We start from the raw sequence: 45,562 nt of genomic DNA, 5'->3' as shown, positions 1-45,562 counted from the left end.
CTGCCGTGCCGGGCGAAGCTGTCGAGCGCACGCAGCGCTTGTGTCGATGGTATACGCAAGGAACCTCAGGTGAACCGAATTTGCACGAACCGGGAAAACATATCACTTTTTAGCGACCCGCTTCACTGCTTTCTTCTCATGCCATGGAGAAACCGGTGGCCACCTCGGCGCAAGCAACCGCCCTTGCCTGTCTCGACGGCATCCAGCCGTTGTTGTCCGCGTGGACACGCACCATCTTCGATTACGGCGAGACCGCGTGGCGGGAGTATCAATCAGCCGCCTGGTATGTCGAGCGGCTGAAACTCGAAGGCTTTTCCGTCGAAGAAGGCTCCGCCGGCATGCCGACCGCCTTCTGCGCGCATTGGACCAACGGCCCCGGCCCGACCATCGGCATGTACGCCGAATACGACGCGGTGCCGGGCAATTGCCAGGATGCCGCTACGGTCGAGCGTCCGCGCCGGGGACTTGGCAACCAGGCCGGCGGCCACACCGACCCGCATTCCGGCCTCGGGATTTCGAGCCTCGGCGGGCTGCTGGCGACCAAGGCGGCGATGCAGCGCCATGGCATATCAGGCACGCTGCGCTTCACCGGCGAGCCGGCGGAAAAGGTGCGCGGGTCAAAGCCGATCCATGCCGCCAAGGGCTATTATGACGGCCTTGCCGGCATGATCTCCTTTCACCCGTTCTACATGCTGCCGCTCTGCAACACGGCGCGCTGGGACACACATTGCGGCGCGGCCTACGCGATGATCTATCGCTTCATCTGCGACCAACCGGAGCGCTGGGCGCTGGCTGCGGGTGCTGCACCCATTCCGCAAGCACATTCGGCGGCGCGCGCCCCCGGCGCCAACGACGCATTGATGATGATGTACATGGCCTCCAAGGCTCTGCGCGATTCCATGCTGCCGCACCAGGGCGGCTGGTCGATCAGCGAGGCGATCCTGACGGCGGGGCAAGCGACCGCCGACAATTTGCCGGCGGGACTGGCCGAGATCCAGTACATGATCCGCGTGCCGACGCTTGCCATGGCCGAGCAGGTCACCGCGGTGCTCGACCGCAATGCCGAGGCCGCTGCCAGCATGAGCGGCTGCCGCCATGAGCGGCATTGGGTGTCGAAGTCACGACCGGGACTTGCCAACCACGCCATGGCCGAGATCGCCTATGAAGCACTGTCGACGGCTGGGCCGCCGCGCTGGGACGAAGACGCCAAAGCAGTTGCCCGCGAAATACAGGTCAATGCCGGGCGCATGGCGAGCGACGAGCCGTTGATCGAAGAACTCGAGCGCTTGATCGAGCCGCAGGCGGCGGAAGCGATCCTGCGCCGCGATCTGCCGCCCTCGCAAGTCAATTCGACCTCCGACGATTACACCGACATGAGCTGGCATACGCCGACAGCGCGGTTCTATGTCGCCCGCCCGGCGCTGCGTTCGGAGACCGGCTACCCCTATCCGGCATGGGTGATGAATGCGCTGGGCGGCATTTCGGCGACGATCGACCCGATGGTCATCTGCGCGTCCAAGACGGTCGCGCTGGCGGCGCTCCGCCTGCTGGAAGACCAGACCGCCCGCGATGCGGCGATGAATGAATTCGTCGCCCGCACCGGCGGCGGAATCGGCGGTTCGAACTGGATCGCGCCGCTTTGCGACTACGACCCGCCGATCGGGTTTCGATGGCCAGAATATGTCACCACCCCGCGTGGACGCGACTGGTGGATACCGAGCAATCAGACACCCCAAGCCACCTCACGAGGAGCATCCCATGACCGTTCATGACCGCATTGTGGCCGAGCCGTTTTCGCTGCAGCGCCGCAACCCCGCCGGCGGCACCAAGCCGCTGACCGCCTGGGGTTTTGCAAACGAGACCGACGTGCTGACCGACGTCCTGCTTGGCTCACCCAATTTCCTGCGCCATCTGTCGACCAGTTCGCTGTCGCGAAAGCACCTGCGCGAGGCGCCCTGCAACGTCCAGATCGCCCAGGCCCAGCACAAGGACCTGGTCGCCGCCTACGAGCATTTCGGCGTCAACATCCACTGGCACGAGCCGACGCCTGAGCTGCCGATGCAGGTCTATTCCCGCGATTCCAGCGTCATGACGCCCTACGGCGCCTTCATCACCGCCATGGCCAACTGGTGGCGGCGCGGCGAGAACTATGCCGCGATCCGCACCTATGAAAAGCTCGGCATCCCGATCTACGACATGGTCACGGCAGGCACGTTCGAGGGCGGCGACTTCAACGTCATCGAGGACGGCGTCGTGCTGATCGGCTGCGGCGGCGCGCGTACGCAGGAAGAAGGCGCCCGCCAGGTGCAGGCATGGTTCGACAAGGAAGGTTGGGAAACCCGCATCGCCTTCATCGACGAGTATTATGTTCATATCGACCTGATGGTGGTGCCGATCGCCGAGAAACTGACCGCTGTCTGCCTCGCCTGCACCGAACCCGGCATTGTCGACTGGTTGAAGGGCAAGGGCCACGAGATCATCGACGTGCCGTTCCAGGATACGATGGCGCTGGGCTGCAACTTCATGTCGCTGGGCAGGGACCGGGTGATCGCGCCGACCTCCAGCCAGGCGCTGATCGGTCAGCTCAAGGCGCGCGGCTTCGAGGTCGCGGCCGTCGACATGAGCGAGATCTCGAAGACCGGCGGCGGCATCCACTGCATGGCGCAGGCGCTGAAGCGCGAACCGGCCTGAGGAGTGGGATAGCGCTACGCTGCTTCGCTCACATTCGCATCAGCATGATCGGCATCCTGGCGGCCGAGGGTGCAAGGTCGCGCGCGCAAAACGGCTGAGATCGCCGGCTGGCGGCACCATGTGCCCCGCTGGCGAGTCGCAACGCTGGCCGACGCGAAACTTGCGCGATAGCTAATATAAGCGCACAGTAAAAACGTCTTTTGGGAGAGGACAGCTCATCTGCAAATCGGGAGGAAACCATGAACACCATGAGCCTCACCACGCTTGAACGCGGAAAAACGACAATCGACGCCGCAGCCCTGGAAGCGTTTTCGGCACAATTGCGCGGCAAAATGCTGAGCGAAGGCGATGCCGCGTACGACGAAGCACGGACCGTCTGGAATGCCACGGTCGACCGGCTGCCCGGGCTGATCGTGTGCTGCGTCGGCGCTTCCGATGTCATCAGTGCCGTGAATTTCGCCAGGGAGAACAGGCTTCTCGTCTCCGTGCGCGGCGGCGGCCACAACATTGCCGGAAGTGCGGTCTGCGATGGTGGCCTGATGATTGATCTGTCATTGATGAAGTCGGTGCGGGTCGATGTCGCTGCGCGGCGGGCATGGGTCGGGCCTGGCGCGACGCTTGCCGATGTCGACAAGGAAACGCAGGCCTTCGGGCTGGTGGTGCCGACCGGAATCAACTCGACCACCGGCATATCCGGCCTGACGCTGGGTGGCGGCTTCGGCTGGATCACCCGCAAATTCGGCCTGACCATCGACAATCTTGCCTCCGCCGATGTGGTCACCGCCGACGGCAAATTGCTCCGGGCCAGCAAGACTGAAAATCCCGATTTATTCTGGGCGCTGCGCGGCGGCGGCGGCAATTTCGGCGTCGTCACGGCATTCGAGTTCCATCTCCATGAGTTTGGACCGCAAGTGCTGGCAGGGCTTGTCGTCCATCCCTTCGCCGATGCCGAAAAGGTGCTGCGGGAGTATCGCAAGGCGCTCGAAACCGCTCCTGACGAGTTGACCTGCTGGGTAGTCATGCGGCAGGCGCCGCCGCTGCCCTTCCTGCCCGCGGAATGGCATGGCAAGGAGGTTCTGGTTCTGGCCATGTGCTATTGCGGCGACATCGAGGCAGGCGAAAAGGCGACGCAAAAACTTCGAGCCATCGGCACGCCGATTGCCGATGTCGTGGGCCCCAGCCCGTTCACCGGCTGGCAGCAGGCATTCGACCCACTGCTCACGCCCGGCGCCCGCAACTACTGGAAGAGCCATGACTTCACCGAGTTTTCCGAGGAGGCGGCTGCGGTCGTCAGGGGGGCAATAGCCAAGCTGCCGGGGCCCGAATGCGAGATATTTATCGGCCATGTCGGCGGCGCGGCAGGTCGCGTCAAGGCGGATGCAACGGCGTTCCCACAGCGCAGTTCACATTTCGTCATGAACGTTCACGCCCGCTGGCGCGAACCGACGATGGACAAGGCTTGCACCGACTGGGCTCGTTCAATCTACGAGGCGGCCAAACCTTATGCCGCCGGCACCGCCTATGTGAACTTCATGCCGGAGGACGAGGTCGACCGGGTCGAAGCGGCCTATGGTGGCAATCATCGACGGCTTCTGGAAATCAAGCAGCGCTACGACCCATTGAACTTGTTCCGCATGAACCAGAATTTGCGTCCGAAAGAAAGCTTGCGAGCCGCATGAGGCGCGCCGAGCTGCAGTGATAACAAGTTCACGCCTCCGCTGGAGGCGCGGGCACATGCTGTTGGCGCCGGGCTGTATTCTCGGGCCGGCCCATCAGCAACAAACCCGCCACTGTGTCTTCACCGCCCTTGTGACCGCTGGAAAAATGGAGGAATAGTCTCCCGGAATGCATCGCCCTGAAATTGCCGGTTTGCGGTTCTCAGGTCGTGCAATTGCTAGCCGGATTCCGAATGGCCAGTCCCGAACCGCGCAAAAGAAGAGGTCCGATCGCCGCCCGGCTGCTGGCGCTCGATGCGTGGATCGATTCCTCGCTCTACGAGATCGGCTTCAAGGCGCGCCAGTTCTGGGAATTGGCGACGATCTTCTCGCGGCGCTTCCGCGTCAACGGCTGGCGCCGTGGCATCATCGAACTGTTGAGCGAAGGTTTCACGCTCGGCGCCGTCGGCATCGTGGTGATGCTGGCGCTGGCCATTCCGGCTTTCCAGGACACGGCTGGCGACTGGCGCGCCCAGGGCGACTTCGCCGTCACCTTCCTTGACCGCTATGGCAACGAGATCGGCCAGCGCGGCATCATCCAGCGCGATTCCGTGCCGGTCGACGAGATGCCCGATCACGTCATCAAGGCGGTGCTTGCCACCGAGGACCGTCGCTTCTTCGACCACTACGGCATCGATGTGCTCGGCCTTTCGCGCGCGATCTTCGAGAATGTGCGGGCGAACTCCGTCGTCCAGGGCGGCTCGAGCATCACCCAGCAGTTGGCCAAGAACCTGTTCCTCACCAATGAGCGCACGCTGGAGCGCAAGATCAAGGAAGCCTTCCTGTCGCTGTGGCTCGAGGCCAATCTGTCGAAGAAGGAGATCCTGCAGCTCTATCTCGACCGCGCCTATATGGGCGGCGGCACGTTCGGCATCGAGGCTGCCGCCGACTTCTATTTCGGCAAGAGCGTCAAGGACCTGAACCTGGCCGAGGCGGCGATGCTGGCCGGCCTGTTCAAGGCGCCGACCAAATATGCGCCGCACATCAACCTGCCGGCGGCGCGCGCGCGCGCCAATGTGGTGCTGTCCAACCTTGTCGATGCCGGCTTCATGACCGAAGGCCAGGTCCTGCAGGCCAGGCTGCATCCGGCCGATGTCGTCGACCGCGGCGAACAGAAAAGCCCTGACTATTACCTCGACTGGGCATTCGACGAGGTCAAGAAGATCGCCAAACCTGGCCAGCACTCGCTTCTCGCCCACACCACCTTCGATGCCAACATCCAGAAGGCGGCGGAAGAATCGGTGGAGTTCCACCTGCGCCAGTTCGGCAAGGAGTACAACGTCACCGAAGGTGCCGTCGTCGTCATCGAGACCAACGGCGCCGTGCGCGCCATCGTCGGCGGCCGCGACTATGGTGCCAGCCAGTTCAACCGCGCCACCAAGGCGCTGCGCCAGACCGGCTCGTCATTCAAGCCCTATGTCTACGCAACCGCGATGGAACACGGCTTCACCCCCAACTCCATCATTTCCGGCGGCCCGATCAGCTGGGGCAGCTGGTCGCCGCACAATTACAACGGCGGATCGGCCGGCAACGTCACGTTGATCATGGCAATGGCCAAGTCGATCAACACCGTGCCGGTGCGGCTGGCCAAGGATCATCTCGGCATCGGCCCGATCAAGGCCATGGCCGAGGCGATGGGCGTGGAATCGCCGATCGAAGCACATAAGACGATGGTGCTCGGCACCTCGAGCATGACGGTGATGGACCAGGCGACGGGCTACAGCGTGTTCGCCGACAACGGCTTCGTCGGCTCCCGGCACGGCATCAGCCAACTCGTCACCCGCACCGGCGAGGTGGTCTATGATTTCGCCAAGGACGCGCCGCCGCCCCACCGGGTGCTGTCCGAGCAGGCGCTCAAATCGATGAACACCATGCTGGCGGCAGTGCCGGTGATGGGTACGGCGCGGCGAGCCCAACTTCCCAACATCGTCGTCGCCGGCAAGACAGGCACCACGCAGTCCTACCGCGACGCCTGGTTTGTCGGCTTCACCGGCAACTACACGGCGGCGGTATGGATGGGCAATGACGACTTCACGCCGACCAAGAACATGACCGGTGGCTCACTGCCGGCGATGGTGTGGCAGCGACTGATGGTCTACGCGCACCAGAACATCGACCTCAAGCCGATCCCTGGCATCGACAAGCCCTTCGTCGATGAGGAGATCGCCGCCAAGGCCGAGGAAGCACAGAAGAAGAGCGACGATCAGGCGGCGGCCGATGCAGCCGCCGAACGGCCGCCGGTGCTGTCCAGCCGCACGACCCAGACGCTGCGGGACATGACCACGCTGTTCCATTCGGCGCCCGTCCTCAGTACGCCGCAACTGCCGGAGACGCTATCGGCGCTGTGATTGGCGCCGAGACAGTTGAGGGGTGATGGCCGGATCACCGCCATTGCCAAGCTGGAACACCCCTCATCCGACCGAGCTTCGCTCGGCCACCTTCTCCCGCAAGGGGAGAAGGGAGAGCCGTCTGCAATTCTACGTCGGCCCGCTTGCCACAAGGCCCCACGCCGCGATATCCCCGAGCGGCAACTCTTCGTGTTCCCGGCCCCTCATGCTCAAAACTGCCTTCCTGACGCTGCTTTCGCTTGCCATAGCCATCGTCGGCGGTGGCGGCAGCGTCTGGTATGCGCTGAAAATCCAGGATGGCGTCGGCGCCATCAGGATCGGCCAATGGACGGCCTTTCCCGATATCGGCACACCGGCCGCCGATCCCTATTCCAAGGCCCGCGTGGCGCGCGAGGGTGTGCTTGCGCTCGGCCGCGCCGAGGGGCTGTCCTTCGTCGCCGAGCGAGACGCGGCCGGCGCCGAGCTCAAGCGCGAATGCACCTACACAATCGAGGGTGATTTTCCGACGGCACGGTTCTGGACGCTTTATGCCGCCGACCAGTCGCTCGGCGTGGTCGAAACCGGCAAACCCCGGCTGGCGGCGCTGCAATCCTACGGGGTGGTGCGCCAGCCCGACAATTCGGTGATCATTTCAGCCGGCCATCACCCGATGCCGGGCAATTGGCTGCTGACAGACGGCTTCGGCAGGATGTATTTCGTGCTGACCTTCTACGACACGCCAATCGCCAGCAGCACCGGCCTGTCGGACGTCTCGCTGCCGCATATCGTCAAGGTCGGCTGCAATGCGTAGTTTTTACGCTGCGATGCGCGGACTTCTGCATGCCGTCCTGCTCGGTCTGCTCGGCGCCGGCATCGTGCACATCGCCGTGCTGCTGCTGGTGCCCGAGTTTTCCGAACGCGATGCCTGGTCGCGGCTGTCCATGGCGTCGGATCTGTACAAGATGACGCGGCTCGATGCCGAGGCCGGTGGCGCGCCCGTGGTGAAATCCGTCGACCCGCTGTTTTACGCGACGGCCTGCCGGTTCGATCTGGGCGAAGGCATGGTCCGCGTCAAGGCACCTGGGCATGTCCCGTTCTGGTCGGTGTCGGTCTATGACCGCAGCGGCCACAACATCTATTCCTTCAACGACCACACAGCGACCGGCGGCGTTCTGGATGCCGTCGTGCTGACGCCGGCGCAGATGATCGACGTGCGCAAGGATCTTCCAGAGGATCTTCAAGGAGCGATTTTCGTCGAAGCGCCGATCGAGGAAGGCATCTTCGTCATCCGCGCCTTCGTGCCCGACAGCAGCTGGAAGCCGATCGTGTCGCGCTTCTTCGAACAGAGTTCCTGCGAGTTGCAGGACTTCTAGAGCGTGTCGCGTCTGAACGGATTCAGGCGACCCGCTTTGGATCTTTGTTTTTATGCATGTCGTTCTCCCAAAACCGAGGTCACTTTTGGGCGACATGCACTAGACATGATCCCGGACCAAAGGTCCGTGGCCGCCGAAACTCAGTGGTGCGGGACCGGTTTTGGTCCAGGCGAACCCGGCTTGTCGGGATCGACCGGCCGCACTTCGCCGGCATGCGGCCGCTCGTAGCGGATGCCGGGAAAGATGATCACCGCTGCCGGCATTTCGGCGGTTTGCTTTACTCTGGTGTTTGGTGCCGTACGCGGCACGAAAGACAGTACCATGCCCATGGTTCGCGCATTCCTCTCGGTTTCCCCGGAGCACAACGCAACGCCTCCAAATGTCATTAAGGCCGGCAGAGGGTTAACGGAACGCTAACGGATCGTCGCTAACTTGAACTTTGTTCTTGGCACTCTCGGAACCGACACGGTCCCGGTCGAGCGTCGTCAAGGTTGTGTCGAGTACGGGCGTATCCTTCGTGTCATCTTCGGACTTCAGGCAAATCGCGGTGCGAAAAGACTCGGGAAAGGCCGAAAGGCTGTTCCGCGCCGCGGTGTCGGCATTCTGCTCGCTCACTCGCCCTTCACGCCGCGAGATCGGTCAACTCGAAGACCTGACGCTGCCGCTGTTCAATGACGTGTCCGTCGAATCTCGCCGTTACGTGGCAGCCGCCCTTTCCGAATGCGAATACGCCCCCGCCGCCCTGGTGCGCCGCCTTTGCGAGGAACCGGTCGACATTGCCGCGCCGCTGCTCATCCGCTCACGCGCCGTCAGCGACATCGATCTCATCGCGCTGATCGGGCGACATGGCCTGCCGCATGCGCGTGCCATCGCGCGCCGCAAGAGTTTGAACCCGACCATCGCTGATCTGATCAGGGCCCTCGAGAGGCCAACCCTGGTGCGCGCGCCGCAACCGGATGCGAATGCCGCCGCGGCAGACAAGATCGCGCCAGCGAGCACGGAAACCGCCTCTGACGAGCCCGCCCGGGAACAGGCACTCGGCATCGCGGCTGAGAATGCACGGCGCAGGCTGCGCTCGATGATGCGCACGGGCGACGAGGCGGCAGCGACGAACGCCGATCCTTTCAAGGGCGCCGACACCTATGTGAAATTGCGCGAGACAGCGCTGACGGGAAACGCCGCGTTCTTCCAGACCGCGCTCGCCGATGCACTCGACATCGATTTCGAGATCGCGCGATCGCTCACCGCCAACCAGAATTATGCCTCGCTGCTTGCCGCCTTGCGCTCGCTCGACCTCAGCGAAGACAGGGCCTTCCTGATCACGGTTGCCGTCTATCCCGGCCAGTTCCCGCATCCGCAGGCTATCCGCACCTTCCTCGACCGTTACCGGCTGCTGCATCGTGAAGCGGCCCAGGACAAGATGCGGTCGTGGAGAGCGGAAACCCTTTCAAGGGTGGTTCGCGGCGCAGCACCTGCCAACGGCGATACACGCACCGCCTTGAACAGCGACGATGCGGCGGCTTCGTCCGGCCTCAGGGCGTCTTCACGGAAATAAGCTCCTCGACGGGCACGGTGCCGGCCTCGATCTCGACCACCCAGATGTCGGGATCGAATTTTTTCTCCCTTTCCAGCCTGGCGTCGAGCACCACGGCATCGTCGCCTGCTCCGAGCAGAGTGAAAAACCGGTCGTCGGGCTTGGCCGAATCATAGCTTGTCTGCGGCGCCGGCCCGAACAGGGCAACCTCACCCAGCCTGCCCCGCGCCAGCACGAACACAGCGCCGGCCTCGGTCGCGCCGCGCTTGACCACGGCGGCAAATCCACCGGCGCTGAAAACCCGGCGCAACAGGGCCGAGACCCACAGATCCGATGTGACGCGCATGAGAGAGCTCCCGAAACTGCCGGTTCTCTATCGATATTTCCGCCGCTGGGCGAGCCGTCGTTTCAGCCGTCAGTTGGTCAGGCCGATCTCGCGCATCTTGACGTAGACGATCTCATCGGGCTCGCCGGTCTGCGGCAGCCCGAACAGCGACTGGAATTCCTTGATCGCCGCCTTGGTGCGCGCGCCGACGACACCATCCAGCTGCATGTCGTCATTGCCGAACGCCTTGAGCCCGGCCTGGATCTTGACGATGCGGGCATCGGGCGCTTGCGTCTCGGCATCCGCCTGCCCGGAATTTGTCTGTCCTGAACCTGTCTGCAAAGACACCGGAACGGCGGCCGGCATATCCGGGCGCGGCTGCGGCCTGGGTACGACGGAAGCGGTTTTCGGCGTCGCGCCCAGTTGATCGAGCAGAAGCGCATCGATCTCGCCGGACGCGTTGAGCCCGACCTTCTGCTGATAGTCCTGGATAGCCTTGCGGGTGTTGGGTCCGGAAATGCCGTCGACCGTTCCCGAATAGAAATCAAGATCCTTCAATATGCCTTGCACCTGCTCGACAACCGGATCGCCCTTGATCGGTGCCGGCGCGCCGGATGGCCGCACGATGTTGAACGTCGTTTCCGGCTCGTCGGGCGCCGCGTGCGGAAAGCCCGCAATGCTGCGGGTCGCGAAGAATGCGCCGGCATGCGGGAAAGGCTGGTACCACAAGGCATTCGCAGAGACGTAGAACAGCGTCACCAGGAATGCCGTCGAGCCGCCCACCAGGACAGGGTTGCGCGAGATCATTCCGCCGACGGCGACAGCGCCGTCCTGAAAGGCGTTGCTGCGGCGCTTGACCGCCTTAGCCTGTTTTGCGGAGCGAGCCATTTCTGTCCCCTTTCGCCATCGCTACAGGCATGGTCAGCACGCCGGCCTTCTCCGCCTGATGTCCCTTCGGTCCGTTCACCGGCAGGCTGATGGTCACCGTGGTGCCCTCGCCCGGCATGCTTTCGATGGACATCGTGCCTTCGTGCAGCGCCACAAGGCCCTTGACCAGTGAAAGGCCAAGACCAGTCCCCTCGAAACGGCGGGTATAGTCGTTCTGGATCTGCATGAAGGGCTTGCCGAGATTGGCGAAATCCTCCTCGGCGATGCCGATGCCGGTATCCCTGACCCAGAAATGCAGGCGCGAACCGATCCGCTTGGCACCGACGACGACGTCGCCGCCGTCGGGGGTGAACTTGATCGCATTGGAGACCAGGTTGATCAGCATCTGCTGCACCGCGCGCTGGTCGGCATTGATGTCGCCGGCGTCCGGCGCGATCTGCGCCCGCAGATCGATGTTCTTGGCCTGCGCCTGCAACTGCATCATCGACTGGCACATGTCGACCGCTTCCGCGAACCGGAACGGCTCCGGCTCGGTCGCATAAACGCCCGATTCAATCCTGGACACGTCGAGTATCGAGGTTACGACGGCGAGCAGATGCTGGCCCGAATCCCTCACCAGGCCGACATATTCCTTCTGGCGCGGATCCTTGAAGCCGCCGAACATCTCATGCAGCAGCATATCCGAGAAGCCGATGATGGCATTCAACGGCGTGCGCAGTTCGTGGCTGACCACCGCCAGGAAGCGGCCCTTCGCCACTTCGGCGGATGCGGCCGCCTCATTGGCCGCCGCGAGATCCTCGCGCAACCGGGCGATCTCGTCATTCTCGCGCAGGACGAGCGTAAAGACGTCACCCTGTTCCTCACCGCGCACCAGATCAAGCGAGAACGGGCGGTAATTGTCGGCCGTCAGGCTATTGCCGTTCTGAGGCAGGCGGATGCGCAATTCGAGCCGGCGCGACAGCGCACCGTCGCGCATGTCGGCCATTGCGCTGAGATAGGAAACGCGATCCGACAGATGGACGCGATCGAAGAGGCCGTTTCCAGACAGCAGTTCGGGCGGCAGTTTCAAAAGCGTGCGCGCTTTCGGCGACGCGTCCAAGACCTCGCCATGGCGGGCGACCCGCAAGACCACCGCATCGATGATTTCTTCGAGCCGGTCGGCAGTGTCGACCACAGCCGCGTCGGCCGTGTTTTGAAACGCCGATGCACGCGGCATCAGCGTAAGCGCCCACGCCAACGGCACCAGCCAGTGCCACGCCGCGATCTGCGCTCCTGCGAACGGAAATACGGTTCCAGCCAAAGGCTGAGCCAGGATGGCGACAGCGGCCGACACGGCTCCCCACAGTGCTGCACGTCGCGAGCCGCCGATCCACCAGGCTTCGAAAGGCAGCGCCAGGACAAGCATGGCGACAGGCGAACTCAGCCCGCCCGCGGCGGCAATGAGACTGCCGAGAGAAATGCCGGCCAGCATCAGGGCGAGCCCACTCGCCATCGCCATCTTGCCGGTCGCCGCCACCAGCAAGGCGACGAACCAGCACAGGCCAAAGGCGGCGAAGATGGCGGCCATGGTGACGGCAACGCCCATGCCTGAAGTGACCAGGGTGACCGCGGCGCCGGCGGCAAAGAAAGGAGCGGCGAGCATGACGCCGATGAAACGGCGCTGGCGCTCGCGGTCGCTCCGCCCAAGGATGGACGGATGGACCATACGTTCGCAACCGGCAGAAATCGCGCCAGGCAATTCAACGTATCTGGCCTTGATTGAACTCAACTCAACGCACTCGCACTTGTCGTGGACAGCTCTGCTTTGCAGATGGTTCTGGTTGGCTTTGAAACTGGCATCCAGCGTTTAAGGAATGGATAAGGCAAGGCCGACCAAGGCCCTGGCCTGCGGCAAATATCGGGATGCCGGCCGCCGAAAGCACGGGCAAATGCAGCCATAGTAAACGGAGAGTTATCCGGCGACGGCACCTATCGGACAGGCGCACACGGCACCCGGACTTGCACATTCCAAGAAAAATACAGGAAAATCATGGGGATGTATGGTTATTTGTTGTTAAGGAAAATCACTGGCAATTGAGACAAATCGATTGCAGAACGCTTCGTTTCGAATTTGCCTAAAATTTGAGGAAAATTCTCTCTTTGCCCGCAAGCCGTCCTTTGCGCCTGTGTGCCAAGATCCTGCCTACAAAAGAGGTCATGCCATATGGATGCATGATCCGGTCACGACGAGAGGGCAAGGGCATGGTCTTCCTCATAAGAATGGCTTTCTGGTTTTCGCTGGTACTGCTGGCGCTGCCGCTGGCTGTCGGCCCCGATGAATCGGGCCGCGAAAGCGTCGGGCCGATCCAGGCCTTGTTTGCGGCACGCGAAGCGGTTGGCGATATCGCCGGCATTTGCGAACGCAAACCCGATGTCTGCGAGACTGGCAAGTCGGCGATGCACACCATCACCGCCCGCGCCAAGGAGACCGCCAAGATCGCGGCAGCGATGATGGACGACAAGTCCGCCGCCGGCCCCGACACGTCGACGATGACTGGCAGCCTGCCCGAAGAAATCGTCTTGCCCGAGACCGTCAACCTGCCGCCTCAGAATTAAGCCGTTTCGACGGCGCACCGCGGGCTGTCTGCCCTCTCGACGCCCGCGGTGTCCTTGTTTTTTCCGTGACGCGGCGCCGCCGCGTGACTATATCCGGCATTATGACCACGACGATCCAGACGATCCGCGACGATTTTTCGTTCCTCGAGGAATGGGAAGACCGCTATCGCTATGTCATCGAACTCGGCGAGGCGCTGCCGCCATTTCCCGACGAGCAGCGCAGCGCCGCCAACAAGGTGCCGGGATGCGTCAGCCAGGTCTGGTTGACCACCGAACGCGGGGCTGGAGCCGACCCAGTCATCACCTTCACCGGCGATTCGGATGCTCATATCGTGCGTGGGCTGGTCGCGATCATGCTGGCGCTGTTTTCCGGCAGGACCGCCAGCGAAATCCAGCAGACCGATGCGGAAGCGACATTGAAAGAACTCGGCCTCGACGAACATCTGTCGCCGCAGCGCGCCAACGGCCTTCGCTCGATGGTCAAGCGTATCAAGCGCGACGCCGAGGCAGCGCTCAAGCAGACCGCCTGACACCTCCATACCGGATCCGCGCCTCGCGGCGCAAAAATCAAACGGCGCCCAAAGGCGCCGTTGATGTCGATCCGATCTGGCTTATTTTGACGCAATCCCCAAGGGAGAGCTCTATGCGCTTTCCCGGGAAAACCGTTTCACTTTTCCTTGAATTGCTCTGGCAGCGATTACCGCGCTTTGCGCTTGCGGCCGAGGCCCATCTTCTTGGCAAGCTGTGACCGGGCAGCCGCATAGTTGGGTGCAACCATCGGATAGGTCGGGTCAAGGTTCCACTTTTCGCGATACTGGTCCGGTGTCAGGTCATAGTGGGTCATCAAATGGCGCTTCAGCGACTTGAATTTCTTGCCGTCTTCAAGGCAGACGATGTAGTCGTCATGAACCGACCGCTTCGGGTTGACCGCCGGCTTCTGCTTGTCGGCAGGCGGCTGTTCGGCGGTTCCGCCCACACGCCCGAGCGCAGCATGGACATCGGATATCAGGTTCGGCAATTCGCCGACCGGCACGGGATTGTTACTGACATAGGCGGCCACCACATCGGCGGTCAATTCGATCAGCGCATCGCTGTTTCTGGAAGGTGTTTCGACAATATCCATGGTCTTCGGGCCCCAACAAGAGTTACATCGATCTGCGCCCTTTTTTACAAGCAGGGCATCGCACGAATTTTGTGCAGGTAGAGTTTCTACGATTCGTGTCGCGGGCACATCAATGAGCGCCCAGACCAAGTAAGTCAATTCGGCCCTTACGCTATATTGAACGATATTGATCAATTATTCCGCGATCAGCTTCAATCTTTCGTGCATTGTGTAATTTATCGATATTTCGCGCGCTCGTCGGCAACGGCTGACGCAACGTCAGCTCGCCGTTACATTCGCGGCATCTCACGGAATGGGTTTTAATGTTTGATTTTGCTTGGCTATCGTCGGGCAATATTGGTTGTTCATATTTGTCCACAAAACCACAGGTTGCCGTGGTCATACGCAAGCAATCAGGCGACATGCCTGTCATCCGGCGGATCGGCTGATTGCTGCCGGATCAATCAATGCGGCGTGATGTATTTGCCATACGCCCAGCCGGTGACGAATTTGCCGTTCTGGGCCGGATCATGCCAGACTTCGCACCAGCGAAAACGAATCTTTTGTTCCTCCTTCCATGCCGGCTGGTTGGCGATGTCGAGCAGGTTTATTCCGCCGGTGCATCGCCCGGTCATCTGCAGAACGGTCCCGTTCGGATATGCCGCCTGCTTCTGGGATGCGCCCGAAGGGTATTTGCGCACATTGAGCGTGTCGCCGAACGGCACATTGGCCACTTGCCAAGCCGCGAATACGGTCGCATGAGACTGGCCGGCAAAGGCCAGAGTTAGTGAAGCAACGGCGAAAGCCGCAGCAGTCCGAGACCAAATAGTCATCATCTCTCCTCCCGGCTCATCTCCTGGAGCCGACACAATCCATACGCTCCGGCTCTTGAACCTGCCCTGATCGGCGTGTTCATTCGCCGTTCAAGATATTCTCCATTCGAGATGGTCCATTCAAGATACTGGCCCATTGAAGATACTGGCAAAGCGAGACGCAATGACCAAGACATCCATATTTCCGATCGTCAGCCCGCCAACGCCCGAGAAGCGGCCGGTTTCCGACACGCATCATGGCATCACGCGAACCGACGACTATGCCTGGCTGCGGGCCGACAACTGGCAGGAAATGTTTCGCGACCCGTCATTGCTCGATACCGGGATCCGCGCAGAACTCGAGGCGGAGAATGCCTACCAGTCAAAGCTGATGGCCGACACGGTCGAACTGCAAAAGCAGCTTTTCAAGGAGATGAAGGGCCGTATCAAGGAAGACGATTCTTCCGTGCCGATGAAGGATGGGCCCTATGCCTATGGCTCGTCCTTCAAACTTGGTGGCGAGCAGCCGCGCTATTTCCGCATGCCGCGAGACGGCGGTGCCGAGCATATCCTGCTCGATGGTGACGCGGAGGCCGCGGGCAAGGCCTATTTCCGTCTTGGCGGCGTCGACCATTCGGCCGACCACGCAAGGCTGCTGTGGGCATTCGACGACAAGGGCTCCGAATTCTACACGCTTCGCGTGCGTGACCTTGCCGACGGCAGGGAACTTGCGGACCAGATCCCCGACACCGGCGGTTCAGGTGTCTGGAACGCCGGCAATGACGGCTTCTTCTATACACGTCTCGATCCCAACCACCGCCCGTCGAAGGTGCTGTTCCATGCGCTTGGCGACAGCCCGCAAAGCGACCGGCTGATCTATGAGGAAACCGATCCCGGCTTCTTCATGAATGTCGACGGCACCCGCAACAACGAGTGGATCATGATCGGCATCAACGATCACGAGACCTCGGAATACCGCCTGATGCGCGCCGACGATCCGTTTGCCGAACCGAAACTGGTGTCGCAGCGCGAGATTGGCCTTCAGTACGAGTTGGAAGAAGGCGGCGATATCTTCTTCATCCTGACCAATGCCGACGGCGCCAAGGACTTCAAGATCATGACGGCACCAGCGGGCGATCCCGTGCGCGCCAACTGGCAGGAACTGGTGCCGCACGAGCCCGGCCGGCTGATCCTGTCGGTGATCGGCTTCAGGGACCACATGGTTCGGCTCGAACGCAAGGAAGGCCTGCCGCGCATTGTGGTGCGCGACCGCACCAGCGGCGAGGAGCATCTTCTGTCCCTCGACGAGGAGGCCTTCTCGCTCGGCCTGTCGGGTTCCTATGAGTACGACACCGAGATCATGCGCTTTTCCTACTCGTCGATGACGACGCCGGCCCAGGTGTTCGACTACAATATGCGCACCCGCGAGCGGGTATTGCTGAAGACCCAGGAAGTGCCGTCCGGCCATGATGCGGACCACTATGTCACGCGGCGGCTGATGGCGCCGGCCAGCGATGGCGAACTGGTGCCGATCTCGCTTTTGCACCATCGCGACACGCCGCTGGACGGATCCGCACCTTGCCTGCTTTACGGCTACGGCTCCTATGGCATCACCGTGCCCGCCGCCTTCAACACCAACTGGTTCTCGCTGGTCGACCGTGGCTTCGTCTTCGCCATCGCCCACGTTCGCGGCGGCAAGGACAAGGGCTATGGCTGGTACGATGACGGCAAGCGGGAGCACAAGATGAACACGTTCACCGATTTCATCGCCGTCGCGCGCCATCTGGTGACGGAGCGTTACACGGCGCATGACCGTATCGTCGCCCAGGGCGGTTCGGCCGGCGGCATGCTGATGGGTGCCGTCGCCAACATGGCGCCGGATTGGTTTGGCGGCATCGTCGCCGAGGTTCCCTTCGTCGATGTCCTCACCACCATGCTCGATGCGACCCTGCCGCTGACGCCGCCGGAATGGCCCGAATGGGGCAACCCGATCGCGTCCGCCGACGACTACCGGACCATTGCCGCCTACTCGCCCTATGACAATGTCGCTGATCACGACTATCCGCCGATCCTGGCGCTGGCCGGTCTCACCGATCCGCGCGTCACCTATTGGGAACCGGCCAAATGGGTGGCCCGGCTGCGCGACCGCAAGAGCGGGGACAATCCGGTCCTGTTCAAGATCAACATGGATTCCGGCCATGCCGGTGCCTCCGGCCGGTTTTCGCGGCTGGAGGAGATCGCCTACACCTATTCCTTCGCGCTGAAGGTGATGGGTAAGGCGCAGCCTACGGGAGAAATCGACCGATGATCGATCTCGCTACACTGATTGCTTATGTCGCGGTTGTGCTCGGCTTCGTCTTCATCCCCGGCCCGGCCACGCTCCTTACCATAGCGCGGGCAACGAGTTCCGGAACCAAGGTTGGCATCGCGACCGGCGCCGGGATCGCTGTCGGCGACATCTTTCACACCGTCATGGCCATGATCGGCATATCGGCGATCATCGCCGCATCGGCGACGCTGTTCAGCGTCATAAAGTACATCGGCGCGGCCTACCTGGTTTATCTCGGCATTCGCGCGATCATGGAGAAAACACCAGGCGGCCCGGCTGCCGGCGCGCTTGCGATCTCTGCCGGGAAGGCGTTTCGACAGGCTGTCCTGACCGAAGTGCTCAACCCCAAGACCGCTCTGTTCTTCCTTGCCTTCCTGCCTCAGTTCGTGCGGCCTGAAAACGGGACGGTGATGCTTCAGATGACCGTGTTGGGGGCCATCTTCGTCGTACTGGGCCTTTTCAGCACGGTCGTCTTTGCCGTGAGCGCTGGCCGGCTCGGCACGTTCCTGCGCCGAAATCCGTCGGTGTTACGATGGCAGGGCAAAGTTGTCGGCGGCATCTACTGCGCTTTGGGCGTCCGTCTGGCGCTGCAGCAACGCTGACTCCAGACGATGATCGACGCGCCTTCCGAAGAGGCTGCGTGATCAGGGCTTTTTAGGTTCCCGTTGCTCATTTTCACTCGCAATTGCGATGACCGCGCGCTACCCAGTGCGCGGTTTTTCCCGGCCCGACAGCCTCCAATCGCGTAAAGGTCCATTATGCTGCTCGTCGACGTCTATCTCGACAAATCGCCTATCCAGGGAATCGGCGTCTTTGCCAAGAACCACATTCCTCGCGGCACTCTGATCTGGAAGCTGGACCCAAGGTTCGATCGGCTCATCGAGGTCGAGACTTATGAACGTGCGGCCGGTCCGGTGAAGAGCTATCTCGATCGCTACTCCTATCCCGACCGCCGCGATCCGAACTACATCGTCTTCGAAGCCGACGACGCGCGCTACATGAACCATGCCGACGAGCCGAACTGCGACGTCTCCTCACCGGAGGAGAGCTTTGCGCTGCGCGACATCGCCCCCGGCGAAGAGCTGACCTGCAACTACAACCATTTCTTCGAGACGGGTTTCGATTTTCTCGGCGACCGCCACCTGTCTGAAGACTCGGTCTAGTTTGCCGTCTTCTTGCGGGCCGGATAGCCGTTTGGATGCGCCGGTATCGCCTTCAGATAGGCGGCGATGGCCGCACGGTCCTGCGGCGTCAGTTCGGCCATGTTCCGTTGGACATCGACCATGGCGCCGCCGACCGAATCGAAATCGGGCGTGAAGCCGGTTTCGAGATAGTTGGCGATATCGGCCTCCGACCAGTCGGCGAGACCGCCCTCGCCCGATGTGATGTTCGGCACGATGCCATTGCCTTCGGCGGCCACGGCGCCCGCCAGCCACTCGTTCTTCTTCGTGCCGCCCGCAAGATCGCGCGGCGTGTGGCATTCGCCGCAATGGCCTGGCCCTTCGACCAGATAGCGGCCTGCCATCACCGGATCAGGCTTGCCTTCGGGGAAGGCAACAACCGGCTGATCGCTGAGATAGAGCAATTTCCACAGGCCGATGCCGCGGCGAATATTGAAGGGAAAACCGAGCGAATTGCCCGCTGCCTTGCCGGCGACGGCCGGCAACGTCTTCAAGAAGGCATAGAGATCGCCAATGTCAGCCGGATTCATGCGCGCGTAGGATGCATAGGGAAACGCCGGATAGAAATGCTCACCAGAAGGCGACACGCCCTTCAGCATGGCATTGGCGAGGTCCTCGACAGACCATGCGCCGATACCCTCCCTGGGATCTTGCGAAATGTTGGGCGGCACGAAGGTTCCGAACGGCGTCTTGAGTTCAAGGCCACCCACGAGTTGAAGCCGGGCGTCGCCCTGTGAGCCCGGCTTTGCATGGCAGGATGTGCAACCGCCGGCATAAAAGATGCGCTTGCCCCTGGCTGCGTCGCCAGGACCGAGCTTGGCCAGGGTTTCCCTGTCGAGCCTCACCGGCGCCGACAGGACCCACCCGGCAACCGCGCCGACGCCGCCCAGAATGACGACGGCGCCGACAAGTTTCTTCAGCCATGCCATGGCTGGTGATCAGCCCTTCTTGATTCTGTAGCCTTGATGGCAGGTGCCGCAATCCGAGCCGATAGCGCCGACTTGCGCCTTCAGCGCGTCGGCATCGGCGGGAGCCGCAGCGACCGCGGCCTTCACGTCTGCGAGATATTTGTCCTCGGCTGCGTTGAATCCAGCCATGTCTTGCCAGATCTTCGGCGAGGCCGTGGTGTCGCCGGTGTCGCTACCGGCCGGAAACAGCGCATCGGCATCGAATTTTTCCGCATTCGCCTGCAACGCCTGAAGTTGCGTCAGCACAGCCGCGGCATCAAAGGGCTCCTCGCCCTTGACAACTTTCGACAGGCCGCCGACGATCTTTCCACGTTCCTTCATCAGTGCCTGCCGGTCGAGGACCGGGTCGGCAAAAGCCGCCGAGGCCGCGAGTGCGAGCATAGAGATGGCGATAACAAGCTTTCTCATTCAATTGGCTCCATGATGAAGGCATTTCGGGACAGGACGTTAACGGATGCCGTAGGAGGAAAATTCCCTCCCCGGACGACTTTTGCCAGATCTTTGCTTTTTATGGGACACTGAAAAAGAAAAGCCCCGGGTGATACCGGGGCTTCCTGGAAATCGATCACTTCGCCTTTTCGTACAATTCAAGGACATGGTCCCAGTTGATCAGGCTGTCGACGAACGCCTCGAGATATTTCGGCCGGGCGTTGCGATAGTCGATGTAATAGGAATGCTCCCAGACATCGACCCCGAGGATCGGCGACGCGCCATGGACGAGCGGGTTCTCGCCGTTCGGCGTCTTCGAGATCGCCAGCTTGCCATCCTTGACGGAAACCCAGGCCCAGCCGGAACCGAACTGGGTCGTGCCGGCGGCAATGAAGTCGGCCTTGAACTTGTCATAGCCACCGAGATCGCTATCAACTGCCTTCTGCAAGGCGCCCGGCAGCTTGTTGCCGCCGCCGCCTTTCTTCATCCACTTCCAGAAGTGGATATGGTTGTAGTGCTGGGCGGCATTGTTGAAGAGGCCGGCATTCTTGCCGAACGACTGCTTGACCACCTCTTCGACCGACAGATCACCCAAGCCTGCCTCGGCGGCGAGCTTGTTTCCGTTATCGACATACGCCTTGTGGTGCTTGTCGTGGTGATATTCCAGCGTCTCTTTCGACATGTAAGGCTGCAAGGCCTCATAGTCGTAAGGCAGAGCGGGCAATTCAAAGGCCATGGATAGTACTCCCTCGTGGAAAAATCCGGTGTCGATACCGGAGTAAGATAGGTCTGGAATGGATTGGGACAACTCCGGATGAAGCGTCGGTCGCCTTTTTATCCGCTCAAGCAGCGGAAGTCGAATGCGCCCAATCCCAATAGAGTTCGCGCGCCTTTTTGGCCAACGGCCCGGGTTGCAGATTGCGATCCTCGATACGCGTGACCGGCACGACCTTGGAATGGTTCCCGGTCGAAAAAATCTCGTCCGCTTCGAGGAAATCGCGCACCGACAGCGTCTTTTCCGTGGTCTTGAACCCATACTCGCCAAGCAGCGTTATCGTGCGCGAGCGGGTGATGCCGGACAGGAAGGTGCCGTTCGGCGCCGGTGTGAAGACATGACCGTCCTTGACCAGGAAGATGTTCGAGGTCCCGGTCTCGGCGACGTTGCCCAGCATGTCGAGCACCATTGCGTTGTCGAAGCCGCGCATCTTGGCTTCGAGAATGGCACGGCCATTGTTGGGGTAGAGGCAGCCGGCCTTGGCGTTGGTCGGCATGGTTTCGATGGTCGGACGCCGGAACGGCGACACGGTCACCGAAAAGCCAGTCGCCGGAATCATCGGCGATTCATAGAGGCAAAGGCAAAAGCGGGTAGACGCCGGATCGGCCGGGACGCCCATATAGCCGCCATGCTCGGCCCAGTACATCGGCCTGATATAGACCGCCGTCTTGCCGTCGAACTTCTTCAACCCGTCCCATGTCAGCCCGACGATCTTGTCGGCGCTCATGTTCGGCTTCAGGCCGAGTGCGATCGCCGAAGAATTCACCCTGGCGGCATGGAGGTCGAGATCCGGCGCCACGCCTTCGAACCAGCGGCCACCGTCGAACACGCTGGTGCCGAGCCACATGGCGTGGCTGCGCGGCCCCAGAATGGCGACGTTGCCCTCGTGCCAATCACCATCGACGAAAGTCCATGTCGCGGATTGCGCCGCAGCCGCCAGTGTCATCGTGTGGTCCCGCCTCAATCGGTCTCGTGTGACGGCCATTGGAAGATGCTTTGGCGGGCGCCGTCAACCGGCATCATGGAGTTTTGTTGAGGCCAGTGCCGGGGCGCAATGCAATCAAAGCTTGCACCTTGTCGCACCTGCCCTCAAAACTGTTGTCATGCAATACGCCGCCTATGTCTTCGACGCCTATGGCACGCTGTTCGACGTGCATGCCGCCGTGCGTCGTCATGCCGACCGGATCGGGCCGGACGGCCAATTGTTGTCCGAGATCTGGCGCGCCAAGCAGCTCGAATATTCCTGGGTGCGCACGCTGATGGGCGCCTATGCCGATTTCTGGCAACTGACCGAACAGGCGCTCGATTTCGCCTTGCGCAAAGTTCCCTCGGCCGACCCCGGTCTCAAGGCGATATTGCTGGATGCCTACTGGCGGCTGGATTGCTATCCGGAAGTGCCGGCCGTGCTCAAGGCGCTCAAGGCTTCGGGAGCGAGGCTGGCGATCCTGTCCAACGGCTCGCCCGAAATGCTGCAGGCGGCGGTCAAGTCCGCCGCGCTCGACCAGGTTCTGGATGACATCTATTCCGTCGATAGGGTGCGGCGCTTCAAGACCGACCCGGCGGTCTACGATATGGTCGCCACCGGCTGGCGCCTCTACCCCGGCGCGGTTTCCTTCCAGTCGTCCAATCGCTGGGACATTGCAGGCGCCACCAAATTCGGTTTTCGCACGGTGTGGATCAACCGCTCCAACCAGCCCGAAGAATACCGGGATTTCCCACCGGCCCTTATCCTGCCGTCGCTCGAAGCCCTTGTGCCCGGCAGCTAGGAAACCTGTGTCTCTGGCGCCACAGTAGCAGCCTGGTCACAGCTTCGCCTTTGTTTGCCCACGTTCGGGCCAGAATCGGAACCGCCTATCGCCCCAGGTGTTGTCAGGCACCCGCGCAACTGTCGGCGAATTCACGTTTTGTTGCGATTTGAGACTTAAAGAAGGCAACCATGTCCATTACCGAAATCGAATCTTTTCGCCTGAGCCGTCGCGGCTTTCTCAACGCCGCAGCCTTGGGCGCCGCTTCGATCGCGGTTTCCGCATGCGCTACCACCGGGCCGGGTCCGGTCGAGCCGCCGCCACCAACCTATGTCGAGCCGCCTCTGGCCGATTATGTGACGATGTACGCCGCTGTCAGCGACGGCGGCTTCGACTTGCCGGCCATCCCCGTCGACAAGATCGATCCGCAGTTCCTGCGTCAGATCGTTCCCGACCCGACGGGACAGAAGCCGGGAACCATAGTCGTCGATACCACCGGCCACTTCCTTTATCTGGTTCGTCCAGGCGGTCAGGCGATACGCTACGGCGTCGGCCTTGGCCGCGCCGGCTTCGAATGGTCCGGCGACGCCGTCGTTCAGTGGAAGCAGAAATGGCCGAAGTGGACGCCGCCGGATGAAATGATCGCCCGTCAGCCGGAATTGAAGCCCTATAGCGCCGACAATGGCGGCATGCCCGGCGGCCTGAAGAACCCGCTCGGCGCACGCGCGCTCTATCTGTTCCAGGGCAATGTCGACACGCTCTATCGTCTGCACGGCTCGCCTGAGTGGCGGTCGATCGGCAAGTCGGTCTCGTCAGGCTGCGTGCGTCTGATGAACCAGGACATTATCGACCTCTATGATCGCGTGCCCTCGAAGACTCCGGTCGTCGTGACCAGCGACGCCAGCCAACCCATGGTGGCGACGGCCAACCGACAGGCGATCCCGATCGACGCCGGCGTGCCGGACGGATCGGTGCTGCTTGGACCGGTCAAGGCGATCACCAATTCGATCTTCTGATCTGCGGGGGCGTGACGAGGTTTGCCCCATGAGGAGCTTTAGCTGTTCCTCAGCGGGCGCCAATGTAGCAACCTTCATGGACCATGCAGAGATTGCCGTCGCGCCGTGCAGGACGTTCACACCCTGATCTCACTGGGGAGTGCACTTTAGGCGAACGGGCTCACTTCAGTCCCAGATGCAAGGACAGTCGATTTGCTGCTCCTCGAAGGTGCTTTTCCGCAGCTTTGCGAGCCTCTTGTGGATTCCCCTCCGCGATCGCGTTGAATATGGCGATATGCTCTTCCTGAACTTGGGAGAGTAGGGCATTTCGCAGCGAACTGGCGCGAGCCTTTCGGATAAAATTCCGTACATGCGACTCCAGGAAATTGGACATTTCCTTGAAATGCGGATTGCCGCAGGCATCGACGATTTCTCTGTGAAAGGCCATATCCTCCTCAACGCCGGCTTCATCGTTGTCGAACGCCCGCTGGATGGCATGCAATTGCATTTCAATCGCCGCAAGCTGCTTTGCTGAGCGCCGTTCGGCAGCCAAAGCTGTTGCAGCCGATTCCACCGCCATCAGAAGCTCGATGATGTTTTCAACATCCAATGCATCGGTCAGATCAACACCGGCCAATCGAAACGCCATCTCCTTCGTCTCGATTACGAACGCCCCTAGACCCTGCCGGGTTGCAACGAGTCCATCGCGTTTGAGGATGCCGATTGCTTCCCTGACGATCGGCCGGCTCACACCATATTTTTCCGATAGCTCGTGCTCCGTTGGCAGCTTGTCGCCCTTGGCGTGTGCGCCCGAAGTGATGTCACTCCTGATCCTCGAGGCTACGGAATCGGCAAGTGAAGGTCCTCGTCTAACCTTTTCATCATAAACCATACGGTGCTCCAACCATCGTCGCTTTCGGACGGCACATCTAAGCCGTTGTGGCTCTGTTGTACTCACGCTGCCGCGAATTTTCTTTTGTCAGAGTAGCAGATTTAACTTGTCAGGCAACCTGGCAATATGGTTCATTGGCAACTGCGGACATGCGGTACCAACGCCTTGCTGGTGCGCGAACGCTGGGATGTCGTGTCGGCAACGGTCCGAAGCGTGAGAACGCTCAGTCGCTGAGGTGACCGGTCGGGTCTTCGCAAGAACGGATAGAGAAACGGGAGGAAGCGCATGAATATTTTTGATGATCCGCAACGGTTACGCCGGCTTGCACAAGAGGCCACCGAATACACCGATTTCAATCGCCGGACTCTTCTGAAGAGTGTGGGCGGTCTGATCGGCGGCGCGGCGCTTGCAAGCACATCGATACTTGCCAGCGCCGAGGAAATAACGCCGCCCGCTGCCGGCAAGAAGGTGCGCATTGGCGTCCCGCTGACCTACGGGCCGTTCAATCAGCCGTGGCGCCGTGGCTGCTGGCAGATCGTCAAGGCGGTGCTCGATGCCGGAGGCGAGGTCGTCACGATTCGCGGCGAGCCGACAAAGCCAAGCGAACAGTCCGCCGAGCGGGCGCTGCTCGACCGCGGGATCGACGCGCTTGTGATGGGGATCTACTCGCAAGAATCCGAAACCGCCTATATTGCGGACGAGGCGCACAAGAGAGGCATCAAGACGGTCGGCTTCACCATTCCGGTCAAGAATTCACCGGCCGTCATGGACGATGTCTGGGGAACTGCGACCACGCTCGGCTACTTCGTTCAGAACTATACCGGCCGCCAGGGCACCTTCGCCCAGACCGCGGAACAGCGTGGTTATTTCACGCCGTTCGACATGGAAGTGGACATGTTCGAACTCATGTGCCGCTACGAGCCGCGCATGAAGGTGCTGCCCTTCATCGACGGCGGCCAGGGCACGACCGATGAGATTTCGGTCGGCCGTAAGAACATGCTGTCGCTTTTGCAGGCCCATCCGGAGCCTGGTTCGCTTGCGGCCTTCATCTCGTGGTGGTGGCCATTCACGCTCGGCGCGGCGCAGGCGCTGAAACAGATGAACAGGGACGACGTTCCGCTGTTCAATCACTACCTGTCGACCCAGTTCCTTGAAGCCTGGGCGGCCAAGCAGGTGCCGGTGGTCTTCAGCTGCGACTCGCCCTTCCCTGAAATCGGCCGCAAGACCGGCGAACTCGCGGTTAAGCTCGCGCGAGGCGAGGACGTGCCAAATATCGTCTACCGCATCCCCGTGATCACCAAGACGCCGGATCAGGCGAGCGAGGCCCTCGCCGAACTCAAAAGCTGGGACGAGCAGGCAATCGCCCTGCTGAAACAGTACGGCGGCTAGACGCGAACTGGCATACGGCGAGCAGAGCGTTGCCGCCGTATGCCCCGCTTTCAGCAGAACGCGACTCGTGCCGAAGGGTGCCGGGATCCAATCCATTTGGTGACGGCAATCGCGTGGCACTGGACCGTACCCTTGCATCTGATCAACGAACGACTGGAATCTAAAAAGTGACGCATGTGGAGCAGGAAAGCCTTGCCAAGGCGAACACAGCCAAGGGTACTGCCGTCAACGCAGTGCCAGCGGGAAGACGCGAATCCGCCGTCATGCGGTTTCTCAGGCAATGGGGAACAATCATCGTCCTGGTCGTGGCCGCCGTTGGATTTTCCATAGCCTCGCCCTACTTCGCCACCGCTTCCAACTTGAACAACATCCTCTTTTCGATGATCGTCAGTGCGTTGGTCTCTATGGGATTGACCTGGGTCGTGATCGCGGGGAGCTTTGACCTTTCGATCGGTCTCACAGTGACGACGTCATCAATCCTCGTCGCCTTTCTGATCCCTATCACCGGCCCTTGGCTTGCAATCGTGTTTGCTCTGCTTGCCGCATGCCTGATCGGTGTGGTGAACGGGCTTCTGGTGACCTATGGACGGCTATCGGGCATTGTCGTCACGCTTGGCGTGATGTTCGTGCTCGATGGGATCAACGTTTTTATCACGGGCGGTTATCAGGTCCCTGTTAGCTACGACGAAACCGCATTCCTTTATCTCGGCCAGGGTAAGCTCGGAATCGTCGGCGTGCCCGTAATCATCCTGGTAGCGGTGTTCATCGTAGCCCTCATCGCCGCAGCGCGGACACGGATCGGCCACTACATCGCGGCGGTCGGCGACAATCCGATGGCGGCGTTCTACTCCGGGATCAACGTTTATCGATGGGTCATCCTCGCATTCGTGCTTTCGGCATTGATGTCGGGGATTGCGGGCGTGATCGTGACCGCTATCTCATCCTCGGCGCAACCGGTCGGTGGCGAGGGCTACCTCCTCGAGGCCTTCGCCGCGGTGTTCCTTGGCGCAACCGTGCTCGGAAAGGGCAAGCCACATCTGTTTGGCACTCTCGTTGGCGTCTTTTTCCTGTATATGGTGGATTCCGGGATGAATATGGTCGGCTTCCCCTTTGCCGCCCGCCACATCTTCCAGGGACTGGTGCTCATCGTCGCGGTTGGAGCAAATGCGCTTCTCAACCGTGAAGAAGTCCATCTCAAGTTTATCTGAGGTGACGGCGATGAACGCGACACCACTGGTTGAGCTGAAGAATCTCGAGAAGGAGTTCGCCGGCACCAAAGCGTTGAAGGGCGTGAGCCTTAGCTTTCTGCGCGGCGAGGTGCACGGCCTGCTTGGTGAAAACGGTGCGGGCAAGTCGACCCTCATCAAAATCTTGACGGGTGTCTATGCCCCGAGCGCCGGTGAGATTTTCCTTGAAGGGTCACCGGTCAGGGTTTCCAGCCCGCCGGAAGCCCATCGGCTAGGCCTCGGAGCGGTCTATCAGGACGCAGAACTGGTATCCAGCTTCACGGTTGGGCAAAATATCCTTCTTGGCAATGAGCCTGGGAGGATCGGTATAAGCGACCGGACGATCCATGACGAAGCTGCGGAGATTCTGTCGCAAATGGGCATCGAGCTCGACGTGCGGCGGCTTGCCGGCGCACTGTCCGCAGCCGAGATGCAACTCGTCACCTTGGCGACCTTGTTCCATCGGCGCTACAAACTGATCGTTCTTGATGAGCCGACAGCTCGCCTTTCGGCAGCGGAATCGGAAGTTCTTTTTCGGATCGTCGATGGCTTCAAAGCGCAGGGGATAGCCATCGTTTACATCTCCCATCGGCTTCGAGAGGTCCAGCAGATCTGCGACCGCGCCACGATCCTTCGAGGGGGACTTGTTTCCGGAACCCTTAATCGTGGCGAGGTCACCGAAGACCGGGTTACTGAACTCATGGTGGACCGCAGCCGCTCTGAGCTTGCGACCTACAATGATGGCAATAGCGTCCGTCCAGAAGTCCTGGTTGAGGTTGCTGGCCTCGGCACGGCGCAGTTGGCGCCCCTCAGCTTCAAGATACAAGCCGGAGAGGTGCTGGGCTTCACCGGTCCCGTTGGCGGCGGGATGGAAGATGTCGCACGGGCGCTTGGCGGCATCAGCCGGCATTCCGGCACGGCAAAGGTGCGGGGCAAAGCGGTCAATCTGGCCACCCCGATCGCTGCACGTCGTTCAGGCATCGCGCTGATCCCCGAGGACCGGCGCAAACAAGCCCTTTTTCCCGCACTCTCGGCTGCCGAAAACATCTGCCTGCCGGTCGTGCATTCGCTGCAACATCTTTTGATGATCCGGCCCGGCACCATGAAAAGATATGCAGAAGCCGTGCTGGACCAGCTTGCGGTGCGCCCACGCGCTTCCTCCACGCAGGTGCGCTTCTTCTCCGGTGGCAACCAACAGAAGCTGGTCATCGGCAAATGGATGAGTGCGAAAGCCACCGTCTATATCATCGTGGAGCCGACCAACGGCGTCGATGTCGGTGCGATCAAGGAAATCTACGATATCATACTGCAACTTGCCCGCGATGGCGCCGCAGTCCTGCTCATTTCGTCGTCCCTGAACGAAATGCTCGCGCTCGCCGATCGGATCATGGTCATTCATGACGGCAACTGCGTCGCGGAGGCACCGAAAAAGAGCTGGACATATGACGACCTTCTGGCCGTCACCCTGAGCGGCAAGTCGCGACACACGGCGTCGCCGCCGCACGTCACCCGTTCAACAGAAGAGGAAAGCAGATGAGCACGGATATCAGGCTCTACATGTTCCAGACTGGGCAGATTCGACAGAAGGAGGTCGATATCAAGCTTGGCTACAGCCAGGACGAGTTCTTCACCCCAATCCCCTGGTACCTAATCGTCCATCCCAAGGGAAATATCGTTATCGACGGCGGCACAGCGGTTGAAGCAGCGCGTGATCCGGTTGGCTGGTGGGGCGACACCACCAAGAAATACTATCCTATCATGGATCCCGAAGAAGGCTGCGTGAACCAACTCGGCAAGATCGGAATGAAGCCCGACGATATCAAGTTCGTGCTGCATTCGCATTTGCATCTCGATCACTCCGGCGCCTGCGGCAATTTCCCAAAAGCCCGCCATCTCGTGCAGCGGCGGGAGATTGCATGGGCATTCGCCGCCGACTGGTTCATGCAAGGCGGCTATATCAAGAAGGATCTGACCAAGGATGGCATCAACTGGGACGTGATGGAGGGCGAGGACCAGTATGATGTCTTCGGCGATGGCAGCGTGCAGACTTTCCTGTCTCCGGGACACACCCCCGGCCACCAGTCCATCATGGTACGGCTGCCCAACACCGGTTCGATCCTTCTCGCAATCGACGCCGCTTACACGATGGATCACTGGGAAGAGAAATGCCTGCCCGGCGCGCTGACGTCCGCGCAGGAAGCCGCTGCTTCCGTCAGAAGGCTGCGGCGCATCGCCGAGAAAGAAAACGCGATTGTCGTGCCAGGCCACGACATGGAAACCTGGAAGAAGTTCAAGAAAGCTCCGGCGGAATACTATGACTAGGTTCCGCTGAAATATGCGGCCGGCGGAAGATCGCCGGCCGCACCGCTAAAAACCAAAATGGTCCTTCAAAATCAGTTGCGCGCGCGGACCGCCTCAACAAGGCGGCGCGGTACGCGTGGCGGGTTGCACGAGAGTATTTACCAGATGCACAAGGCTGCTCTCGATCAAATCCAGCAGCGCTGGAACGAGGCCTCCGCGCCATGGGATAAGAAATTGCTCTCCCAGATTTATACGCAGGACGCTCTTTTTTTCGGTCTACTGCCTAGGTTGTACGTCGGACGATCTGAAATAGAGGAGTATTTTGGAAGCTATCAACTCATACTAGAAAAAGTGAATTTAACGCTTGTCGACCAGAATACGAGATCGTTGAGTCGAGGTCTGTTCGCGGCGCAAGGGTTTGGCGATATCGTTAATTACTATCGTGACGGCTCTGTCGTAAAAAATAGGGTCAGGACTTCGTTCGTTGTTTCAAGAATCAATGGTGACTGGCAGATTTATCTGCACCATTTCTCTGAGCTGATCCGGGATAAATAAAGTCTACGGACAGTGGCGAGGCTCGCCAGGAACCGCGCTGAGCAACGGGTGTTCTACTCGCGCGACGGGTGGCGCATAGCTGCCGCTCCTTACCTGCCCCTCGACAGACTCCCCAATATCCCGCGCACGATTGCCCGGCCGACCGACGAGCCAACCGAGCGCACCACCGACTTGATCGCCGCCTCGGCCACCGTCTGGCGGTTGGACGGGCGCGGTGCAGATGTGCGCCTGCCACCCGATTGCGGCGCGGGATCGTCATTGCCGAAGCCCGGAATGGTCCAGCGCGAGCCGCCGCTGCCGGCCTGCTGGGCCTGCTCTTCGGCATCCTGCGCGTCCTTGGCTTTTTTTTGCAGCATTTCGAAAGCCGATTCGCGATCGACGGCCTGATCGTACTGGCCGGCGACCGGGCTCTCCTGGATCAGCTTTTGTCGCTCGGCTGCCGTTATCGGTCCAAGGCGCGACGACGGCGGGCGGATCAGGGTCCGCTGCACCATGGACGGGACACCCTTGGCCTCCAGCGTCGAGACCAGCGCTTCGCCCGTGGCAAGCTGGGTAATGGCGGTCATGCAGTCGAAATCGGGATTTGGCCGGAACGTTTCGGCCGCCGTCCGGACTGCCTGCTGCTCACGCGGCGTATAGGCGCGCAGCGCGTGCTGGACGCGATTGCCGAGCTGGGCCAGGACTTTTTCAGGGATATCCAACGGGTTCTGCGTGACGAAATAGACGCCGACGCCCTTCGAGCGGATCAGTCGGACCACTTGTTCGACGCGATCGATCAGCACCTTGGGTGCTTCGTCGAACAGAAGATGCGCCTCGTCGAAAAAGAACACCAGCTTCGGCTTGTCGGGGTCGCCGACTTCCGGCAGCACCTCGAACAGTTCCGACATCAGCCATAGCAGGAAGGTCGCGTAGAGCCGCGGATTCATCATCAGCTTGTCGGCGGCAAGCACGCTGATGGCGCCGCGTCCGTCGCGGGTGGTGCGCATGATATCGGCGATACGCAGTGCCGGTTCGCCGAAGAAATTTGCGGCTCCCTGTTGCTCCAGGACCAGCAGCGTGCGCTGGATCGCCCCGACCGATGGCTTCGTCACGTTGCCGTAGCGCGAGCCGATCTCGTCGGCACGCTCGGCGATGTTGGCCAAGAGCGCCTGCAGGTCCTTCATGTCGAGCAGCAGCAGACCTTCCTCGTCAGCTAGGCGGAAGGCGATGTTCATGATGCCTTCCTGCGCCTCGGTCAGGTTCATCAGGCGCGACAGCAACAACGGCCCCATTTCCGAGACCGTGGCGCGGATCGGATGACCCTGTTCGCCGAACAAGTCCCAGAAGATGACGGGGAATTCTTGGAAGCCATAAGGATCGAGCTTGACCTGTTCGGCCCGCTTGACGAGGAAATCCTGTGCCGTGCCCATCATCGCGATGCCCGACAGATCCCCCTTGATGTCGGCGCAGAACACAGGCACGCCGGCGTTGGAAAATCCTTCGGCCAGGATCTGCAAGGTGACAGTCTTGCCGGTACCGGTGGCGCCGGTCACCAGGCCATGACGATTCCCATATTGCAGCAACAGTTGCTCGGCACGCTGATAGCTGTCGTCGGGCTTGCGGCTGGCGCCGATGAAAATACTGGTGTCGTCAGCCATATGTCCGGTCTCCGCAAACTGATGTGTCTAAAGCCAGTGGCCTTGCCGCAGGTATAGTGAGGCCATTGCACAGCGACAATGCCATTCGTCCAAATCGGGGCCATTCGTCCAAATCCGGGCCATTCGGTCAAACCGGGTTTTTGGAGCTTGCGGATTTTGCCGCTGTTTGGCAATCGTCGTCCATGCGGACTGACCTATATCTGATGGATCGAATCCGGTCTCTGAAAGCGCATTGCATTGCGATATCGGACCGGGGACCGTAGACTGGACCGCTCCCGGCCGGTGCGGCCGCATGAAACGAGGAGGACGGATGGGCGCCGGAGCCTTGATCCAGGACGTGGAACCCGAAAACATCGAGCGCCAGCGATGGCTCGCATTGGCGGAAAGGGCTTTGGCAGGCGCTTCCTTCGAGGAAAGGCTGGTCTCGCACAGCGACGACAACATCCGTATCGAACCGCTCTACGACCGCAGCACCGCGGCGGAACCGATCGTGCGCGCAAACCCGAAATCGTCATGGATCGTCAGCCAGCGGGTCGACGATCCCGACACCAACCGCGCCAGAAGCCAAGCGCTGGAAGATGTGGCACAGGGTGCCACGGGATTGTCGCTGGTCTTCGAGGGGGCGCCGAACGCGTTCGGATACGGCTTGCCGAGAACGGCGGGGGCGTTGGAGGCGGTGCTGGACGGCATACCGCTCAACCGCATCCAGGTTCGCATCGACGCCCATCCCTGGAGCCGCGCCGTGGCCGACTGGCTGGTCGCTTTCCTGAGCAAGCGGCGGTCGGACCCGGCAAAACTCAACCTCTCCTTCGGCATCGATCCAGCAGCGATCTTCGCGGGAACGGGTCGGCTGCGCATGTCGATCGAGGCGCTGCGGGCCTCCATGCCGCAGTCGCTGGCGCATTTCTTCGCGATGGGCGTTCCGGGCGTGCTGCTGGAAGCTGACGGGCGCGTGTTCCACAATGCCGGCGCCACGGAAGCGCAGGAACTTGGCATCATGCTGGCTTCGGCTGTCTCCTACCTCAGAATGTTCGAGACGGCGCGGCAGCCGCTTGTCTATGCCGCACCTCATATCGGTTTTGCACTCAGCGTCGACCAGGACCAGTTGCTGTCGATAGCCAAGATGCGGGCGCTGCGCAGGCTCTGGGCGCGGGTGCAGGAGGCTTGTTCGATCCCGACATCCACGGCCAGTATCCATGCCGAGACGTCGTTTCGCATGATGACGGCGATGGACCCGGAGACCAACATCCTGCGCACCACCATTGCATGCTTTGCCGCGGCGTGCGGCGGCGCCGATTCGATCTCCATCCTGCCGCACACGATCGCGCACGGTCTGCCGGCGGGTTTTGCCCGTCGTGTTGCCCGCAACACGCAGCTGATCATGGCCAATGAAAGCCATATCGATCATGTCACCGATCCCGCCTATGGTTCCGGCGCTGTGGAAGCGCTGACCGCGGAATTGTGCGAACTGGCCTGGGCGGAGTTGCAGACGATCGAAGCCGAGGGCGGTGTCCTGTCCAGCCTTCAGGACGGACACATCCAGAAGCGCGTCCACGCAGCGGCGGAGCAGCGCAATGCAGCCTACCGCACAGGTGAACGGGCCATCATCGGCACCACGCTCTATCCATCGAAGAACGAACGCCCCGTCGAGACGCTGGCGGCGGAACGGCGACCGGCCTTCACCGAAGGCGTTGCCGTTTGCGAGCCGCTGTTTCCAGTCCGCATCGACCAATCGATCGGAGCCGGCTCTTGATCCCGGACTTCGGCCAGATCGGCTGGGTCCCGCCACGCCGCACGCCTGTCGAGGTCAAAGGCCAGCGGACCACGCCGGAAGGGCTCATTGCCAAGCATCTGTACAATCAAAGCGATCTCAAGGGGCTGCCGCATCTCGACACCTATCCGGGGCTGCCGCCCTTCGTGCGCGGCCCCTACCCGACCATGTATGTCCAGCAGCCCTGGACGATCCGGCAATATGCCGGTTTCTCGACGGCCGAAGATTCCAACGCCTTTTACCGGCGCAACCTTGCCGCCGGCCAGAAGGGGCTGTCGGTCGCCTTCGATCTCGCCACGCATCGCGGCTATGACAGCGACCACCCGCGCGTTGCCGGCGATGTTGGCATGGCGGGCGTCGCCATCGATTCCATCCTCGACATGCGGCAGCTCTTCGACGGCATTCCGCTCGACGAGATGACGGTATCGATGACGATGAACGGCGCGGTGCTGCCGATCATGGCGCTTTACATCGTCGCCGCGGAAGAACAGGGCGTTGCACAGAGGGATCTCGCCGGGACCATTCAGAACGACATTTTGAAGGAGTTCATGGTCCGCAACACCTACATCTATCCGCCAAAACCTTCGATGCGGATCGTGTCGGACATCTTCTCATACACATCGAAGAACATGCCGAAGTTCAATTCGATATCGATCTCCGGCTATCACATGCAGGAGGCCGGCGCGACGGCCGACCTTGAGCTCGCCTACACGATCGCCGATGGCATCGAATATGCCCGCGCCGGCGTCGCGGCGGGCCTCGACATCGACCGCTTTGCGCCTCGCCTGTCCTTCTTCTGGGCCATCGGCATGAATTTCTTCATGGAAGTCGCCAAGCTGCGGGCCGCGCGCCTGTTGTGGGCGACCCTGATGCAGAAGAATTTTTCGCCCAAGGACGAGCGCTCGCTGTCGCTGCGCACCCATTGCCAGACTTCTGGCTGGTCGCTGACGGCGCAGGATCCCTACAACAACATCATCCGCACCATGATCGAGGCGATGGCTGCAACGCAGGGCCACACCCAGTCGCTGCACACCAATTCCTTCGACGAGGCGATGGCGCTGCCGACCGACCACTCGGCGCGGATCGCCCGCAACACCCAGCTCATCCTGCAAAAGGAATCCGGTACCACGCGCATCATCGACCCGTGGGGCGGTTCGGCCTATCTCGAACGGCTGACGCATGATCTGGCGGCGCGCGCTCTTGCCCACATCGAGGAGGTCGAGGCGCTCGGCGGCATGGCAGCGGCGACCGAACAGGGCATTCCCAAGCTGCGCATCGAGGAAGCCGCCGCGCGCACGCAGGCGCGCATCGATTCCGGCGAGCAGATGCTGGTCGGCGTCAACGCCCATCGGCCCGAGACCGACATCGAGGTCGACGTGCTGAAGATCGACAATGCCGAGGTCAGGGCCCGGCAATTGTCGAAGCTGCAACGGCTGAAGGGCACGCGCGACGTCGCCGCCGTCGAAAGCGCGCTCGATGAGCTGACCCGTGCCGCGCAAGGCAATGAAAACCTGCTGGAATTCGCCATCCGAGCGGCGCGCGCCAATGCCACGGTCGGCGAGATTTCATTCGCGTTGGAAAGGGCGTTTGGGCGCCACGTCGCCACGGTACAGACCATTTCCGGGGTCTATCGGAAGGCGCTTGGCGATCATCCCGTGGTCGACGGTCTGCAGGACAAGCTTGACGCCTTCGAGAAGAAGACCGGCGGCAAGCCGCGCATCCTGGTCGCCAAGATGGGACAGGACGGCCACGACCGCGGCCAGAAGGTCATCGCCACCGCCTTCGCCGATGTCGGCTTCGACGTCACCGTCGGCGCGATGTTCCAGACACCGGAGGAGATCGCCAAGCTGGCGGTCGCACAGGACGTCCACATCGTCGGCGCCTCGTCGCTGGCGGCGGGACATCTGACGCTGATCCCCGAACTGCGCGACGCGCTGAAAAAGCTCGGCTGCGGCGACATGCTGATCGTCGCCGGCGGCGTCATCCCACCGCAAGACTATGACGCGGTGCGACAGGCCGGCGCTGCCGAGATCTTCCCGCCGGGAACTGTTATTCCGGAGGCGGCGGATCGGCTGCTGGACCGGCTGCTGGCGGTCCGCTAGGCTTGTTATAATACCTGTTGCAACTTCTCGCCGGTCGAGTTATAATCGGCGTTGCAACAGGATATCTGTCATGAACACGACCATTCGCAAGATCGGTAATTCGGAAGGTGTGATCCTGCCCAAGGATCTGCTCGATCGTCTGAACATGAAGACAGGTGATCAGCTCCAGATCGTCGAAACGGACAAGGGCATTGCCCTTGAGCCGATGGACGACAGTTTCGAGCGGCAGATGGAAGCTGCTCGCAAGGTCATGGACAAATACAAGGTCGCGCTTCAGAAGCTCGCCGAATGAGCTGGGAGTTCCTTACCCGGCGTGCGGTTGAAGCGATGCATGCCGAGCAGTTGCGCAGGCATGGCGGTGCTCAAGGTTTGAGAGATGAAAATGCTCTCGAATCTGCGCTCGCGCGTGCCGAGAACAAGGCCAACTACGAAAACCCTTCGGTTGAAGACCTAGCAGCCGCCTATGTCTTCGGCATCGCAAGAAATCATGCCTTTGTCGACGGCAACAAGCGCACGGCCATAGTTGCAGCCGGTGCATTTTTGATCGTGAACGGCCATGTCCTGACAGCCGACAACGGCACGCTCTACGAATTCGTCATGGCCGTTGCTTCAGGCGAGATCGATGAAGCCGGAGCCGCGGCGTTCTTCCGCGACCATGTCGTCAAGATCGAGGATTAGCTCTCGGAAAGCTTGACGATTTCCCATTCCTTGCCGTTGACGCTGGCCAAGTCGCCGATCTTCTTGCCGAATAGGGCGACCGCCATCGGCGAAACATGCGAAATGCTACCCTTGGTGGGATCAGCCTCGTCTTCGCCGACAATTTTCCAGTGGACCTTCCTGCCGTCATTGCTCTCGATCGTGACGCCCATGCCGAAGCGCACAAGGTTACTGCCCGGCTCCGGCACCGAGAGTTCGGCGCTTTCACGCCGGGCGGTCCAATAGCGCAGGTCGCGCGACACGACCGCGATGCGCTCGCGGTCGGCTTTGCGTTCGGCCTTCGCCAGTATGTCGCGCAGATCGGCGAGATTGTCCTCGATCTGCGCCAGGCCGCGTTCCGTCACCAGATTGCGATGGTGGCTGACCGGCCGCTCACCGACGCCGGCGATGGCATTTTCGCTGTCTTCCTCGCGGGTGAAAGCTCTGCTCATTTCCTGAACTTAGGCCCGCAGAGGCTGCTCGACAAGCCATTGTCGCGCGCTCGGCAGGAGAGACAGAACGGCTGGCACGATTCCTGCGATAGCTGGCTCAACGCTGGGATTCTGTGCCGATGTTGAACAGGCGAACGCTGCTGACTGGGACCGCCGGCTTTGCCGTCATGGGGCTTGCGCTCGGCAAGGCGGTGGCCGCAAGCTTGAGCGGCATCGAGAAAGCCTCGATGCGCGGCTCGATCAATGCCACAGAACTCGGCGTGCAGCCCGGCACATCAGACGATCAGAGCAAGACCTTCGCCAAGCTGCTGCGTGACGCCAATGCCCGCGATATGCCGGTGTTCCTGCCGCCCGGCACCTATGTCGTCTCCAATCTTTCACTGCCCGGCCGCGTACGTCTTTCCGGGGTGCCGGGCGCGACGCGCGTCGTTTACGGCGGTGACGGCCACCTTTTCATGGCCGAACAGGCTGACCATATCGAACTCAGCGGTCTGGTCTTTGATGGTTCGAACCGCACGATGGGCGATTACACGCAAGGGCTGCTCGATCTGCGCCGTATCGCGCACCTCGCCATCGACAATTGTCAGATCACCGGCAGCAGCAAGAACGGACTGGCGCTGGAACACGCGATCGGCCGGATCGAGCGCAGCGAGATATCGGGCGCCGCCGATGCCGGCATTTACTCGGTCGAGGCTGGCGGGCTGTCCATTACGGGCAACACCGTCTCCGATTGCGCCAATGGCGGCATCCTCGTGCACCGCTGGCAGGTGGCCGAAGACGGCACCATGGTCACCGGCAACCGCGTCCAACGGATCCAGGCACGCAGCGGCGGAACCGGGCAGAACGGCAACGGCATCAATGCCTTTCGCGCCGGCAATGTCGTCATCTCGGGCAACATCGTCTCGGACTGCGCCTTCTCGGCGATCCGCGCCAACAGCGCCAGCAACCTGCAGATATCGGGCAACACCTGCTCGCGCTCGGGCGAAACGGCGGTCTATTCCGAGTTCTCGTTCGAAGGCGCCATCATCAGCAACAACATCGTCGACGGCGCCGCCAACGGCATCTCGATCGTCAATTTCAACGAAGGCGGCCGCATGGGCGTCTGCTCCGGCAACATCGTGCGCAATCTGTCGACCAGCGGTCCCTACCCCGCCGACTCGCCGGGATTTGGCGTCGGCATCGGCGTTGAGGCCGACACCACCGTTTCCAACAACGTCATCGAGAACGCGCCGCTTTATGGCATGCAGATCGGCTGGGGTCCCTACCTGCGCAATGTCGTCGCTACGGGCAACATCATCCGCAAGGCCGGAACCGGTATCGTCGTGTCCGTGGTCGAGGGTGCCGGCACGGCGGTCATTTCAGACAATATCATCGACGGCGCGCTCAACGGTGCGGTTGTCGGCCAGCGCTGGGCCGAGCCCGCAACGGGCGACCTCGCCTCGTCAAACGATACCGGCTATGCGCATCTGACCGTCGAGCGCAATCACGTCAGTTGAGGGCTGCCGTCGGCCTCAGCGCCCCGACCTTGGCACCGTTGCGGTTTTCTATGGGCGTGTTTGCCAACTCGCTCAGCTTGAACGCCAATGCCTCGTCGGCGCGCAACAGTTTGGCGAGGACGGTGGCAATCATGGCTTCGCCGGCGCGGCCGGCGCCATCATCGCATTTGAGCGCGATGCCGAGACCAAGCTCCGGAATTGCGGCACAATGGACGCCCTCGGCGCCGCCTTTGGTGAAAATCCGCCCTGGTGCGGCCTCCATCAGTGCGACGTCTTCGCGGCCTGTGCCGGCAACGAAGAACGGCTCGGCCATGCAGGCGGCCAGCAGCCGCCTCGCGGCCTTGGCTCGCTCGGGGCCAAAACCTGATGTCGTGGCCATGCGGGCAAAGCCGATCGCAAAGCTCCTGAGCGGCACCGCATAGGTTGGGATCGAACAGCCATCGATGGCCCGCTGGTCCTCACCATGGACAGCGCCCGTCACCGATTGCATGGCGTCGCGCACCAGTTCCTGCAAGCCATGTCCCGGCTTGACATAGCCACGATGCGCAATGCCCGCGTGGACGCAGGTGCAGAGGAAGCCGGAATGCTTGCCGGAGCAATTGTTGTGCAATGCGTTCGGCGAGCCGCCGGCGCGGGCGAGCGCAATCTCGGCGTCATGATTGGACGGCCAATGCGTGCCGCACTCGAGCGCCGACCCATCCAGCCCGACCTTGGACAGAATGGATCGCGCCAGTTCGACATGGGCCGGCTCGCCTGAGTGGGACGCACAGGCGAGCGCCAGTTCGCGGTTGCCGAAGCCATAGGCATCGGCCGCACCGCTTTCGACCAGCGGCAGTGCCTGGATCGCCTTGACCGCCGAGCGCGGAAACACCGGCTTGGCTGTGTCGCCGATCTCCCAGACGGGCTTGCCATCGCCATCGAAGACCGCGACTGAGCCGCGATGCGCGCTCTCGACGATCGCGCCGCGCAACACTTCGATCAGAACCGGATTTGTCATGAACCCTCCCGTAAATGCGGGCGGTTTACCTGATCCGGTCGAGAATGGAAACGTAGTTGGCGACCGCGGCACCGCCCATATTGAAGATGCCGCCAAGCTTGGCGCCCGGCACCTGGATGCCGCCGGCCTCGCCGACAAGCTGCATGGCGGTCAAGACATGCATCGACACGCCCGTGGCGCCGATCGGATGGCCCTTGGCCTTCAGCCCACCGGAGGGATTGACCGGCAGGCGGCCATCCCTGGCCGTTGTGCCGTCCAGCGCAAGCTTGGCCCCCTCTCCCGGCTTGGCAAGACCCATCGCCTCATATTCGATCAGTTCGGCAATGGTGAAGCAGTCATGCGTCTCGACGAAGGACAGATCGTCGAGCGTCACGCCGGCTGATTTCAACGCCCGGTTCCAGGCCTGTTCGCAGCCTTCGAAGGTCAGGATGTCGCGCTTCGACATCGGCAGGAAATCCTGCACATGCTCGTTGGCGCGGAAGGCAACGGCACGGCGCATCTTCAGCGCCGTGGCGGTGTCGGCAAGGATAAGGGCGGCGGCGCCGTCGGAGACCAGCGAGCAGTCGGTGCGCTTCAGTGGGCCGGCAACGAACGGGTTCTTCTCGCTCTCCTGGCGGCAGAACTCGTAGCCGAAATCCTTGCGCATCTGTGCATAGGGGTTGTCGACGCCGTTCTTGTGGTTCTTGGCGGCAATCATGGCCAGCGCATCCGACTGGTCGCCGTGGCGCTGAAAATAGGCCTGCGCGATCTTGCCGAAGACGCCGGCGAACCCCGCCGGTGTCTCGCCGTCCTCGGGCAGATAGGACGCCTTGAGCAGGTTCTTGCCGATCTCCGGCCCCGGCGTCGTCGTCATCTGCTCGGCGCCGACCACCAGCACGATGCGGGCGGCATTGGCGTCGATGGCGCGGATGCCCTGACGGACCGCGGCCGATCCGGTGGCGCAAGCGTTCTCGACGCGCGTCGCCGGCTTGAAGCGCAGCCGGTCGTCGGCCTGAAGCACCAGGCTGGCGGTAAAATCCTGCGCCGAAAAGCCGGCGTTGAAATGGCCGAGCACGATCTCGTCGACCTCGTCGGGACCGACGCCGGCATGGTCGAGCGCGTCGGTTGCCACCTTGACGATCAGATTTTCGAGCGTTTCGCCCTCGAGCTTGCCGAAGCGCGAATGCGCCCAGCCAACGATGCATGCGGTCATGGCGGTCTCCATCCTTGGCGCCAGCCTAACATGTGGGCTCAGGGCGCATTTCGCCTTTATTGTTCAAATATAAACAATCCTGCCCACTTCGTGAAGGACAATCGCTTGGTACAGCCAAGATCGCGGTCGATTTTTTTGTTGATTGACGCGTCAATAAAAAATAATCCTGTTTTCTCAAAGGATCATCGCGAGATGCCGAAAGTCGGAATGGAACCGCTGCGCCGCAAGGCGCTGATCGACGCGACGATCTCGGCGATCGGCGAGCGCGGCTCGCTCGACGTCACCATGTCCGAGATCGCCGGACGCGCCGGGGTTTCGTCGGCTCTTGCCCATCACTATTTCGGCGCAAAGGACGAACTGTTGCTGGCGACGATGCGGCACATCCTGGCCGAACTGACCATCGACATGCGACGCGCCCTTCAATCGGCTGCCACCCCGCGCGAACGCGTTTCGGCCGTGGTGGCTGTCAATTTCTCCGACATCCAGTTCCAGCCGGAAACCATCGCCGCCTGGCTCGCCTTCTATGTCGAAGCGCAGAAATCGTCGGCCTTGCGCCGACTGCTCAGGGTCTATGCGCGGCGACTGCATTCGAACCTGATGAGCGGGCTGACCGGCATCTTGCCCAGAGCCGAAGCCGACCGCGCAGCCGAAGCGACAGCGGCGATGATCGATGGGCTCTACATCAGGCGGGCGCTGAAGGACGGCGTGCCCGACGCCGCGACCGCGATCGCGCTGGTCGAGGACTATCTCGGAACCAAACTCGGTGAGCGGTGCAAACAGTGACAATGAAGCGACCCAACTTCCTGATCGTCATGGTCGACCAGCTCAACGGCACCTTGTTTCCCGACGGTCCGGCGGAGTTTCTGCACGTACCGCACCTGAAAGCGTTGGCCGCACGATCGGCGCGCTTTGCCAACAACTACACGGCGTCGCCGCTCTGCGCACCGGGCCGTGCCTCGTTCATGAGCGGGCAATTGCCGTCGCGCACCGGCGTCTACGACAATGCCGCCGAATTCGCCTCGTCGATCCCGACCTTCGCCCATCATCTGCGCGCCGCCGGCTACTACACCTGCCTGTCGGGCAAGATGCATTTCGTCGGGCCGGACCAGTTGCACGGTTTCGAGGAACGGCTGACGACCGACATCTACCCTGCCGATTTCGGCTGGACGCCGGACTACCGCAAGCCCGGCGAGCGTATCGACTGGTGGTATCACAATCTGGGCTCGGTGACCGGCGCCGGCGTTGCCGAGATCACCAACCAGATGGAGTATGACGACGAGGTCGTGTTCCTAGCCACACAGAAGCTCTATCAGCTTTCGCGCGAACAGGACGATGCGAGCCATCGGCCATGGTGCCTCACCGTCTCGCTGTCGCACCCGCACGATCCCTATGTCGCGCGCAAGCAGTATTGGGATCTCTATGAGCATTGCCAGGCGCTGGATCCGGAAACCGGGTTCATCGCGCATGACGAGCAGGATGCGCATTCCCGGCGGCTGTACCACGCCAGCGATTATCCTTCCTTCGAGATCACGCCGGAACAGGTGCGTCGTTCGCGGCAGGGCTATTTCGCCAACATCTCCTATGTCGACGACAAGCTGGGCGAGATCCTGGATGTTCTCGAGCGCACCCGCATGGCCGACGACACAATCATCCTGTTCTGCTCGGACCACGGCGACATGCTCGGCGAGCGCGGCCTATGGTTCAAGATGAGCTTCTTCGAGGGCTCGGCGCGCGTGCCGCTGATGATTGCCGGCAAGGGCGTTCACGCCGGGCTGATCGAGACGCCGGTTTCCAATCTTGACGTGGCGCCGACGCTTTGCGACCTCGCCGGCATCGACATCGCTGCAATCGCGCCGTGGACCGACGGCCAGTCGCTGCTGCCGCTCACCAAGGGTATTGAGCGCACCGCGCCGGTGCTGATGGAATATGCGGCCGAAGGGTCCAACGCGCCCTTGGTTGCGATCCGCGACGGCAGATACAAATTCGTCCATTGTGAACTCGATCCGCCGCAACTGTTCGATCTCGAAGCCGATCCGCTCGAACGGGACAATCTGGCCGACGACGCGGCCAATGCGGGCCTGGTGGCGGCATTCATGGACAAGGTCCAGGCGCGCTGGGACATGGCCGGCTTCGACGCCGCTGTCCGCGAAAACCAGGCGCGCCGCTGGGTCGTCTATCCGGCGCTGCGCAACGGCGCCTATTACCCCTGGGATTTCCAGCCGCTGCAAAAAGCGTCCGAGCGTTACATGCGCAATCACATGAACCTCGACACTCTCGAAGAGAGCAAAAGGTATCCGCGAGGCGAATGATGTCAGACCTTCTCGTCCCCTCCCTCGACCACCTCAAGCAGGCCTATGCCGTCACCTCCAGCGCGACGCAGATCACACCGCTGCTGGAATCGGCGGCACTGGCCCGCGAGACGGGTGCGGCCCGCGTCTTCATCAAGCCGGAATCGCTGCAATGGGCCGGATCGTTCAAGGTGCGCGGCGCCTATTGGCGCCTGAAGCAGCTTTCCACTGATGAGGCCAGGAAAGGCGTCGTCGCCTACTCCTCCGGCAATTTCGCGCAAGGGCTGGCGGCTGCCGGCCAGGCGCTCGGCATTCCCGTCACCATCGTCATGCCGATCGACGCACCGACCGCCAAGCGTGATGCTACGGCCGGCTATGGCGCCCGCGTCGTGCTGACCGACCATGGCGAACGCGCGCGTGAGGAAGTCGCCGCCGCCAAGGCACGTGAGATCGCCGAGACCGAAGGCTTGGCCCTGCTGCATCCATTTGACGATCCGGAGATCGTTGCCGGCCAGGCGGGCGCCGGCCTCGAAGCGCTTGACCAACTCGAAGCCAAAGGCGCCAGCGCCGATCTTTTGTTCTGCTCGGTCGGTGGCGGTGGGCTGATCGGCGGCGTTTCGCTCGCCTTCCACTATCTGTCGCCCGCCACTGAGATCATCGGCGTCGAACCTGAAGGTTTCAACGGCATGGGCTCGTCGCTGGCACATGGCAGCATCGAGACGATGCCGATCGGGCCGAAGTCGATCTGCGACGGGCTGATGTCGCGACGGCCGGGCGACGCGCCTTTCGCGGCAGTCAAGACCGCCGGTGTTCGCGGCATCACCGTCGACGACCAATCGGTGTGCAGCGCCATGCGGATCGCTTTCGAGCGCATGAAGCTGGTGCTCGAGCCCTCGGGGGCCGCCTCGCTCGCCGCACTGCTCGGCGGCAAGGTGGATGTGAGGGGCAAGACCGCCCTTGTTGTGGCTACCGGCGGCAATGTCTCGCTCGCCGATTTCATGGCGCATATGAACCATGCTTGAAGCAGATTTCGTCATCATCGGCTCCGGCTCGGCCGGCTCGGCCATGGCCTATCGCCTGTCTGAAGACGGCAAGCATTCGGTCATCGTCATCGAATTCGGCGGCAGCGATATCGGGCCGCTGATCCAGATGCCGTCGGCGCTGTCGATCCCGCTCAACATGAGCCTCTATGACTGGGGCTTTGCCAGCGAGCCGGAGCCGCATCTCGGCGGCCGTGTGCTGGCGACACCGCGCGGCAAGGTGATCGGCGGCTCGTCCTCGATCAACGGTATGGTATATGTGCGCGGCCACGCCCGCGATTTCGACCATTGGGCCGAAGAGGGTGCGGCCGGCTGGGGCTTCGCCGACGTGCTCCCCTATTTCAAGCGTATGGAAAATTCGGACGGCGGCGAGGATGGCTGGCGCGGCCATGGCGGGCCGCTGCATGTGCAGCGCGGCTCGCGTAAAAATCCGCTCTATGGCGCCTTTGTCGAGGCTGGTCGCCAGGCCGGGTTCGAACTGACCGAAGACTACAATGGTTCCAAGCAGGAAGGGTTTGGGCCGATGGAGCAGACCATCAGCGGCGGTCGCCGCTGGTCGGCGGCATCGGCCTATCTGAAGCCGGCGCTGAAGCGCAAAAACGTAAGTCTGGTCAAGGGCTTTGCGCGGCGGGTGATCATCGAGAATCAGCGCGCCATCGGCGTCGAGATCGAAGCTCACAAACAGATTCAGGTTGTTAAGGCGCGACGTGAGGTGATTGTCGCCGCATCGTCGATCAATTCGCCGAAGATCCTGATGCTGTCCGGCATCGGCCCGGCCGAACATTTGCGCGAAAACGGCATTCCGGTGGTGGCCGACAGGCCCGGCGTCGGCCGCAATTTGCAGGACCATATGGAGCTCTACATCCAGCAGGAATCATTGCTGCCGATCACGCTCAATTCGGTGCTGAATCCGTTCTCGAAAGCGCTCATCGGGGCGCAGTGGCTGTTCCTCAAGACCGGGCTTGGCGCCACCAACCATTTCGAAGCGGCGGCCTTCGTGCGCTCGCGCGCCGGCGTTGACTACCCCGATATCCAGTACCATTTCATCCCGGCGGCAGTCCGCTATGATGGCAAGGCGGCTGCGAAATCGCACGGCTTCCAGGCGCATGTCGGACCGATGCGCTCGAAGTCGCGCGGTTCGGTGACGCTGCGTTCGCCGGACCCGAAATCCAAGCCGGTGATCCGCTTCAACTACATGTCGCATCCAGACGATTGGGCGGAGTTCCGCCACTGCATCAGGCTGACGCGCGAGATCTTCGGGCAGTCGGCGTTCGACCCCTATCGCGGCAAGGAAATCTCGCCGGGCAGCCACATGCAGTCGGACGACGAGCTCGACATCTTCATCCGCGATCATGCCGAGAGCGCCTACCATCCTTGCGGCACTTGCAAGATGGGCCGCGCCGACGACATGATGAGTGTCGTCGATCCGGAGTGCCGGGTCATCGGCATCGAAGGCTTGCGGGTCGCCGATTCGTCGATCTTCCCGCGCGTCACCAACGGCAATCTCAACGCGCCCTCGATCATGACCGGCGAGAAGGCTTCCGACCACATCCTTGGCCGCACGCCGCTGGCGCCGTCCAACCAGGAACCATGGATCAATCCGCGCTGGCAGGCGTCGGACAGATAGAGCATGATCGTGTGACTGCACGATCCGCATGCCGCGAAAGACAATCTGGAGACTTCCATGCGCGCTCAGCCCACGGCATCGCACTATGTCAACGGACGCTACATCGAGGACGAAGGC

43 protein-coding genes are annotated in these 45,562 nt (G+C 61.7%); 28 read left to right on the top strand and 15 right to left on the bottom strand.

Annotated elements, in window-relative coordinates; genetic code table 11:
* The first annotated feature begins 143 nt into the window (after positions 1 to 143).
* The 6 genes from EOB59_RS18125 (at position 144) to EOB59_RS18100 (ending at position 8,106) form a co-directional block, all read left to right on the top strand.
* The gene (locus EOB59_RS18125) at positions 144 to 1,772 is read left to right on the top strand and encodes an amidohydrolase (RefSeq protein WP_127810928.1); all 1,629 of its coding nucleotides are present in this window, start codon (positions 144 to 146) and stop codon (positions 1,770 to 1,772) included.
* Entirely contained in the window at positions 1,759 to 2,691 is a 933-nt protein-coding gene (locus EOB59_RS18120; RefSeq protein WP_127267591.1) for a dimethylarginine dimethylaminohydrolase family protein, read from the top strand. The genes EOB59_RS18125 and EOB59_RS18120 overlap by 14 nt, the downstream gene beginning before the upstream one ends.
* Positions 2,692 to 2,930: 239 nt before the next feature.
* Entirely contained in the window at positions 2,931 to 4,370 is a 1,440-nt protein-coding gene (locus EOB59_RS18115; RefSeq protein ID WP_127810929.1) for an FAD-binding oxidoreductase, read from the top strand.
* A gap of 230 nt (positions 4,371 to 4,600) precedes the next feature.
* The gene (locus EOB59_RS18110) at positions 4,601 to 6,754 is read left to right on the top strand and encodes a penicillin-binding protein 1A (RefSeq protein ID WP_127810930.1); all 2,154 of its coding nucleotides are present in this window, start codon (positions 4,601 to 4,603) and stop codon (positions 6,752 to 6,754) included.
* A gap of 205 nt (positions 6,755 to 6,959) precedes the next feature.
* A complete protein-coding gene (locus tag EOB59_RS18105; protein ID WP_127321659.1) occupies positions 6,960 to 7,544 on the top strand; it encodes a DUF1214 domain-containing protein in 585 nt (194 codons plus the stop codon).
* On the top strand, positions 7,537 to 8,106 hold the full coding sequence (locus EOB59_RS18100) for a DUF1254 domain-containing protein (protein WP_127271883.1): 570 nt from the start codon (positions 7,537 to 7,539) through the stop codon (positions 8,104 to 8,106). Before EOB59_RS18105 ends, EOB59_RS18100 begins: the two co-directional genes overlap by 8 nt.
* 140 nt (positions 8,107 to 8,246) lie before the next feature.
* Here the strand turns inward: EOB59_RS18100 and EOB59_RS18095 are convergent, their stop codons facing one another.
* Positions 8,247 to 8,435: a hypothetical protein gene (locus EOB59_RS18095; RefSeq protein ID WP_127272037.1), complete on the bottom strand. Its 189-nt coding sequence runs from the start codon at positions 8,433 to 8,435 to the stop codon at positions 8,247 to 8,249.
* Between the two features lie 188 nt (positions 8,436 to 8,623).
* Between EOB59_RS18095 and EOB59_RS18090 the strand changes: the two genes are divergently transcribed.
* On the top strand, positions 8,624 to 9,661 hold the full coding sequence (locus tag EOB59_RS18090) for a hypothetical protein (RefSeq protein ID WP_128288925.1): 1,038 nt from the start codon (positions 8,624 to 8,626) through the stop codon (positions 9,659 to 9,661).
* Here EOB59_RS18090 and EOB59_RS18085 read toward each other — a convergent pair.
* The 3 genes from EOB59_RS18085 to EOB59_RS18075 all read right to left on the bottom strand — a co-directional run bounded on the left by EOB59_RS18085 (position 9,639) and on the right by EOB59_RS18075 (position 12,558).
* Complete coding sequence (locus tag EOB59_RS18085; RefSeq protein ID WP_127810932.1) at positions 9,639 to 9,986, bottom strand: DUF1491 family protein; 348 nt, start codon at positions 9,984 to 9,986, stop codon at positions 9,639 to 9,641. The genes EOB59_RS18090 and EOB59_RS18085 overlap by 23 nt on opposite strands.
* 69 nt (positions 9,987 to 10,055) lie before the next feature.
* Positions 10,056 to 10,853: a peptidoglycan-binding protein gene (locus tag EOB59_RS18080; protein WP_127268164.1), complete on the bottom strand. Its 798-nt coding sequence runs from the start codon at positions 10,851 to 10,853 to the stop codon at positions 10,056 to 10,058.
* On the bottom strand, positions 10,828 to 12,558 hold the full coding sequence (locus EOB59_RS18075) for a PAS domain-containing sensor histidine kinase (RefSeq protein ID WP_127810933.1): 1,731 nt from the start codon (positions 12,556 to 12,558) through the stop codon (positions 10,828 to 10,830). Before EOB59_RS18075 ends, EOB59_RS18080 begins: the two co-directional genes overlap by 26 nt.
* 536 nt (positions 12,559 to 13,094) lie before the next feature.
* On the opposite strand from EOB59_RS18075, the gene EOB59_RS18070 reads away from it, so the two are divergent.
* The gene (locus EOB59_RS18070; protein ID WP_027035810.1) at positions 13,095 to 13,448 is read left to right on the top strand and encodes a DUF5330 domain-containing protein; all 354 of its coding nucleotides are present in this window, start codon (positions 13,095 to 13,097) and stop codon (positions 13,446 to 13,448) included.
* Positions 13,449 to 13,549: 101 nt separating this feature from the next.
* Complete coding sequence (locus EOB59_RS18065; protein WP_127292519.1) at positions 13,550 to 13,978, top strand: SufE family protein; 429 nt, start codon at positions 13,550 to 13,552, stop codon at positions 13,976 to 13,978.
* A 167-nt stretch (positions 13,979 to 14,145) separates the two neighbouring features.
* Here EOB59_RS18065 and EOB59_RS18060 read toward each other — a convergent pair whose 3' ends face one another.
* Together EOB59_RS18060 and EOB59_RS18055 are read right to left on the bottom strand one after the other, a co-directional pair.
* The gene (locus EOB59_RS18060) at positions 14,146 to 14,571 is read right to left on the bottom strand and encodes a MucR family transcriptional regulator (RefSeq protein WP_013532660.1); all 426 of its coding nucleotides are present in this window, start codon (positions 14,569 to 14,571) and stop codon (positions 14,146 to 14,148) included.
* 443 nt (positions 14,572 to 15,014) lie between these two features.
* On the bottom strand, positions 15,015 to 15,383 hold the full coding sequence (locus EOB59_RS18055; protein ID WP_128288928.1) for an SH3 domain-containing protein: 369 nt from the start codon (positions 15,381 to 15,383) through the stop codon (positions 15,015 to 15,017).
* A 163-nt stretch (positions 15,384 to 15,546) separates the two neighbouring features.
* Here EOB59_RS18055 and EOB59_RS18050 point away from each other — a divergent pair, with 163 nt between their 5' ends.
* The 3 genes from EOB59_RS18050 to EOB59_RS18040 all read left to right on the top strand — a co-directional run bounded on the left by EOB59_RS18050 (position 15,547) and on the right by EOB59_RS18040 (position 18,854).
* Complete coding sequence (locus EOB59_RS18050) at positions 15,547 to 17,670, top strand: S9 family peptidase (protein WP_128288924.1); 2,124 nt, start codon at positions 15,547 to 15,549, stop codon at positions 17,668 to 17,670.
* The gene (locus tag EOB59_RS18045; protein ID WP_127269948.1) at positions 17,667 to 18,293 is read left to right on the top strand and encodes a LysE family translocator; all 627 of its coding nucleotides are present in this window, start codon (positions 17,667 to 17,669) and stop codon (positions 18,291 to 18,293) included. The genes EOB59_RS18050 and EOB59_RS18045 overlap by 4 nt, the downstream gene beginning before the upstream one ends.
* 156 nt (positions 18,294 to 18,449) lie before the next feature.
* The gene (locus tag EOB59_RS18040) at positions 18,450 to 18,854 is read left to right on the top strand and encodes an SET domain-containing protein-lysine N-methyltransferase (RefSeq protein ID WP_127321379.1); all 405 of its coding nucleotides are present in this window, start codon (positions 18,450 to 18,452) and stop codon (positions 18,852 to 18,854) included.
* On the opposite strand, the gene EOB59_RS18035 is transcribed toward EOB59_RS18040, so the two are convergent.
* From EOB59_RS18035 to EOB59_RS18020, 4 genes are all read right to left on the bottom strand, one after another.
* Positions 18,851 to 19,801: a cytochrome c gene (locus EOB59_RS18035; protein WP_128288923.1), complete on the bottom strand. Its 951-nt coding sequence runs from the start codon at positions 19,799 to 19,801 to the stop codon at positions 18,851 to 18,853. The two genes, EOB59_RS18040 and EOB59_RS18035, sit on opposite strands and share 4 nt — an antisense overlap.
* Positions 19,802 to 19,810: 9 nt before the next feature.
* A complete protein-coding gene (locus tag EOB59_RS18030; protein WP_127269954.1) occupies positions 19,811 to 20,248 on the bottom strand; it encodes a cytochrome c in 438 nt (145 codons plus the stop codon).
* Between the two features lie 157 nt (positions 20,249 to 20,405).
* Complete coding sequence (locus EOB59_RS18025; RefSeq protein WP_013532667.1) at positions 20,406 to 21,005, bottom strand: superoxide dismutase; 600 nt, start codon at positions 21,003 to 21,005, stop codon at positions 20,406 to 20,408.
* Positions 21,006 to 21,111: 106 nt separating this feature from the next.
* Positions 21,112 to 21,990: a branched-chain amino acid aminotransferase gene (locus EOB59_RS18020; RefSeq protein WP_128288922.1), complete on the bottom strand. Its 879-nt coding sequence runs from the start codon at positions 21,988 to 21,990 to the stop codon at positions 21,112 to 21,114.
* Positions 21,991 to 22,147: 157 nt separating this feature from the next.
* Between EOB59_RS18020 and EOB59_RS18015 the strand changes: the two genes are divergently transcribed.
* Together EOB59_RS18015 and EOB59_RS18010 are read left to right on the top strand one after the other, a co-directional pair.
* Complete coding sequence (locus tag EOB59_RS18015; RefSeq protein ID WP_027035819.1) at positions 22,148 to 22,810, top strand: haloacid dehalogenase type II; 663 nt, start codon at positions 22,148 to 22,150, stop codon at positions 22,808 to 22,810.
* Between the two features lie 170 nt (positions 22,811 to 22,980).
* Positions 22,981 to 23,805: a L,D-transpeptidase gene (locus EOB59_RS18010; RefSeq protein ID WP_127269960.1), complete on the top strand. Its 825-nt coding sequence runs from the start codon at positions 22,981 to 22,983 to the stop codon at positions 23,803 to 23,805.
* A 160-nt stretch (positions 23,806 to 23,965) separates the two neighbouring features.
* Here the strand turns inward: EOB59_RS18010 and EOB59_RS18005 are convergent, their stop codons facing one another.
* On the bottom strand, positions 23,966 to 24,676 hold the full coding sequence (locus EOB59_RS18005) for a FadR/GntR family transcriptional regulator (RefSeq protein ID WP_127269962.1): 711 nt from the start codon (positions 24,674 to 24,676) through the stop codon (positions 23,966 to 23,968).
* Positions 24,677 to 24,961: 285 nt separating this feature from the next.
* On the opposite strand from EOB59_RS18005, the gene EOB59_RS18000 reads away from it, so the two are divergent.
* The 5 genes from EOB59_RS18000 to EOB59_RS17980 all read left to right on the top strand — a co-directional run bounded on the left by EOB59_RS18000 (position 24,962) and on the right by EOB59_RS17980 (position 30,147).
* The gene (locus EOB59_RS18000) at positions 24,962 to 26,065 is read left to right on the top strand and encodes a substrate-binding domain-containing protein (RefSeq protein WP_127269964.1); all 1,104 of its coding nucleotides are present in this window, start codon (positions 24,962 to 24,964) and stop codon (positions 26,063 to 26,065) included.
* Between the two features lie 167 nt (positions 26,066 to 26,232).
* Positions 26,233 to 27,273: an ABC transporter permease gene (locus EOB59_RS17995; protein ID WP_245463626.1), complete on the top strand. Its 1,041-nt coding sequence runs from the start codon at positions 26,233 to 26,235 to the stop codon at positions 27,271 to 27,273.
* Positions 27,230 to 28,828: a sugar ABC transporter ATP-binding protein gene (locus EOB59_RS17990; protein WP_245486669.1), complete on the top strand. Its 1,599-nt coding sequence runs from the start codon at positions 27,230 to 27,232 to the stop codon at positions 28,826 to 28,828. The genes EOB59_RS17995 and EOB59_RS17990 overlap by 44 nt, the downstream gene beginning before the upstream one ends.
* Positions 28,825 to 29,613: an N-acyl homoserine lactonase AttM gene (attM, locus tag EOB59_RS17985; protein ID WP_127268346.1), complete on the top strand. Its 789-nt coding sequence runs from the start codon at positions 28,825 to 28,827 to the stop codon at positions 29,611 to 29,613. The genes EOB59_RS17990 and attM overlap by 4 nt, the downstream gene beginning before the upstream one ends.
* Before the next feature lie 57 nt (positions 29,614 to 29,670).
* A complete protein-coding gene (locus EOB59_RS17980; protein WP_236382862.1) occupies positions 29,671 to 30,147 on the top strand; it encodes a nuclear transport factor 2 family protein in 477 nt (158 codons plus the stop codon).
* A gap of 89 nt (positions 30,148 to 30,236) precedes the next feature.
* On the opposite strand, the gene EOB59_RS17975 is transcribed toward EOB59_RS17980, so the two are convergent.
* On the bottom strand, positions 30,237 to 31,784 hold the full coding sequence (locus EOB59_RS17975; RefSeq protein WP_128288921.1) for a helicase HerA-like C-terminal domain-containing protein: 1,548 nt from the start codon (positions 31,782 to 31,784) through the stop codon (positions 30,237 to 30,239).
* A 310-nt stretch (positions 31,785 to 32,094) separates the two neighbouring features.
* Here EOB59_RS17975 and EOB59_RS17970 point away from each other — a divergent pair, with 310 nt between their 5' ends.
* The 4 genes from EOB59_RS17970 (at position 32,095) to EOB59_RS17955 (ending at position 36,335) form a co-directional block, all read left to right on the top strand.
* Positions 32,095 to 33,537 carry a methylmalonyl-CoA mutase subunit beta gene (locus EOB59_RS17970; RefSeq protein ID WP_128288920.1) on the top strand — a complete coding sequence of 481 codons (1,443 nt, stop codon included), beginning with the start codon at positions 32,095 to 32,097 and terminating at the stop codon, positions 33,535 to 33,537.
* Positions 33,534 to 35,657 carry a methylmalonyl-CoA mutase gene (scpA, locus tag EOB59_RS17965; protein WP_128288919.1) on the top strand — a complete coding sequence of 708 codons (2,124 nt, stop codon included), beginning with the start codon at positions 33,534 to 33,536 and terminating at the stop codon, positions 35,655 to 35,657. The genes EOB59_RS17970 and scpA overlap by 4 nt, the downstream gene beginning before the upstream one ends.
* Before the next feature lie 70 nt (positions 35,658 to 35,727).
* Positions 35,728 to 35,949 (top strand): AbrB/MazE/SpoVT family DNA-binding domain-containing protein, encoded by a 222-nt coding sequence (locus EOB59_RS17960; protein WP_127269970.1) that lies wholly within the window; start codon positions 35,728 to 35,730, stop codon positions 35,947 to 35,949.
* Complete coding sequence (locus EOB59_RS17955; RefSeq protein ID WP_127269972.1) at positions 35,946 to 36,335, top strand: type II toxin-antitoxin system death-on-curing family toxin; 390 nt, start codon at positions 35,946 to 35,948, stop codon at positions 36,333 to 36,335. The genes EOB59_RS17960 and EOB59_RS17955 overlap by 4 nt, the downstream gene beginning before the upstream one ends.
* Here the strand turns inward: EOB59_RS17955 and greA are convergent.
* A complete protein-coding gene (gene greA / locus EOB59_RS17950) occupies positions 36,332 to 36,805 on the bottom strand; it encodes a transcription elongation factor GreA (protein ID WP_127810943.1) in 474 nt (157 codons plus the stop codon). The two genes, EOB59_RS17955 and greA, sit on opposite strands and share 4 nt — an antisense overlap.
* A 119-nt stretch (positions 36,806 to 36,924) precedes the next feature.
* On the opposite strand from greA, the gene EOB59_RS17945 reads away from it, so the two are divergent.
* Positions 36,925 to 38,301 (top strand): TIGR03808 family TAT-translocated repetitive protein, encoded by a 1,377-nt coding sequence (locus EOB59_RS17945; protein WP_127810944.1) that lies wholly within the window; start codon positions 36,925 to 36,927, stop codon positions 38,299 to 38,301.
* Here the strand turns inward: EOB59_RS17945 and EOB59_RS17940 are convergent.
* Both EOB59_RS17940 and EOB59_RS17935 read right to left on the bottom strand, forming a co-directional pair.
* Positions 38,294 to 39,298, bottom strand: coding sequence for an asparaginase (locus EOB59_RS17940; RefSeq protein ID WP_127810945.1), 1,005 nt, complete (start codon positions 39,296 to 39,298; stop codon positions 38,294 to 38,296). The two genes, EOB59_RS17945 and EOB59_RS17940, sit on opposite strands and share 8 nt — an antisense overlap.
* A 25-nt stretch (positions 39,299 to 39,323) precedes the next feature.
* Positions 39,324 to 40,490, bottom strand: coding sequence for an acetyl-CoA acetyltransferase (locus EOB59_RS17935; protein ID WP_127810946.1), 1,167 nt, complete (start codon positions 40,488 to 40,490; stop codon positions 39,324 to 39,326).
* A 192-nt stretch (positions 40,491 to 40,682) separates the two neighbouring features.
* Between EOB59_RS17935 and betI the strand changes: the two genes are divergently transcribed.
* From betI to betA, 4 genes are read left to right on the top strand one after another with little or no spacing between them, the layout of a single operon-like run.
* Positions 40,683 to 41,273, top strand: coding sequence for a transcriptional regulator BetI (gene betI / locus EOB59_RS17930; protein WP_127810947.1), 591 nt, complete (start codon positions 40,683 to 40,685; stop codon positions 41,271 to 41,273).
* A complete protein-coding gene (betC, locus tag EOB59_RS17925; protein WP_164895681.1) occupies positions 41,270 to 42,799 on the top strand; it encodes a choline-sulfatase in 1,530 nt (509 codons plus the stop codon). The genes betI and betC overlap by 4 nt, the downstream gene beginning before the upstream one ends.
* Positions 42,799 to 43,800, top strand: a complete 1,002-nt coding sequence (locus tag EOB59_RS17920; RefSeq protein ID WP_128288926.1) for a threonine/serine dehydratase — start codon at positions 42,799 to 42,801, stop codon at positions 43,798 to 43,800. The genes betC and EOB59_RS17920 overlap by 1 nt, the downstream gene beginning before the upstream one ends.
* The gene (gene betA / locus EOB59_RS17915; protein WP_127810950.1) at positions 43,793 to 45,445 is read left to right on the top strand and encodes a choline dehydrogenase; all 1,653 of its coding nucleotides are present in this window, start codon (positions 43,793 to 43,795) and stop codon (positions 45,443 to 45,445) included. The genes EOB59_RS17920 and betA overlap by 8 nt, the downstream gene beginning before the upstream one ends.
* The last annotated feature ends 117 nt before the right edge of the window (positions 45,446 to 45,562 follow it).

Origin of the sequence: Mesorhizobium sp. M7A.F.Ca.MR.176.00.0.0 (genome assembly GCF_004023165.1) — a bacterium.
Taxonomy (GTDB): domain Bacteria; phylum Pseudomonadota; class Alphaproteobacteria; order Rhizobiales; family Rhizobiaceae; genus Mesorhizobium.
This window is presented reverse-complemented; position numbering and strand designations above follow the sequence as displayed.

Bases quoted from the DNA above. Each gene is read 5' to 3' on its own strand.
- EOB59_RS18000 (WP_127269964.1), top strand. From the start codon at position 24,962: ATGAATATTTTTGATGATCCGCAACGGTTACGCCGGCTTGCACAAGAG.
- EOB59_RS17980 (WP_236382862.1), top strand. From the start codon at position 29,671: ATGGTCCTTCAAAATCAGTTGCGCGCGCGGACCGCCTCAACAAGGCGG.
- EOB59_RS17955 (WP_127269972.1), top strand. From the start codon at position 35,946: ATGAGCTGGGAGTTCCTTACCCGGCGTGCGGTTGAAGCGATGCATGCC.
- EOB59_RS18035 (WP_128288923.1), bottom strand. From the start codon at position 19,801: ATGGCATGGCTGAAGAAACTTGTCGGCGCCGTCGTCATTCTGGGCGGC.
- EOB59_RS18040 (WP_127321379.1), top strand. From the start codon at position 18,450: ATGCTGCTCGTCGACGTCTATCTCGACAAATCGCCTATCCAGGGAATC.
- EOB59_RS18095 (WP_127272037.1), bottom strand. From the start codon at position 8,435: ATGGGCATGGTACTGTCTTTCGTGCCGCGTACGGCACCAAACACCAGA.
- EOB59_RS18085 (WP_127810932.1), bottom strand. From the start codon at position 9,986: ATGCGCGTCACATCGGATCTGTGGGTCTCGGCCCTGTTGCGCCGGGTT.
- EOB59_RS18005 (WP_127269962.1), bottom strand. From the start codon at position 24,676: ATGGTTTATGATGAAAAGGTTAGACGAGGACCTTCACTTGCCGATTCC.
- EOB59_RS18010 (WP_127269960.1), top strand. From the start codon at position 22,981: ATGTCCATTACCGAAATCGAATCTTTTCGCCTGAGCCGTCGCGGCTTT.
- EOB59_RS18020 (WP_128288922.1), bottom strand. From the start codon at position 21,990: ATGACACTGGCGGCTGCGGCGCAATCCGCGACATGGACTTTCGTCGAT.
- EOB59_RS17970 (WP_128288920.1), top strand. From the start codon at position 32,095: ATGGGCGCCGGAGCCTTGATCCAGGACGTGGAACCCGAAAACATCGAG.
- EOB59_RS18115 (WP_127810929.1), top strand. From the start codon at position 2,931: ATGAACACCATGAGCCTCACCACGCTTGAACGCGGAAAAACGACAATC.
- EOB59_RS18060 (WP_013532660.1), bottom strand. From the start codon at position 14,571: ATGGATATTGTCGAAACACCTTCCAGAAACAGCGATGCGCTGATCGAA.
- attM (WP_127268346.1), top strand. From the start codon at position 28,825: ATGAGCACGGATATCAGGCTCTACATGTTCCAGACTGGGCAGATTCGA.
- EOB59_RS17975 (WP_128288921.1), bottom strand. From the start codon at position 31,784: ATGGCTGACGACACCAGTATTTTCATCGGCGCCAGCCGCAAGCCCGAC.
- EOB59_RS18100 (WP_127271883.1), top strand. From the start codon at position 7,537: ATGCGTAGTTTTTACGCTGCGATGCGCGGACTTCTGCATGCCGTCCTG.
- EOB59_RS17940 (WP_127810945.1), bottom strand. From the start codon at position 39,298: ATGACAAATCCGGTTCTGATCGAAGTGTTGCGCGGCGCGATCGTCGAG.
- betA (WP_127810950.1), top strand. From the start codon at position 43,793: ATGCTTGAAGCAGATTTCGTCATCATCGGCTCCGGCTCGGCCGGCTCG.
- EOB59_RS18075 (WP_127810933.1), bottom strand. From the start codon at position 12,558: ATGGTCCATCCGTCCATCCTTGGGCGGAGCGACCGCGAGCGCCAGCGC.
- EOB59_RS18120 (WP_127267591.1), top strand. From the start codon at position 1,759: ATGACCGTTCATGACCGCATTGTGGCCGAGCCGTTTTCGCTGCAGCGC.
- EOB59_RS18105 (WP_127321659.1), top strand. From the start codon at position 6,960: ATGCTCAAAACTGCCTTCCTGACGCTGCTTTCGCTTGCCATAGCCATC.
- greA (WP_127810943.1), bottom strand. From the start codon at position 36,805: ATGAGCAGAGCTTTCACCCGCGAGGAAGACAGCGAAAATGCCATCGCC.
- EOB59_RS17990 (WP_245486669.1), top strand. From the start codon at position 27,230: ATGCGCTTCTCAACCGTGAAGAAGTCCATCTCAAGTTTATCTGAGGTG.
- EOB59_RS18045 (WP_127269948.1), top strand. From the start codon at position 17,667: ATGATCGATCTCGCTACACTGATTGCTTATGTCGCGGTTGTGCTCGGC.
- EOB59_RS18080 (WP_127268164.1), bottom strand. From the start codon at position 10,853: ATGGCTCGCTCCGCAAAACAGGCTAAGGCGGTCAAGCGCCGCAGCAAC.
- EOB59_RS18070 (WP_027035810.1), top strand. From the start codon at position 13,095: ATGGTCTTCCTCATAAGAATGGCTTTCTGGTTTTCGCTGGTACTGCTG.
- EOB59_RS17945 (WP_127810944.1), top strand. From the start codon at position 36,925: ATGTTGAACAGGCGAACGCTGCTGACTGGGACCGCCGGCTTTGCCGTC.
- EOB59_RS18050 (WP_128288924.1), top strand. From the start codon at position 15,547: ATGACCAAGACATCCATATTTCCGATCGTCAGCCCGCCAACGCCCGAG.
- EOB59_RS18025 (WP_013532667.1), bottom strand. From the start codon at position 21,005: ATGGCCTTTGAATTGCCCGCTCTGCCTTACGACTATGAGGCCTTGCAG.
- EOB59_RS17935 (WP_127810946.1), bottom strand. From the start codon at position 40,490: ATGACCGCATGCATCGTTGGCTGGGCGCATTCGCGCTTCGGCAAGCTC.
- EOB59_RS18110 (WP_127810930.1), top strand. From the start codon at position 4,601: ATGGCCAGTCCCGAACCGCGCAAAAGAAGAGGTCCGATCGCCGCCCGG.
- EOB59_RS18055 (WP_128288928.1), bottom strand. From the start codon at position 15,383: ATGACTATTTGGTCTCGGACTGCTGCGGCTTTCGCCGTTGCTTCACTA.
- EOB59_RS18125 (WP_127810928.1), top strand. From the start codon at position 144: ATGGAGAAACCGGTGGCCACCTCGGCGCAAGCAACCGCCCTTGCCTGT.
- EOB59_RS17920 (WP_128288926.1), top strand. From the start codon at position 42,799: ATGTCAGACCTTCTCGTCCCCTCCCTCGACCACCTCAAGCAGGCCTAT.
- EOB59_RS18030 (WP_127269954.1), bottom strand. From the start codon at position 20,248: ATGAGAAAGCTTGTTATCGCCATCTCTATGCTCGCACTCGCGGCCTCG.
- EOB59_RS18065 (WP_127292519.1), top strand. From the start codon at position 13,550: ATGACCACGACGATCCAGACGATCCGCGACGATTTTTCGTTCCTCGAG.
- EOB59_RS17960 (WP_127269970.1), top strand. From the start codon at position 35,728: ATGAACACGACCATTCGCAAGATCGGTAATTCGGAAGGTGTGATCCTG.
- betI (WP_127810947.1), top strand. From the start codon at position 40,683: ATGCCGAAAGTCGGAATGGAACCGCTGCGCCGCAAGGCGCTGATCGAC.
- EOB59_RS18015 (WP_027035819.1), top strand. From the start codon at position 22,148: ATGCAATACGCCGCCTATGTCTTCGACGCCTATGGCACGCTGTTCGAC.